51 protein-coding genes, 2 tRNA genes and 2 pseudogenes (1 of these 55 running past the window's edge) are annotated in these 57,671 nt (G+C 45.0%); 12 read left to right on the top strand and 43 right to left on the bottom strand.

What is annotated here, in order from left to right:
- Window positions 1-1,514: the 3' portion of a dehydrogenase gene (locus tag Q8P28_11385; protein ID MDP2683374.1), read on the top strand. It extends 70 nt beyond the left edge of the window; only the last 1,514 of its 1,584 coding nucleotides appear in the window; its start codon lies beyond the left edge, outside the window; its stop codon occupies window positions 1,512-1,514.
- 69 nt (window positions 1,515-1,583) lie between these two features.
- Here the strand turns inward: Q8P28_11385 and Q8P28_11380 are convergent.
- From Q8P28_11380 to Q8P28_11365, 4 genes are all read right to left on the bottom strand, one after another.
- A tRNA-Ser gene (locus Q8P28_11380) sits at window positions 1,584-1,668 on the bottom strand.
- A 50-nt stretch (window positions 1,669-1,718) separates the two neighbouring features.
- On the bottom strand, window positions 1,719-3,905 hold the full coding sequence (locus tag Q8P28_11375) for a bifunctional (p)ppGpp synthetase/guanosine-3',5'-bis(diphosphate) 3'-pyrophosphohydrolase (GenBank protein MDP2683373.1): 2,187 nt from the start codon (window positions 3,903-3,905) through the stop codon (window positions 1,719-1,721).
- On the bottom strand, window positions 3,881-4,168 hold the full coding sequence (locus Q8P28_11370; GenBank protein ID MDP2683372.1) for a hypothetical protein: 288 nt from the start codon (window positions 4,166-4,168) through the stop codon (window positions 3,881-3,883). The genes Q8P28_11375 and Q8P28_11370 overlap by 25 nt, the downstream gene beginning before the upstream one ends.
- Window positions 4,165-4,869 carry a uracil-DNA glycosylase gene (locus Q8P28_11365; protein ID MDP2683371.1) on the bottom strand — a complete coding sequence of 235 codons (705 nt, stop codon included), beginning with the start codon at window positions 4,867-4,869 and terminating at the stop codon, window positions 4,165-4,167. The genes Q8P28_11370 and Q8P28_11365 overlap by 4 nt, the downstream gene beginning before the upstream one ends.
- Window positions 4,870-5,034: 165 nt before the next feature.
- Between Q8P28_11365 and Q8P28_11360 the strand changes: the two genes are divergently transcribed.
- Window positions 5,035-5,871: a zinc dependent phospholipase C family protein gene (locus Q8P28_11360; GenBank protein ID MDP2683370.1), complete on the top strand. Its 837-nt coding sequence runs from the start codon at window positions 5,035-5,037 to the stop codon at window positions 5,869-5,871.
- Between the two features lie 35 nt (window positions 5,872-5,906).
- Here Q8P28_11360 and coaBC read toward each other — a convergent pair whose 3' ends face one another.
- The 33 genes and pseudogenes from coaBC to Q8P28_11195 all read right to left on the bottom strand — a co-directional run bounded on the left by coaBC (window position 5,907) and on the right by Q8P28_11195 (window position 41,810).
- Window positions 5,907-7,088: a bifunctional phosphopantothenoylcysteine decarboxylase/phosphopantothenate--cysteine ligase CoaBC gene (gene coaBC / locus Q8P28_11355; protein ID MDP2683369.1), complete on the bottom strand. Its 1,182-nt coding sequence runs from the start codon at window positions 7,086-7,088 to the stop codon at window positions 5,907-5,909.
- 56 nt (window positions 7,089-7,144) lie between these two features.
- Window positions 7,145-7,858: a trehalose-phosphatase gene (gene otsB / locus Q8P28_11350; protein ID MDP2683368.1), complete on the bottom strand. Its 714-nt coding sequence runs from the start codon at window positions 7,856-7,858 to the stop codon at window positions 7,145-7,147.
- Entirely contained in the window at window positions 7,831-8,421 is a 591-nt protein-coding gene (locus tag Q8P28_11345) for a trehalose-6-phosphate synthase (protein MDP2683367.1), read from the bottom strand. The genes otsB and Q8P28_11345 overlap by 28 nt, the downstream gene beginning before the upstream one ends.
- 7 nt (window positions 8,422-8,428) lie before the next feature.
- Entirely contained in the window at window positions 8,429-8,596 is a 168-nt protein-coding gene (locus Q8P28_11340; GenBank protein ID MDP2683366.1) for a hypothetical protein, read from the bottom strand.
- On the bottom strand, window positions 8,593-9,810 hold the full coding sequence (locus Q8P28_11335; protein MDP2683365.1) for a glycosyltransferase: 1,218 nt from the start codon (window positions 9,808-9,810) through the stop codon (window positions 8,593-8,595). Before Q8P28_11335 ends, Q8P28_11340 begins: the two co-directional genes overlap by 4 nt.
- The gene (locus Q8P28_11330; GenBank protein ID MDP2683364.1) at window positions 9,797-10,489 is read right to left on the bottom strand and encodes a DUF5752 family protein; all 693 of its coding nucleotides are present in this window, start codon (window positions 10,487-10,489) and stop codon (window positions 9,797-9,799) included. Before Q8P28_11330 ends, Q8P28_11335 begins: the two co-directional genes overlap by 14 nt.
- Before the next feature lie 83 nt (window positions 10,490-10,572).
- Window positions 10,573-11,850, bottom strand: a complete 1,278-nt coding sequence (locus Q8P28_11325) for a peptidoglycan DD-metalloendopeptidase family protein (GenBank protein MDP2683363.1) — start codon at window positions 11,848-11,850, stop codon at window positions 10,573-10,575.
- A complete protein-coding gene (locus Q8P28_11320; protein MDP2683362.1) occupies window positions 11,847-12,878 on the bottom strand; it encodes a mechanosensitive ion channel family protein in 1,032 nt (343 codons plus the stop codon). Before Q8P28_11320 ends, Q8P28_11325 begins: the two co-directional genes overlap by 4 nt.
- A 29-nt stretch (window positions 12,879-12,907) precedes the next feature.
- Window positions 12,908-14,116, bottom strand: a complete 1,209-nt coding sequence (locus Q8P28_11315; protein ID MDP2683361.1) for a glycosyl transferase — start codon at window positions 14,114-14,116, stop codon at window positions 12,908-12,910.
- A gap of 9 nt (window positions 14,117-14,125) precedes the next feature.
- On the bottom strand, window positions 14,126-14,827 hold the full coding sequence (locus Q8P28_11310; protein ID MDP2683360.1) for a hypothetical protein: 702 nt from the start codon (window positions 14,825-14,827) through the stop codon (window positions 14,126-14,128).
- 11 nt (window positions 14,828-14,838) lie between these two features.
- Window positions 14,839-16,059: a glycosyl transferase family 2 gene (locus Q8P28_11305; GenBank protein ID MDP2683359.1), complete on the bottom strand. Its 1,221-nt coding sequence runs from the start codon at window positions 16,057-16,059 to the stop codon at window positions 14,839-14,841.
- A gap of 4 nt (window positions 16,060-16,063) precedes the next feature.
- Complete coding sequence (locus Q8P28_11300; protein ID MDP2683358.1) at window positions 16,064-17,224, bottom strand: hypothetical protein; 1,161 nt, start codon at window positions 17,222-17,224, stop codon at window positions 16,064-16,066.
- A gap of 5 nt (window positions 17,225-17,229) precedes the next feature.
- Entirely contained in the window at window positions 17,230-18,567 is a 1,338-nt protein-coding gene (locus Q8P28_11295; GenBank protein MDP2683357.1) for a glycerate kinase, read from the bottom strand.
- Between the two features lie 125 nt (window positions 18,568-18,692).
- Entirely contained in the window at window positions 18,693-19,571 is an 879-nt protein-coding gene (locus Q8P28_11290) for an HAD-IIB family hydrolase (GenBank protein ID MDP2683356.1), read from the bottom strand.
- Entirely contained in the window at window positions 19,571-20,584 is a 1,014-nt protein-coding gene (locus tag Q8P28_11285) for a sodium:calcium antiporter (protein MDP2683355.1), read from the bottom strand. Before Q8P28_11285 ends, Q8P28_11290 begins: the two co-directional genes overlap by 1 nt.
- Window positions 20,585-20,596: 12 nt before the next feature.
- The gene (locus Q8P28_11280) at window positions 20,597-21,805 is read right to left on the bottom strand and encodes a cation:proton antiporter (GenBank protein ID MDP2683354.1); all 1,209 of its coding nucleotides are present in this window, start codon (window positions 21,803-21,805) and stop codon (window positions 20,597-20,599) included.
- A 227-nt stretch (window positions 21,806-22,032) separates the two neighbouring features.
- Window positions 22,033-23,526: an Rne/Rng family ribonuclease gene (locus Q8P28_11275; protein MDP2683353.1), complete on the bottom strand. Its 1,494-nt coding sequence runs from the start codon at window positions 23,524-23,526 to the stop codon at window positions 22,033-22,035.
- A 34-nt stretch (window positions 23,527-23,560) separates the two neighbouring features.
- Entirely contained in the window at window positions 23,561-26,227 is a 2,667-nt protein-coding gene (locus Q8P28_11270; protein MDP2683352.1) for a TIGR03960 family B12-binding radical SAM protein, read from the bottom strand.
- Window positions 26,228-26,240: 13 nt separating this feature from the next.
- Window positions 26,241-26,957, bottom strand: a complete 717-nt coding sequence (ubiG, locus tag Q8P28_11265; protein MDP2683351.1) for a bifunctional 2-polyprenyl-6-hydroxyphenol methylase/3-demethylubiquinol 3-O-methyltransferase UbiG — start codon at window positions 26,955-26,957, stop codon at window positions 26,241-26,243.
- Between the two features lie 74 nt (window positions 26,958-27,031).
- On the bottom strand, window positions 27,032-28,129 hold the full coding sequence (locus Q8P28_11260) for a response regulator (GenBank protein MDP2683350.1): 1,098 nt from the start codon (window positions 28,127-28,129) through the stop codon (window positions 27,032-27,034).
- 17 nt (window positions 28,130-28,146) lie between these two features.
- Window positions 28,147-29,604, bottom strand: a complete 1,458-nt coding sequence (locus tag Q8P28_11255) for a menaquinone biosynthesis decarboxylase (protein ID MDP2683349.1) — start codon at window positions 29,602-29,604, stop codon at window positions 28,147-28,149.
- Between the two features lie 23 nt (window positions 29,605-29,627).
- Window positions 29,628-29,849: a ribbon-helix-helix protein, CopG family gene (locus Q8P28_11250; GenBank protein MDP2683348.1), complete on the bottom strand. Its 222-nt coding sequence runs from the start codon at window positions 29,847-29,849 to the stop codon at window positions 29,628-29,630.
- 86 nt (window positions 29,850-29,935) lie between these two features.
- The gene (locus tag Q8P28_11245; GenBank protein ID MDP2683347.1) at window positions 29,936-30,130 is read right to left on the bottom strand and encodes a hypothetical protein; all 195 of its coding nucleotides are present in this window, start codon (window positions 30,128-30,130) and stop codon (window positions 29,936-29,938) included.
- 40 nt (window positions 30,131-30,170) lie between these two features.
- Window positions 30,171-30,530 (bottom strand): annotated as a pseudogene (locus tag Q8P28_11240) (DUF1016 N-terminal domain-containing protein).
- A 136-nt stretch (window positions 30,531-30,666) separates the two neighbouring features.
- A complete protein-coding gene (locus Q8P28_11235) occupies window positions 30,667-33,675 on the bottom strand; it encodes a type I restriction endonuclease subunit R (protein MDP2683346.1) in 3,009 nt (1,002 codons plus the stop codon).
- Window positions 33,672-34,997: a restriction endonuclease subunit S gene (locus Q8P28_11230; GenBank protein ID MDP2683345.1), complete on the bottom strand. Its 1,326-nt coding sequence runs from the start codon at window positions 34,995-34,997 to the stop codon at window positions 33,672-33,674. Before Q8P28_11230 ends, Q8P28_11235 begins: the two co-directional genes overlap by 4 nt.
- Window positions 34,994-36,055 (bottom strand): PDDEXK nuclease domain-containing protein, encoded by a 1,062-nt coding sequence (locus Q8P28_11225; protein MDP2683344.1) that lies wholly within the window; start codon window positions 36,053-36,055, stop codon window positions 34,994-34,996. The genes Q8P28_11230 and Q8P28_11225 overlap by 4 nt, the downstream gene beginning before the upstream one ends.
- Window positions 36,056-36,111: 56 nt before the next feature.
- Window positions 36,112-38,418 carry a class I SAM-dependent DNA methyltransferase gene (locus Q8P28_11220; protein MDP2683343.1) on the bottom strand — a complete coding sequence of 769 codons (2,307 nt, stop codon included), beginning with the start codon at window positions 38,416-38,418 and terminating at the stop codon, window positions 36,112-36,114.
- Between the two features lie 119 nt (window positions 38,419-38,537).
- Entirely contained in the window at window positions 38,538-38,663 is a 126-nt protein-coding gene (locus Q8P28_11215) for a hypothetical protein (protein MDP2683342.1), read from the bottom strand.
- Window positions 38,664-38,686: 23 nt separating this feature from the next.
- Window positions 38,687-39,187 carry an ORF6N domain-containing protein gene (locus Q8P28_11210; protein MDP2683341.1) on the bottom strand — a complete coding sequence of 167 codons (501 nt, stop codon included), beginning with the start codon at window positions 39,185-39,187 and terminating at the stop codon, window positions 38,687-38,689.
- 31 nt (window positions 39,188-39,218) lie between these two features.
- Window positions 39,219-40,191, bottom strand: a pseudogene (locus tag Q8P28_11205) (PDDEXK nuclease domain-containing protein).
- Between the two features lie 144 nt (window positions 40,192-40,335).
- Window positions 40,336-41,214 (bottom strand): 4-hydroxybenzoate octaprenyltransferase, encoded by an 879-nt coding sequence (gene ubiA / locus Q8P28_11200; protein ID MDP2683340.1) that lies wholly within the window; start codon window positions 41,212-41,214, stop codon window positions 40,336-40,338.
- Window positions 41,211-41,810: a chorismate lyase gene (locus Q8P28_11195; protein MDP2683339.1), complete on the bottom strand. Its 600-nt coding sequence runs from the start codon at window positions 41,808-41,810 to the stop codon at window positions 41,211-41,213. Before Q8P28_11195 ends, ubiA begins: the two co-directional genes overlap by 4 nt.
- A 246-nt stretch (window positions 41,811-42,056) precedes the next feature.
- On the opposite strand from Q8P28_11195, the gene Q8P28_11190 reads away from it, so the two are divergent.
- The 10 genes from Q8P28_11190 to Q8P28_11145 all read left to right on the top strand — a co-directional run bounded on the left by Q8P28_11190 (window position 42,057) and on the right by Q8P28_11145 (window position 48,939).
- Window positions 42,057-43,202 (top strand): citrate synthase, encoded by a 1,146-nt coding sequence (locus tag Q8P28_11190; protein ID MDP2683338.1) that lies wholly within the window; start codon window positions 42,057-42,059, stop codon window positions 43,200-43,202.
- 99 nt (window positions 43,203-43,301) lie between these two features.
- A tRNA-Val gene (locus Q8P28_11185) sits at window positions 43,302-43,376 on the top strand.
- A gap of 59 nt (window positions 43,377-43,435) precedes the next feature.
- A complete protein-coding gene (locus Q8P28_11180) occupies window positions 43,436-43,840 on the top strand; it encodes a hypothetical protein (GenBank protein ID MDP2683337.1) in 405 nt (134 codons plus the stop codon).
- A gap of 58 nt (window positions 43,841-43,898) precedes the next feature.
- Window positions 43,899-44,867, top strand: a complete 969-nt coding sequence (locus tag Q8P28_11175) for a polysaccharide deacetylase family protein (protein ID MDP2683336.1) — start codon at window positions 43,899-43,901, stop codon at window positions 44,865-44,867.
- Window positions 44,864-45,730 carry a deoxyribonuclease IV gene (locus Q8P28_11170; protein MDP2683335.1) on the top strand — a complete coding sequence of 289 codons (867 nt, stop codon included), beginning with the start codon at window positions 44,864-44,866 and terminating at the stop codon, window positions 45,728-45,730. The genes Q8P28_11175 and Q8P28_11170 overlap by 4 nt, the downstream gene beginning before the upstream one ends.
- 270 nt (window positions 45,731-46,000) lie before the next feature.
- Entirely contained in the window at window positions 46,001-46,690 is a 690-nt protein-coding gene (gene bioD, locus Q8P28_11165) for a dethiobiotin synthase (GenBank protein ID MDP2683334.1), read from the top strand.
- Between the two features lie 59 nt (window positions 46,691-46,749).
- Window positions 46,750-47,892 (top strand): multiheme c-type cytochrome, encoded by a 1,143-nt coding sequence (locus tag Q8P28_11160; protein ID MDP2683333.1) that lies wholly within the window; start codon window positions 46,750-46,752, stop codon window positions 47,890-47,892.
- Between the two features lie 121 nt (window positions 47,893-48,013).
- Entirely contained in the window at window positions 48,014-48,256 is a 243-nt protein-coding gene (locus Q8P28_11155; GenBank protein ID MDP2683332.1) for a hypothetical protein, read from the top strand.
- A 126-nt stretch (window positions 48,257-48,382) separates the two neighbouring features.
- Window positions 48,383-48,652 (top strand): type II toxin-antitoxin system Phd/YefM family antitoxin, encoded by a 270-nt coding sequence (locus Q8P28_11150; GenBank protein MDP2683331.1) that lies wholly within the window; start codon window positions 48,383-48,385, stop codon window positions 48,650-48,652.
- Complete coding sequence (locus Q8P28_11145; protein ID MDP2683330.1) at window positions 48,649-48,939, top strand: type II toxin-antitoxin system RelE/ParE family toxin; 291 nt, start codon at window positions 48,649-48,651, stop codon at window positions 48,937-48,939. The genes Q8P28_11150 and Q8P28_11145 overlap by 4 nt, the downstream gene beginning before the upstream one ends.
- A 198-nt stretch (window positions 48,940-49,137) precedes the next feature.
- Here the strand turns inward: Q8P28_11145 and Q8P28_11140 are convergent, their stop codons facing one another.
- The 6 genes from Q8P28_11140 to Q8P28_11115 all read right to left on the bottom strand — a co-directional run bounded on the left by Q8P28_11140 (window position 49,138) and on the right by Q8P28_11115 (window position 57,372).
- Complete coding sequence (locus Q8P28_11140) at window positions 49,138-50,088, bottom strand: hypothetical protein (protein ID MDP2683329.1); 951 nt, start codon at window positions 50,086-50,088, stop codon at window positions 49,138-49,140.
- A gap of 73 nt (window positions 50,089-50,161) precedes the next feature.
- Window positions 50,162-52,093: an aconitate hydratase gene (locus tag Q8P28_11135; protein ID MDP2683328.1), complete on the bottom strand. Its 1,932-nt coding sequence runs from the start codon at window positions 52,091-52,093 to the stop codon at window positions 50,162-50,164.
- 51 nt (window positions 52,094-52,144) lie between these two features.
- Window positions 52,145-54,802 carry a pitrilysin family protein gene (locus Q8P28_11130; GenBank protein MDP2683327.1) on the bottom strand — a complete coding sequence of 886 codons (2,658 nt, stop codon included), beginning with the start codon at window positions 54,800-54,802 and terminating at the stop codon, window positions 52,145-52,147.
- Between the two features lie 88 nt (window positions 54,803-54,890).
- Window positions 54,891-56,051: a tRNA preQ1(34) S-adenosylmethionine ribosyltransferase-isomerase QueA gene (gene queA / locus Q8P28_11125; GenBank protein MDP2683326.1), complete on the bottom strand. Its 1,161-nt coding sequence runs from the start codon at window positions 56,049-56,051 to the stop codon at window positions 54,891-54,893.
- Window positions 56,051-57,184, bottom strand: coding sequence for a SpoIID/LytB domain-containing protein (locus Q8P28_11120; protein MDP2683325.1), 1,134 nt, complete (start codon window positions 57,182-57,184; stop codon window positions 56,051-56,053). Before Q8P28_11120 ends, queA begins: the two co-directional genes overlap by 1 nt.
- The gene (locus tag Q8P28_11115; protein ID MDP2683324.1) at window positions 57,181-57,372 is read right to left on the bottom strand and encodes a DUF2065 domain-containing protein; all 192 of its coding nucleotides are present in this window, start codon (window positions 57,370-57,372) and stop codon (window positions 57,181-57,183) included. Before Q8P28_11115 ends, Q8P28_11120 begins: the two co-directional genes overlap by 4 nt.
- Window positions 57,373-57,671 lie beyond the last annotated feature (299 nt).

Genomic DNA, 57,671 nt, shown 5'->3' with positions numbered 1-57,671 from the left:
TCTCGGAAAAGCTAAATATTTACAAAGAGACTATATGCTTTATTAAGATACTCGCCAAAACGCTTGATGCGAGCAACAAAGACCAGTTCTACTACGATATTTCGATAGCTGTAAATACCCCGGACAGTTTTGTCAACGCGAATGCCTTTCCCTTATACACTGAAAAAATAAAGCCAGAAAGAAGAAAAATAAATTCTATTCATAAGCCTATCATTATAGGTTTTGGCCCTGCAGGAATGTTCGCAGCTCTTGAGCTTATCGAATATGGACTTAAACCCATTATATTTGAGAGGGGAAAAAAGATAGAAGAGCGTTCTGTAGACATTCAAAAATTTATAAAAGAAAAGATTTTGAATCCCGAATCAAATATCCAGTTCGGCGAAGGCGGAGCAGGTTCATATTCCGACGGCAAGCTCTTTTCAAGGATTAACAATACGGAATATGTAAATAGAGTCCTCGATACGTATATCAGGTTCGGTGCGCCGGAAAAGATAGCATATGTCGGTAAACCTCATCTGGGAACGGATGTGCTCTGCCGAATAGTGCGTAATATACGGGACTATATCCTTGCGGAGGGCGGTGAGATATATTACGGCTCAAAAATGACGGATATACTTATATCGGATGATAAGGCAATGGGCGTTGTAATAAACGGAGAGAAGGAATATCGGGCTACGAGCATTTATCTTGCCGTAGGACATTCCGCGCGCGATACGTTTGAGATGATGCATAAAAAGGGCATTATTATTGAACAAAAACCGATTTCAGTCGGCATGAGGCTTGAGCACCCGGTAGAGGTTATAAACCTTCTAAGATACGGCGATAAATATAAGGATTACTGCGGTATCGGGGCCGCAAGCTATTCCTTTAACTACAACGATAAAATAAACGGGAGAGGAATAAATACATTCTGCATGTGCCCCGGAGGCGAGGTGATAAACGCTTCTTCTGAAGACGGCATGCTTGTCGTAAACGGCATGAGTTATTCGCAGAGGGCATCGGCATTTTCCAATGCGGCAATAGTAGTAACCTGTAATACAGGAGATTATGGTTCGACCGATCCCCTGGCCGGAATTGAATTTCAGAAGGCCATAGAACGAAAGGCCTTTAATTCAGTAGGAGGCACATGGCAGATTCCGGCACAGAATCTGGCAGATTATTTATCCGGAAAATCCTCAGTCAGCTTGAATGAAAACTCCTCGGCAATGGGGGCAGCTTCCGTTGATATGAACGGTATTCTTCCGGCATTTGTAAATACAGCGCTTCTATCCGCATTTAATATATGGAAAACGGATTATCCGCTTGCCATCTTGCATCATGCGACATTGTTAGGTGCGGAAACAAGGACTTCGGCCCCGATAAGAATTAAACGCAGCGATAGATATGAATCAATTAACATAAAAAACTTGTACCCGATAGGCGAAGGCTCTGGTTACACTGGCGGAATAATGAGTTCGGCAACTGATGCCATAAAGGCCGTGGAAAGCAGCCTAACAGTTTATTATCGCCAATAGATCGACTGCATTCCTTCGGTTGAAACAGAAAAGGAGCTAACCATAAATGGCTAACCCCTTAATAATAGATGGCGGAGGGTGAGGGACTCGAACCCCCAAGGGCTTTCGCCCGCTGGTTTTCAAGACCAGTGACTTACCATTAGCCTAACCCTCCGGATGATAAAACTTTAGCAAAAGCCAAAAAAACTTTCAAGATGCAATTATTTACCCCTCCACCCTTTCCACCTTTATAACCTTTTTAACCTTCTTAAGGCCGTTGATAATATTCATCAGATGTTCAAGGCTGTTTACCTCTATCTCAAATATACATATTGCTTTTTTGTCAGCCGTAGTCGTAATCGCGGCATTTATAATATTCGCCTCCTGCGCTGTAATGACGCTGCTCATATTTACCAGCAGCCCCTTTTCGTCATGGCATACAACCCTAAGCTTTGCAGGACGGACTGTTTTTAAGCCTTTATCCCATGCAACATCTATCAACCGTTCAGTGTCGCTGTGTTTTATGCTTGGACAATTCTTTAAATGAACAGCAACACCGCTACCTCTGCTAATAAATCCCACTATGTCATCACCATACAGTGGGTTGCAACACTTTGCAAATTTTATCATAACATCATCTATGCCTTTTACAAGCACAGCCTCACGCGGGGCCTTTTTAAGCCCCCGATTGAATCTATAGGGGGTAAATCTCTGTAAAACTTTTTTAAATGCAGATACCTCCGGATGCGCCTGGATCTTTTCCGGCGGAAGAAGTTTGCCCAGAAGCTGGTGGCTGGACAGTTTGCCGTAACCTATGCCGGCAAGGGCGTCGTCAACCGATGAAAGGCCAAACCCTTCTCTTGCAATCTTATCCAATTCGCCTGATTTGAGCAGTTTATGGAAGTCCACATCATGCCTTTTAAAGTCCTTATCGCATATCTCCTTGCCAAGGGTTATGCTCTTTTCGCGCTCTTCTGTCTTTACCAATTGTCTTATCTTTGCCTTTGCCCTTGATGTGACTACAAAATTAAGCCAGTCCTTGCTTGGCGCGTGATTCTGCGATGTTATTATCTCCACCATATCGCCGTTTTTAAGCTGATATTTCAAAGGCACAAGCCTTCCATTAACCCTTGCGGCTGAGCATCTGTGTCCCACATCTGTATGCACGGCATACGCAAAATCCACAGCCGTAGCGCCTTTTGGCAGATCTTTTACGGCGCCCTTTGGCGTAAAGACAAATACCTCCTCGGAAAAGAGGTCCATCTTCATAGTATCCATGAACTCCTTTGCATCCTTCGTATCCTTCTGCCACTCCATCATCTGCCTGAGCCACGCAAACTGCTTGTCATCCTTTTCAAGCATTGCCTTGCCTTCCTTATATCTCCAGTGTGCTGCAATGCCCTCTTCTGCGATCTTATGCATCTCTTCTGTCCTTATCTGTATCTCAATCCTTTCGCCGTAAGGCCCTATTACGCTTGTGTGCAAAGACTGATACATATTTGGCTTAGGTATGGCAATGTAGTCTTTAAATCTTCCCGGTATCGGCTTCCATGCAGAGTGGATAATACCAAGGGCTTCGTAACATTCTTTAACTGTACCCACGATAATCCTGAATGCAAGGACATCATAGATATGCTCAAGCGAAATCCCGTCTTTCAACATCTTCTTGTACATGCTGTAAATATGCTTTGGCCTGCCGGTAACTTCAGCCTTCAAAGTATATTCAGCAAGCCTCTTTTCTATGATTGCCTTAACCTCCTGGATATATCTCTCCCTCTCCTCTTTTTCTGTGGCAAGCCGCTCCTCAAGTTCTTTGTAGTCATCAGGCTTCTGATAATTGAAGGAAAGGTCTTCCAGTTCTATTTTTATCCAGCCGATGCCGAGACGATTTGCAATCGGCACATAGATATCCATAGTTTCCTGGGCTATTTTTAGTCTTTTTTCAGGCGCAAGGGCAGAGAGCGTCCGCATGTTGTGCAGCCTGTCGGCAAGTTTTATCATAATGACCCTGATGTCTTCTGCCATGGCAATTATCATTTTGCGGAAGTTCTCTGCCTGACGCTCCTCTCCTGATGCGCCCTTACTCTCAAAACTTATCTTTCCTATCTTTGTAACCCCGTCCACAAGCATTGCAACATTTTCGCCAAACAGCTCTTTAATCTTATCTATGGTCGTCAATGTATCCTCAACTGTATCATGGAGGATACCAGCCACAACGGTTGTCACATCCATCTGCATATTTGCCAGAGTATTGGCCACCTCAATAATATGGCTGAGATAAGGCTCTCCTGATAAACGCACCTGCCCCTGATGAACCTTGGCAGAAAAGATATATGCCTTTTTTATAAGCTCAAGGTCTGCCGCAGGATTGTAGGCGGATATTTTATCTATAATTTCTTCAAGTCTGACCATGATTTATAATTTAACTCAATGTGGAACAATTTGCAATAAATGCCCTCAGATGCATTTTTTATTGTCTCGAAATGCCTTTTTGAGTGAACAAGGAGTATGTCTTCTTCTTTGGCTGGATTAGGTTCAATCAGGATTAGTTTTTTAAGAAGGCCGGACTCGTCTAATCTGCGCATGATGGCTGTCAGCCTGTCAGGAGATTCAGGATGGCCAACGCCGGTTTTATGCCTAAGGTAATCAGGATGATAAACGATAGCGCATATCATACTGGCTTTTTACTTTCAGGGACTTTTAATCCAAGTTTGGCCAGTACAGTTTTCATGTCCTCCCATACCTCTTTTTTCTTTTCCGGACTCCTCAGGAGATAGGAAGGGTGGAATGTCGGCATGAGTAAGATATTATTTCTGTACCAGTGAAATCTTCCGCGAAGCGCGCTTATCTTTTCAGGTGTGTTTAAAAGCGTTTGTGCCGCATGGGTTCCGAGGGCGACAATTATCTCCGGTTTTATTGCGTTGATCTGTTTTTCAAGAAATGGCCGGCATGTTAAAATTTCGTCAGGCTGGGGGGGGCGGTTTTCCGGCGGCCTGCATTTTACAACATTGCAGATATACACATCTCCTCTTTTTAATCCCATTGCCTCAATCATCTTTGTCAACAACTGACCTGCCCTGCCGACAAAAGGTTCTCCCTGAAGGTCTTCATCCTCTCCCGGGCCTTCGCCGACAAATATAAGCCTGGCTTTGGGATTGCCGACTCCGAAGACGATATTTGTTCTTTGTTCGTGTAGTTTGCATCTCCTGCAATCCCCCAACTCTTCACGGACAGACTCAAGAGATGAAAGTGCCCCCTGACCCCTGACCCCTGTCTTTTGCACAGGCAGTTCTTCTATCCCAATCTCCTTCAGGTAGAGGAGGTAATTCTTTGCATCCGTTGCTAACTTCTTATAAAATACTCCTGTATCCGCCATATTATCTCCTTTAACGGGTCTAAAGACCGTTCGGCTGGCTCATGCCGAAGCCAGTTTCTACGAACTCTCACTGCTTACTGTCTTCTCTAATCTCCAACCTCCATCTATTGGGTTTACATCCTATCTTTTTTGCTGTAATATTTTATCATGTATTTTTCAGCCATTATGATTTTTATCATTTTTGTTCTTATTCCCGACAATGTATATGCTTGGGGGCCTGCAGCGCATCTGGAGTTCGGCAGGGACATATTAAACAATTTGAGATTTCTGCCGCTGTCGCTGCAGGGGCTTCTGCTGGCATTTCCTTATGATTATCTCTATGGGAATATAAGCGCTGATATAGTTGTTGGCAAAAACATGACAGAAACTTTAAAACACTGCCATAACTGGAGGATCGGCCTTAAGGTGCTGAAAAGCGCCAGGACAGACTCTCAAAAGGCCTTTGCCTATGGGTATATCAGCCATCTTGCAGCAGACACCATTGCCCACAACTATTATATCCCTGAAAAGTTTATTCAATCATTTTCCAGCAGGGTTCTCAAGCATACATACTGGGAGATACGGTTTGACGCCCTCGCTGATAAAAGCGTCTGGAAGCTCTCTTCCAGAATATCCAAAAGGGTTCATCGGGGGAATGACGGTCTTTTAAAAAATATACTTGAAGACACGCCCCTGTCTTTCAGAACAAACAAGACCATTTTTTCAAGCATACTTCTCATACATAGATTAGAACAGTGGCAGAACATGGTCAGTATGTTCTCCTCATCATCCAGATGGGTTTTAAGCACAGAGGAACGAAGAGAATATTATAACCGCTCTCTAACAGCCATTAAGGATTTTTTAACCCACGGCCCTAAGGCAAAATGCTTCAGAGATGACCCAACCGGCAGGGCAAGATTAGATACCGCTAAGAGATTAAGAAGTCATTTAAAAAAGTTGAAGCGGAATGGAAAAGACTGGGAAACCGCCATGGAAAAGGCCCTTCACATAATTAAAAGCTGAAGAATAAACCCATGCGCCAAAATCTCCTTAACTCCTTAACTCCTTAACTCCTTTACAACCTTATCCAATATCCGCTCGGCCACCTCATTTTTGGGCAAAAGGGGCAATTCTTCCACCTCGTCTTCCTTGCCTATAACGGTCACCCGTGTTACCTCTCCATCAAAACTCGCAGGGCCATTTGCAATTATAAAATCAAGCTTTTTATCTTTCAGCTTTTTCCTTGCATTTGCCAGTATATCTTCTGTCTCAAGGGCAAAACCAACAAGGAACTGACCCCTTTTCCTCCTTCCCATCTCTTTAAGTATATCCTGAGTCCTCTCCAGCTCTATATTGAACCTTGCCTCCTCTTTTTTTACCTTCTTTCTATGGCTTATCTTTGGCCTGTAGTCAGATACAGCAGCAGCCATTATAACTATCGTAGATTGGGGATAGTGTCTCATGCTGGCCTCTGCCATATCTTCTGCGGTTTGGATTTTTATGAATGTAACACCCCTTGGAGGCTTGAGATAAGAAGGTCCGCTAACCAGAACAACCTCTGCGCCCCGTCTTCTGGCAGCCCTTGCAATAGCGTATCCCATCCTGCCTGACGACGGATTGGAGATAAATCTTACCGGGTCTATTGCCTCTCTTGTCGGCCCGGCAGTAACCAATACCTTCTCATTCTTGAGATCTTTCGGCGCAAGACATTCCTCTGCCGCATCTATAATATCCTCAACCGGCGCAAGCCGCCCTTTGCCTTCATAACCGCAGGCAAGCTCGCCATCTTCAGGTCCAATGAAGCAGTAGCCAAGTTTTCTGAGTTTTTCAATATTATGCTGGACAATCTTATTTTCATACATATTGGAATTCATTGCCGGCGCAAAAAGCACAGGGGCATTTGTGGCCATAATAACAGTTGTCAAAAGGTCATCCGCGATGCCTGATGCAACCTTCCCTATGATATTTGCCGTTGCAGGGGCAATAACTACAATATCCGCCTTTTCTGCCAAATCAATATGAGAAATCCGTGACTCATGGGTAAGGTCAAACATATCCTGGCTGACAGGATTTCCAGCAATTGTCTGAAGGCTCAGCGGGGTTATAAAATTTGCTGCTGCCTTTGTCATAACAGGCCAAACCAGGGCCTCGTTTTTAATGAAAATCCTTGCGACCTCCAGGGCCTTGTATGCAGCTATCCCGCCTGTAATGCCAAGGACTATTTTTTTGTTATTTAATATCATAGTGTTTTTATCTTACCAGCAAAGATACATTGCGTCAAGATGGCTATGACGGATTAAAAAAAATGTAAAATTTCCCGCAGTAATCGTGAAACCTCCCAATAACCCTTAAGATAGAAATCTGCGGCGCTCCTCTTTGACTTCCCAACCCGTATCGTAATACCTTGTTTGCGAAGCGCTTTAAAGGCAGTCTCATCTGTCCGGTCATCGCCAATATATATTGGCAAACACCGATGTTTCAATTGCCTTAAAATCCAAAGGGCAGCCCTCCCCTTATCCCATGAGGTATAAGGAGCTAATTCCAGGACCTTCTTGCCTTTGATTATAGATAAAGATTCGCTTTCACAAAAATCGGCTACCGCCCTATGCAACACATTTTTGACAGATGAGATATCTTCCTTTTTAACGGAGCGGAAGTGAAGGCTTATGGTAAATTTCTTATCCTCAATCCATGCGCCATCTATATTTTTAATCTCTTTTACCAGCAAATGTTTTATCTTATCAATAACAGGTTTTGTTAATAGCGTGTGAGGATGCGTATATCTTATCCGGGGGCCGGAGATATCAAAACCGTGATTGCCTCCATAATAGATATTCTGAAGGCCGACCATTTTCTTTATATCCGACAATGATCTTCCACTTAAAATTGTCAAATAACAACGATTAGAACCGGCCAGCAATTGGAGTTGTTTTTTTATTTTTTCGGATACGATACACTGCGCAGGGTCTTTCCGGATCGGGACTAATGTCCCGTCATAATCCAGAAACAAGGCGATTTTTTATATAGATGGCGTCTGCCGGCCTCAATGTCATAAGGATTGATAATAATTGCATCTTTCAACTCACGGGAAGCGCCGGCGAATTGGCTGAGAATCAGCGCGCCATCATCCTCATCACGGGAGGCAACAAATTTCTTGGCAACCAGATTCATCCCGTCATGCAAGTAAGTTACCATGCAGATATCGGATGCCCTGTAGAAAGGATTGATGGTTTCATGGCTGTGATGTCCCTTAAGAAACACAATCGGCTTCCATGCCTTTGTGCGAAAACGCCAGTTGATTACATCAACTGTCTCTTCCACCTCTGCCAGCAGGTCATGGTATCGTTTGATATGCGTCCGGCTTGGGGCGCCCAGTTCAACAAAAGTAAACTTCTCCATAAATTCCGGGTATTTCTCCAGAAACCGCTCAATTGCCCTGAAGCGCTCAGGGATACCCTTGGTATAATCAATTCGGTCAACACCTACCCCAAGGTATATTGCCTCAACACCTATCTCCTTGAGTATATTTTTCTTAAGCGCCTCCCGTTCTTCACCCGCAACCGTTTTATCCAAAAAACCCTCAAAACTGACGCTGATAGGGAAAGGTTTTATCAATGTGGTATGCGCGGTGCTCCAATTCTAAGGTAAGTCTGGCCTTTTCAGATTGAACAGTGAGATATGCAGATACGCCTGCAACGCTGGCTACTGCAATGACAAGGGCGAATATGAGTCTCAGTGTTATCTTCATAGGTAAAGTATATCTTCAGTAGTATAGAGTGACAAGAACAACAACAGATATTCTCTCAGATGGCGCGTCAGCAAAAAGTTCTGCCGCACATGCTCCCTGCCGTTGGCGCCAAGCCTTTGGGCGTATTCAGGGTTCTGGAGCAGCTGCTTTACAGCAACGGCTGCGCCGTCAATGCTGTGGCACAAAAGACCGTGGTATTTATGCCTTATCTGGAGGGGAATGCCGCCCACAGCAGATGCCACAACCGGTTTCCCCTTCCACAGCGCCTCTGCAACAGTAAGGCCAAAACCCTCGCGTATGGATTTCTGAATAATCACTGTTGAGGCGCGCTGGAGCGCATTGACATGGATATCGTTATAAGGCATAAGCAGGATATGGATATCGGGATCCCCTTCTGCTGAACGACTTACAGCCTGCAAGACCTCAGCAGACTCTGGATCGTCGGCAGATGTCCCTCCTGCCAGCACCAGCTGGCAATCTATATAACGTTTAACCTTTCTGTAGACCTCGATGACACCTATTGGATCTTTAAGATAATCGAATCTTGAAATCTGGGTGAGCATCGGCTTGTCATTTTTTATCCCATAGAATGACAGAACCTCATCAATAGCCTCCTGCGGCAGATCCCTGTTTTTGTCGCTCAGCGGGTCAATGGAAGGGGATATGAGGAACTGTCTGACCGGGAGCTCTTTTGCAAATGACGGCGCTGAAAATACCGTTGCATCGTATCTCACGATATACCCACGCAATACATCGAGGACCCGTGTCTGGGCATTGGATATGTCAACATGACACCTCCATATCCATTTGTTGCGCCTCGCATCCTTCTGGTTTATGAGGGCTATGGGCTGCGGGTCGTGGATGAACACGATGTCAGCCGAACATTCCAGCTCTGCGCAATTACGCTCGTTGGTCTTCCAGAAGACATCCCACATCTCAGGCGTTATCGCCTCGCGCATTCCATGCAGGGCATTATGTATCTTCTTTGTTACATCAAAAAACTGCTCTCCCCCTTTTATAACATCCCACTTTGCATTGACGCCGATTTCCTTCAGGAGAGGGAGCATTCGATTGAGGATTTCAGCAACGCCCCCGCCTACTGCGGTGGAATTGATATGCTGAATAGACCTGTTTTTTAGACGGTCTGAGAGGAGATATAGTTCATCAATCACACCCCTGCCGACTATGGGCTCGTATCTGTCAAGCATTGTCATTGCCTGCGCTCCTCAAAACCGCAATCCTTTTATTCAGCATCCTCAGGATTGCGGACCTTATCCCTTCACCTGTCTGCGTATACGGGTCTGTCTGCGCCAGTTTTGCAGCCAGACTATCTTCATTGAGCGAGGCTGCAAGCCAGTTTGAAAAGTCATTGGTAGGCCGTTCAAGCCTTAACCTTGCCTCAAACATGTGAAAATAGATGGAATTGAGGCTTATCCGGCTGATACAGTCTGCAAACTCTTCAAGACTTGCCGCCTTGTGTCCTGTAGGAAATACAAAACTGACAGACTTCAGAAAGTCGAACTCCTCCCCTTCCGGGGCAGAAATGATTTTCAAACGCGGGCGGCTATTCAGAGAATCTTCTATAACCCTGATGAGAGCCTCCCTGATGGATCTGATGCTGGGATGCTCCATGATATCAATTGCCTCAAGCGCTTCCCCAAGGCGCTCATCGCCGAGCGTATCTGACGCCCAGCAGGCAAAATCATTGGCCGGCTCAGGGGCAAGATACTGATGCTGTTGAACGAACTGGTGAGTATGGTGATAAATGCATGAGCCGTTGACCTCACGCAAATGCTGCGCCAGTTCCATCAGTGTGGATGCCCTGATGCCCGTCAGTTCCACCAGATGGAGACTGGAGTAAAATACAAATGGTTCAATCGGTTTTATATCCATTAAGAATCCTTTAGAGCCTTCTTCCTGAAGCAGGGTCAAACAGAATAAACTTATTTCCTCTTAATTTTTATAATGAACACCAACTACATCTTTTCATCCACAGTCTCTACACCATCTTTTGCTGCCACTGCTGTCACCGCTGGATTCATGGAGGCAAGCATGACAGTCATGGTATTCGCCAATTGAATAAACTCCTTTTGTGCAGCATCGGGTAAAGGCCGCCCAGCAGGGATTCGTGTTTTCAGTGGATTGATAAATCTATTATTCAGCCTCATCTCATAATGGAGATGCGGTCCAGTGGTAAGGCCTGTAGATCCCACATAGCCGATGGTATCGCCCTGTTTAATCTTTCCCCCCTTCTTAACACCTCTGGCAAATCTGGAGAGGTGCCCGTATCTTGTTTCGTATCCATTGGGGTGCCGTATGATAATGAGCTTGCCATAGTCCCCCCTGTATCCTGCAAATAACACTGTCCCGTCTCCCACTGCTGATACAGGTGTGCCGACTGAGGTTGCGTAATCAACACCGTGATGGGGTCTGTATTTTTTCAATATTGGATGAAACCGCCCTCTGGAAAAACCTGAGCTTATGCGACGATAATTCAAAGGCGCCTTTAAAAATGCCCGCCGTAGTGATTTCCCCTCTCTGTCATAGTATCCCTGCATATCGCCGTATTCAAACCTATAGGCATGATATGTTTCGCCGTTATTTACAAACTCGGCCGCAAGTATGTTGCCGTATCGCTTAAACCCGCCATTCTCATAAAGCTCTTCAACGATAATCTTGAAAATATCACCATTTCTCATATCTGTTGTAAAATCTATATCCCACGCAAAGATGTCAGAGAGGTTCAGCGCAAGCCTTTGTCTATCTTTTCCACCGCCAATGGATGAAAAGAGATTGGCCTCTATGGCGCCCTCTATCGCGGCTATCCTCTTTTCATATTCCACAGCAATCTTCTCAGCAGTGAATCCATCATCTTCCCTCACAATCTTGAGCAGTGAATCATCATTTATTCTATAGACAAAAGAGCGCAACCTTTTCTGCTCGTCTACAAGCAGTTTATAACTCTGCCCGGCAGATACATGTCTAAGCCTGAAAACATCTGTAGACGCCTCTCTCATTTGAAGGAGTTCCTGTATATCAAGGCCATGCCTCTTAAATATCTCATATATGGTTTCATTTGATCTCATGATACCGTCTATCTCCCTGTATGTTTCCTTGACCTCATTAACTTCCTTTGTTTCTGCGCGGGCATCTGATGTTTCAGGTTCTTTTAGAACCGGAGCCCTGCCTGCAATAGAAACTATTGCAATCAACACAGAGACTATCAGACCTGCGCCTAAGAAAAACATTCTCATATCTGCTCCTTTGTCTGTTTGAGGTATACTGTCCTGATTGGAAATGGGATTTCAATGCCCTCTTCTTTAAATCTTTTTAATATCCTCTTTCGGAGTTCATGCTGGACAATATACTGATCAACATACTCAGCGACCTGGCATATAAGCGTAAAATTTAACGATGAATCGCCAAACCCTGGAATGAACCTTACAAACGGCGGCGGCTCTTTTAAAAGGCCTGCTATCTCGCCGGCAGCCTTTTGAGCCTCTTGAACAAGGATTTTTTCCACCCTGTCAGGGTCAGAATCATAGCTCACACCAATTGGGATTAATAGCGACATCCGTTTTTCAGGGTAGTAATAATTAGTTATAATGCTCTGGGATAGTTTATTGTTCGGTATGATAATAACATTATTTGCAAGCATCCTTATCCGGGTAGTCCTCCAGCCAATATCCATCACATAACCTTCCTCCCCGCTGCTTAGCTTTATATAATCGCCAATCCTTATTGGCCTCTCAACTAAAATATGGATGCCTGCAAAGAGATTGGATAGTGTGTCCTGAAGGGCAAGGGCTACAGCGAGACCGCCAACGCCGAGTGCAGTGATGATAGGCGTTATGGATATGCCAAGACTGCTGAGTATAATGAGGATTCCGATAGTAAGGCCAACCGCCTTTATGATTGTCCGGGATAAACCTGTTGCAGGCAGAGGAAGTTCTCTGCTCTCTATTGCATATTGTATGAGTCTGGAAATCAGATTTGCCAATGCCAGCGTTACAGATAAGACAATAAGTATATGGATGGTTTTAAGAGAATAATCTACAAACTTTGGAGGAAAGGAAGATGACCCAATAGCCACATACAGGCCTATGGCAATAGACCAGTAAATCGAAGGGTGCCTTGTAGACTCCAGGATAATATTGTCAACCTTTGTTTCTGTCTTCCTTGCCCATCGTCCCATCATGCTGAGTGTAAGTTTTCTCACAAGCAATGCGGCAGATGAAATGGCAAGAAAGATTGCAATAAAAATCATTATATCTTTAGTCATAATCTATACCTCCTGACGGACAGGGAAGATTACCGGTTATCTTCCTCTACCGCCTTTTTTAACATATCAAGAATCCCTGGAATTGCTGATGTTATCCTGTTCCAGTTTGGTATAAGTGGCGTCCCCATAGGATTTTCCATAAACACCTTAGCTCCCTGTTTTATTGCATTTGCAAATGCCTCCACTGCCTTTGCCTCTTCGTGTCTGTCAAATACAAGGCCATTGATAGCAGCATCAGCCTCGTATTTTACTATAGTATCCTCAGCAAGCCTCAGGTATGTTACTTCAAGGGATTTAAAAAGGTTATCTGAAAAAATGACCCCTCCGGCAGCCAGGGTTCTGAACATGGATTTGGATATGTCAATACACATCTTCATAAGCCCTTTTCCTGCGTCGTCCGCTGAAAGGGACTGATGCTTGTGTTCATAGTTTTCCGCAATATCCACCTGGCACACCCTTTGAGGTGAGTAGTTTCTGAAGACCTCAGCCAGCACCCCGACCTCAAGCCCCCAGTCCCATGGAATCCTGTTGGCCCTCGCCAAATCCGTAATCATGCAAAACTCGCCTGCAAGGGGGTATCTGAAACTATCCAGAAACACAAGAAACGGGTGAAAACCTACGAGTTTTTGTAATGCCCTTACAAGCGGAGTTATGAGCAGTCTCGTCACCCTTCCGTGCATCCTGTCTGTAATCCTGCTGTAAAAACCCTTGCAAAAGACCACATCTATATTCGGGTTTGTTACAGGATAGCAGAGTCTCGCTAACATCTCTCTATTATAAGTGATGATGTCGCAGTCATGCAGGGCAATAACATCAGACTTTCCGTTCGCAAGGATATATCCATAGGCTATCCATGCTGAACGGCCCTTTCCATCTTCTCCTGCCCAGAGGCCGTTTCTCTCAAGGGTTGCGTATATCTCTTTAATTCTCTTCCCCTCATTGTGGATTATCTTCACCTCATAAGGGATTTGCGCCATAAACTCCTTTGCCTTTTTAAACTCCTCATCAGTTGCCCTGCCCAGGGTAAGGACAATCTCATTCACATATTTAACCTTTTTCAACTCGTCTATGATTCCCTGTAAGGCAGGGGCCTGAAATTCTGTGTAAAGGGCGGGAAGCACGAGGGCAATAGGCCGCTGTTTGGAAAACTCTACCATCTCAGATTCTATCCTTTCAAGGCTTGGCCTACCCAGCTTGTGCAGTGTAATAATAATGCCTGTCTGATAAAAATCTGCCATTTAGACCTCCTAAATATGTTCTATATCTCTTCCCTTATCTTCCTTCTTCTCTTCTGTGCCCTTTTCTATTATCCTCTTTGCCGCATCTATTCCTCCAACGCCAAAGGCTATGGAAAGCGCCAGGACAATACCCCCAAAGATTATGGAAAAGGCTGCTATCACTATGCCCGGCGCTATCTGAAGCTGCTCAAGGGCCATGGCAAGAATCAGCACAATGAGCAAAAGCCTCGCTGCTTCAGCAATAAGTTTTGCATGGTGGTAACCGCTGTTGACAGCAGCTATCAACACCCCTCTGCTTAAAAATCCTGCAATGATATATCCGATAATGAGAATAAGAATGGCAGAAAGCGCGCGCGGCAAGTAAAGGAGAAATTGCGATAAGAGGTTGGCTATTACCGGTATCTGCAAGGCATCTAATCCTATCATCACAAACACAACAACAAGCAACAGGTAAACCACATGGCCGAAAAACTCCGACGGCTTTGCCCATACATCACCCTTTCTAATAAGGGCGGTCAATCCCGCTCTATCGCTCCATGTATCAAAATTGAGAGCCCTGAGCGCCCTTAATATCACCACTCTTATCAGCCATGCGAATATTAATCCGGCTATAATGATAATCAGCATCGCCATAAGATTGGGCGCAAATTTAACAAACCATGCCCAGAAATCCCTGAATGGCTGAAACAATATCTCACCAAACTTTTCCATAATGCACCTCCTCAATTCCAGTTATTTATAAGATAATCTTTCCTTTCCTCAAACTCACGGCATAGCTTCTCGATCTCTGCCTCTGCGCCCTCGTGGTCAGTATCAGCAACCTCCATAATAAAGGATGCGGTCTTTCCAAGGTATAAGTGGACAAGGGATTTTAAAAGATGCTCAGAGGACATCTTCTTTCTATGATAGGTCAAGGCATAATCATAGATAATCCTTACCCATAAACCTATGGGAAACCTGAAATCTTTATCAGGGCGCTGGCAAATAATTTCTATCTCTCCAAAATCGCCAGGACCCAATATTTCAAGTAAAATAGGTTTAAGGTCTCTGACGCCGGTCCTGAATATATCCAGCATCCTCGCTACATTCACCTTTACGGGTTCAAGACCAACATGATATCTGAATCCGAATGTAGGGATGTCCCGCAAGCCCCTTATATTCTTCCACACTTCAAAATGTTTCTCAGTAAGATTAAATAAGCTAACAACCACCTGAAGGAGCATATCTGACAGGTCTGCACCCGGGTCTTTTGGGTCATGGAGTTTTGCGCCGAGGAATGTCTGGCAGACCTTGAAATTATTGGCAATGGCCTCAGTGGTCATCCATATGTCTATGCCAAAACGGGCCACATGGGTCTCCCATACATCCTGCTTAGAATAAAACTCAGCCATCGCTCCTGAAAAACCGAAGTCGCCTCCAATAGGCTGTCTTATGCTGTGGCCGTATAATGCCCTTGTCATGGGATATACAATTGAATTAGTTATGGTGCCGTCGAATTTGTGCCTGTTGTAGAATGGAGCAACAAAATCAAAACCCCTTTTTATTACAGGAGAGAGAAGCAGTTCCACCCATTCCGGTGTTATACTTCTCAAATCTGCATCTACCGCGCAGCACGCGTCAGCATTGAGTTCTACAGCCTTTTGAAATATTGCCCTGAATGCGCTCCCCTTGCCGGGTATCCCGTTGTAAGGGACACTTATCCTGTGCGCAGGATAAACAGGATGGGAGAGGAAAATGGCTGCATGGTCAAATGAGGCATTTCTTACAATATCAGGCGTTCCATCTGCAGAGCCTCCGTCTGAATTAAGTATAACAGCCTTCTTATCAGGAAAATATTTTGCAAGCCCGGCGCCCACTGCCCTTACTACATGGCCAATGGTTTTTGCGTTGTTATAGCTTGCAATTCCAACAAGGATATCTATCTTCTCCGGATTTATTGCCATAATTTTATAAAGAACTTTCCTTAAGTATATCCTTTAACCCATCAAGCCTTATAAACTCCATAAAGGGCGCCCATCTCTGCCTGAATTGTTTATAAAATCCTATATCTTTCCTTTTCCTAAACAAAGATTTGAGATAAGTATAAACTTTTATAGATTCTACCCATTGATTGTTTGAAGCCAGATAGAGAGAAAACAGTATAATAGTAATCACAGCCTTAATTTCCATATCCCATTTTAAAAAATATCCCGGGTAAGGGGACAGGTTCAACCCTTTATGACCCATAACCTTTGCCCTTTCGTAAAGAAACCTCTCTATATCCCCCTTCAACTCTTCCTTCCTGTATGAGAAGGTTCTTTCTAAAGGAAGATGTTTTATCTTAAGGTGTTTATCAAATAATACCTTTAAACCGGCAAGTCGCGCATTTATCAGATAATCTATATCCTCACCACGTGGAATTAACGGGTCAAAAGGTATGCGCTCAAAAAGCCTTCGGCTAAGAACGAGGTTGCCGCCCAACACCACCGGAGACTCAACAAACCTATCTTTGCTCTCAATTATAGCTTCCCAGACAGCTTGAAACAACTTTGATTTGTTCCACGAAACCTGCCACCATGGAGGGGTGGTTTTTTCATAAATCCCGCCATCCTTTGATATATATAACCCGCCCTTTCCATCCATTTTCATACCATCGGCAGGCTCCGTAACTCCTTCCAGCGCTACATGCAGGAAATCAGGGTCTTCTATTATCTCGTCGTTATCCAGAAAGATAGTAACCTCTGCGCCTAATGCCTGAGAAATTATAAGACCGCAATTCCTTATATTAGGAAAACCGCACACATTCAATTTTTCCGCAATATCAGAAAATCCATTTCGTAAGATGCGCTCTTTTACTGCGTTAAGATTATATGCTGTTAAGATAACCCTTCTAAAAGGAAAAGGATATGCGAGAGTTTCCATTAACAGGGAGTGGTATCCCTTTGCAGTATCTTCATCTATACCTTTCCCTTCAATACAAAATGGAAGGATAATATCCAACTCTCCGTTTTTAAGGATTTCAAGGCTTTTCAGCGCCCTCTTGAGCATCTTGAACCCTGTGGTTTTACTGATTTCCTGTGGAGAATCTGCCTTGATATAGGCAGGGATGACTATTGCTGTCTTTGCCATATATGTCATCTCTCCACAAGTATAATTTGTATATCCATAACATTCGTTCCTGTAGGGCCTGTCAGGAAATGGTATCTTCTCTTAGACAGGAAATCAAGCCTCTTAAAAAAGTTATAGGAGTTGTTATTCTCAAGGTAAATTTCCGGGATAATGCCAAGTTCCCTTGCCAATATCGCAGTATTTCCATTTACGATTGCGCCGGCAGCATCTGTAGGCCCGTCTGTTCCGTCTGTGCCAGCAGAAAGCATGATTATCCCTTTCATCCCTTCTATCTCCATTGCAAAGGATAGGGCAAGCTCCTGATTCCTGCCGCCAACTCCCTTTCCCTTGACAGTAACAGTTGTTTCTCCACCAGAAATGAGGCAGCGAGGATTTCCCCTTTTTTTTGTGGAATTCCGCACCTCTATAGCCCTTGCAGATAGGTATCTGGCGGCATCTCTTGCCTCTCCCTGAAGCTCATAGGTGATGATATCAGTGTTAAAACCGAGAGATATGGCCTTTCCCCTTGCAGAGGCAATCGCATTTTTAAGGCTTCCGATAACAACAGCCTTTGTCTTTCTAAAAAAAGACTCATCTCCCTTTGGGGTATCCTTTATCATGCCGTTGATACCCTGCCTTAAAAGCTTTAATACCTTTGAGGGCAGTCTTTTTTCAATGCGATATTTTTTTATTACAGCCATTGCATCCTTGAATGTAGTAGGGTCAGGCGTTGTCGGGCCTGATGCTATCACATCAAGCCTGTCGCCTATGACATCCGAGAGTATGAGGGTTACTACAGCAACAGGAGATGCAATCTGGATAAGCCTTCCTCCTTTTACTTTGGATAAATGCTTTCGGACAGTGTTTAACTCATCTATCGTTGCGCCCGCCTTGAGAAGAAGCTCTGTTACAATCTTTTTGTCTTCAAGAGTTATGCTGTCAGCAGGCGAGACCAATAAGGCAGAAGCGCCGCCTGAGATGAGGCATATAACGAGGGTTTGTTCATCAGCCCTTTGCAGCATTTTGATAATATTCTCTGTCTCTTTTACCCCAGCCTCATCAGGCACAGGATGAGACGCCTCCATCACCTTTATCCTTTTCAGTATTGCTGCATGACCGTATTTCACGATTATTCTGCCATCGGCAATAAACCTGCCTAAGACGGATTCTATTGCCTGAGCCATTGGGGCTGCTGCCTTGCCAGCCCCGATTACTATGATATTTTTAAAATGGTTCAGGTCATAGGACATATCTCCAATCTTGAGATTCCTCTCATCAAGGCGCACGGCCTGCAAAACAAGCCTGTATGGATCCACCGCCTCCACCCCAGCGTAAAATATAGAATAAAGTTCTTTTCGTCTCATGAGAAATATGTCTTGCTTTTTTTCCTAAACTTTCGTGACAAGGATAATTTGCCGCCCATGCTCATGAAAACATCCCCCGCCTTAATCCTCTTCCATGAATGGAGGGGGAAGGACGTAGGGGGTTCTCAGGGAAAAATATACTGTTTGTGCGCTTTTTTAACGTCTGCTTCTATTACTTTTATCACTTCCTTATTCCACCCCTCAGGACCAATGCCGTCCGCCCTTATCAGATTTGGCATATTCACCCTTGCATCATAAGAACCATCTTCATCCTGAACAAGCACAGGATAATCCACTTGCTTTAACAGCGGAAGGTCGTTGAACCTATCTCCAAGACCTATTGTCTTAATCCTGCCATAGGCCTTTTCGTAAAACCCCTTCAGAACTCTAACTGCCTTCCCTTTATCGTTATCTCCAAGGATATGGTAAAACCTTCCCTGAGTCCAATGAAGACATGCGTCTTCAATTGCCTTTAAAAACTCTTTAATCCGCATCTCCCCTTCCCCGCTTAAGACCTGCGGGGACAAATCTTCAAATAAAAAAGGTTCATCAAATTCCCTCTGTTTTGCAAGCTCTGCCTCTGTTAATGTCAGGCCTGCCAGGGCTGCTATCTCTTTAACGCTCATATCGCCAAAGCCTTTTGCCTTTATCCCCAGCCTTTCACGAATTGTAATAAAGGCCTTTCTTATTTCGCTGTATGACTTGCCTAAGGTAATCATACGGCAACCATCTCTCAAGTCACCCTCCTCCGCCTTAGGCGGATTAAAACCGAAATATCCCTCCGGAATAAATATCCCTCCCCCATTTTCAGAAATAAAGGGGTGTTGGTTATCAAGCTTCTTTCGGTAAACCTCTATTTCCGTCCTTGTCTTGCTTGAGCAGAGGATGAGGGGTATATCTTTTTCCTTTATCAGTTTGAGTGCAGGCATCGCTGCGTCAAAAAAATAGGTTTTCGGGTGCAGTAATGTGCCGTCAAGGTCTGTAAACATTATTATCTTTGCCATTATCCCTGCCCTCGCAGTGAATAGAGGATATATATATTTACAAGATATGCGATGATTATGGCTACAGCATCCCACCCAAGCCTCAAAAATGCCTTCTTCTCAAGCCTGTATGTCAATCCTACAACGGCAATCCCGGTCATTAGCACGGCCATAAATCCTGTAACAGCGTGATTCATTGAGACATGAGCAAGGATGAGCCCTTTGGTATAAAATATATCGTCTATGGCAAGGATGAAGATATTGAATATATTGCTTCCAAAGAGGTTTGCTATGGCCATATCCGTTGCGCCAATTTTAAGGGCTGCGATGGATACCACCACTTCAGGAAGCGATGTGGTCAAGGCTATGAAAACAGTCCCGACAAAACTCCTTCCAAGACCTGTCTCTTCAGCAAGTCTATCGCCTATAAATGGAAGCCATGTGGCAGCGCCTATGATGAACAAGGCATTTATAGAATATTTAACCACCGCCTCTCTTGTGGTTATATGGTCATACTGAATTGTCTGGGCCATATCGCCGACAAATTCTTTTATCCTTTTCTTTTCAAAGAAAAACACGCCCCTTATCCCAATAAAGTAAATCACAATAATAGCAGGGCTATATAATCCGATGTGGCCAATGGCAGGTATATTTGCGTTTGCCATTATAGAGATGGATGCAAGACTGATGAGTATGATGCCAAACCCTGCTGAAAGAATATGTCCATGCTCTGCCTTCGAGAATATTGGTTTTTGACCATTCAGGACGTCCATTATTGCAATGATGAAGATATTAAAAACGCAACTTCCCATTATATCGCCAAGGGCAATATTAGGCACATCGGCAATGGCAACAGAGCTGATACCGGTAATCAACTCAGGCAGGGATGTTACTGTTGCCATAAGGACAAGACCTATCCATGCCCTGCCAAGACCCGTCTTCTCAGCAATGACATCACCATATATGGATAGTTTTGACCCGCAGTAAATAATCACCGCAGAGCAGAGGATAAATTCAAGCCATATGAGAATCATCTTAATCCTCCATTAAGAAGGGTCTTTATCGTCATCCTTCATTACATATTTGAGTGCCAGTGGAGCAAAGAGTGTTGTAAATGCTACAACGAAGATAATAACAGCATAGGTGGTTTCATCAAATATTTTGCTCCTTTTGCCGATCTCTGCAAATATAAGCCCTACCTCGCCTCTGGGCACCATGGCAATCCCTGTTGAGAGTTTTTTATTCCAGCCGCCTCTCACCCATAAGCCGCTTGTCATCTTTGTGATTATGGCAATTACAGTAAGTATTCCTGCAAAACCCCAGAATGCACCTGATGTAATATCAATTACCCTAAAATCTATAGAGGCGCCAACCATAACAAAAAATACCGGAACAAATAGTTCTATTATCGGTTTCATGCTTTCTTCTATCTTTTCCGCCATCTTATGGCTGTAATGTGCATTGGTTGAACCCAGAGGAAGGAAGAATCTTCTTGCCATGGCAATGCCTGCTGCAAACGAGCCTAAAATCTCCGGCGCACCGACTTTATGGGAGATGACAGCCAGACCCAGTATCAGTGATACAATAAGGGCCGGTATCATGCCCTTTGTTTTACTTGCGGATGAAAGTTTTGCCATCATGGGTACAAACATTTTTGTAATAACAGGCGCGAATATCAGGAATACTGTAATGAAAAGCAGAATCCTTCCTGTATCCATGATGCTGACAGTCCCTTTTACGGCAAAGTCATATAGCACTGCCAGCACGACGACACCGATTACATCATCCAGAACAGCAGCGCCTAATACAATCTTTGAAACAACTGTACTCTGCTTCTTTAAATCTGTCAGAACCCTTACGGTAATGCCGATACTGGTGGCGACAATGGTTCCGCCTACAAAAAGGGATGCTATCAAAGGTAGCCCAAACCAGTTATATGATACCCAGAAACCAAACGCTGCAGGAATTACAACGCCTGTTATTGCCACAAGGGTAGATTGAATACCCACCTTGATAATCTGCCCCACATCGGTCTCAAGCCCCACCTCAAAGAGGAGAAGGAGTATCCCGATTTCGGCAAGGAGATGAAATGTCGCATCAGGCTCTATAAAACCTAATAAACTTGGGCCAATGATAATCCCTGCTATAACTTCACCAAGAACAGAGGGAAGATGCAGATATGTAAACACCTCGGCAAAAAATTTTGCGGAAATGATTATCAAGAGCAATTTAAGAAAAAACTCGGATACATCCATGAACCCACCTCTACCGACTAAAAATAAAAAAGGCCAGCAATAACACCATCTGTTTAAGTGTTTAATCACTGGCCTTCTCTCCTGAATAAAATTCAGGCGCGTCCGTCCGCAAAAATTATATGCAGCAATAATAATAGACTAAAAATAAAAAGTCAACCCAAAGATTATGACTAACTGTCACGAGATGGGCAATGGAAATAGATATTGGGTTCAGGCTGGATTAAAATTTACACCACCTCATACTGCTCCTGGTGAAGACTGCTTAATGTCTTGATGGCAACCCTTTTTTTAAATCTTTTTTCCAGGCCCTCTATTATATGCTCGCTTTCTCCATACAGAAGCTCTGCAATCACAGGATGGACATAAAGGTTGATTTTTCGCCGTCTCTTTGGCAGTTCCTTTATAAGTTCCCTGTAAATCTCCATTATCACAGCATCCTTTGATTTTACAATTCCGTTTCCTTCGCAGTAGGGACACGGCTCGCAGAGGAGTTGATTTATGCTTTCCCTGCTCCTTTTTCTTGTCATCTCTATAAGGCCCATTTCAGATATCTTCAGGATATTTGTCCTTGCCTTATCTCCTTTAAGCGCCTCTTTTAAAGCATTGTAAACCTTTTCCCTGTTGGCTGACTTTGTCATGTCTATCAGGTCAAGGACAATTATGCCGCCTATGTTCCTGAGCTTTAACTGATAGACAATCTCTTTTACAGCCTCCATATTTGTCTTGAGGACTGTCTCCTCCGAGTTTTTTTTACCGACATATTTGCCTGTATTAACATCTATGGCAGTCAGCGCCTCCATCTGGTCTATGATGATGTAGCCGCCTGATTTTAGCCAGACTTTTTTGGAAGCGGCGTCTGCAAGCTCTATTTCAACCCCGTATGTGTCAAATATCGGTTCCTCTTTTTCATATAATTCAATGCGATGCTTTAGCTCAGGCATAAAGTCTTCTGCAAATCTTACTGCCCTTTCATATTCCTCTATGGAATCTATAACTAATCTGTCCACATCACTGGTAAAGATGTCTCTTATCGTCCTTAATGTTAGATCCAATTCCTGATATAACAGAGCCGGAGCCGGCGCTTTTTCTCTTTTTTTAAGTATATCGGCCCATAATTTTATAAGAAAATCCATATCAGCCCTTATATCATTTTCCTTCATCCCTTCGCATGCAGTGCGTATTATAAAACCTGAACCCGACGGCCTGAGTTTTGCCACAATATCCCGCAACCTTCTTCTTTCTTTTTCGTTTTCTATCCTCCTGGAAATACCGATATGGTCATCTGACGGCATAAAAACAATCTGTCTTCCGGGAAGAGAGATGTGGGATGTAATCCTTGCGCCTTTGCTGCCCATAGGTTCCTTTGTTACCTGAACCATAATCTCCTGACCTTCTTTTATGATGTCCTGAATAGGGGCATATCTGGATTGTTTCTCTCTTACCTCGTCTTCCCCATCTTTTGAGATGTCTTCAAATTCATCAAATGTCTCATAAACATCTGTCGCATGAAGAAATGCCGTTCTTTCCAAACCGATATCAATAAACGCAGCCTGCATCCCGGGTAGCACCCTTGCAACCTTTCCTTTGTAAATGTTTCCGCTGAGGCCCCTGTCCTTTGGTCTCTCCAGATAAAATTCCACAAGCCTGCCGCCCTGCAGAACTGCAAGCCTTGTTTCATGCGGGCTGTAATTTATAATAATTTCATTTCCTGAATGTTTCATATTTTAAGATGATTACACAGATTTTAGAATACGATTACACAGATTTTGAAAAACTAACTTTTTCTTTATCTGTGTAATCTTCTTTCGTAATCTGTGTAATCGTTTTACCCTCTCCTTTTATTTTTAATATTTGGAAAAGACGGCTGTCATTAAGAGAGATGCCAAAAAGATATGCTATTACCTCATAAGGTCTTACGCTTCCTCTTTCCCCCCTATCAAGCGTCAATTGGATTGTGACATTATCATCTGCGAGGAAAAGTTTTTTTATAAGCGGTCTTATGTTTATACTCCTTTTCTTTTCTTCCCTTTGTTGATGGACGATAATCTCATCCTTTTCCAAAACTCTGTTTATAAGCCCTTGCAACTGCGCGACCCGGCCTTCTGTCGGGTTTCCGGTAAACAAGGTTAAAGACGCCGATAAATCAGCAGCCGCGGAAATCAGATAGGTTGTCTCAGTGATAATAGCAGAGACCGAATGAAGTTTCAATGGTATATCCCTTGTTTCTAAAATCTTAATTCCGTCAGGCAGCGCCGTATTGAGCCTTTTATGAATTTCATCCGGCTTCATATGTTCTGTTAATTCCAGAACTGCCTCTTCCGCAATACTTTCTATACCCACAGGAAGGGGCTGGCTAAAAACTATTTTTGGAAGCGGATGAAAACCGGCAGAATAAACAATAGGGATGTCCGCCCTTCTTATTGCCCTAAAAAACAGGGTTACAAGCTCCAGATGCCCAAGATACTTCATCTGCCCTGTTTTGGAGAAGGTGAGCCCAACCTTGAATATAGGCGATGGGCTATGGGCAATGGGCAATGGACTATGGGTTTTACCTGTTGCCTCTCGACTATAGCCTATAGCCTGTCTTTCATAGAAGCTTACATTCCTTATAACCTTGTGGTCGCATATGCCGCAGATACTGCATTTGTCTGTCTTACAGTCAGCCGTATCTTCAAGCAAGAGAGACCTTTCGTATTCTTTATACAAAAACTCTTTATCAACCCTTGTGTTGAGATGTTCCCAGGGAAACACCTCATCCCTGTCCCGCCTTCTGTGTGTATAAAATTCCGGGTCAATCCCTGAGTCTTTAAACACCCTTTCCCAGATATCAAATCTGAACTGCTCCCCCCAGCCGTCAAAACGGCAGCCGGCCTCAAACGCGGCCATGATGACACCTGAAAGCCTTCTATCGCCTCTTGAAAACACACCCTCCATAAAACTCATCCTTGCGTCATGCCATTTAAAATCAAGCCTGCGCTTCTTGAGTTCCTTTCTTAAGAATGTCTGCCTCTCCAGACATTCATCTGTTTTTATCTGCGGTTCCCACTGAAACGGCGTATGCGGTTTTGGTATGAATTGAGAAACGCTGACATTTACCGCTGGCCTTTTGCCATGCCTTTTACCGGCTTCCTGAACCCTGCCGGACAGCTCAACAATTCCCATGATATCGTTAATGGTTTCTGTTGGAAGTCCTATCATGTAATAGAGCTTTATTGACCTCCATCCCATATCAAAGGCATTTCCCGCAGTTTCTATCAGGGCATCTTCTGAGACCACCTTGTTTATCACATGTCTCAGTCTTTCGCTTCCTGCCTCAGGCGCCATTGTAAAACCGGTTTTCCGAACCCTCTTTATTTCTTCAATAAGCCCTTGTTTAAGTGTTCCTACCCGCATGGACGGAAGAGACACAGCTATCTTTTTATCTGCGAACCTGTCCATAAAATTTATCAGCACATCCTGTATACAGGAGTAGTCCCCTGAGCTTAATGATAAAAAAGACACCTCACCATAACCTGTATTTTTCAATTCCTCCTCAATTATCTTTATTATGTTTTCAGGCGACCTTTCCCTGTTAGGCCTGTAAATCATACCCGCCTGACAGAATCTGCACCCCCTTGTGCATCCCCTGTTTATCTCCACGGTAAGATGATCATGGACAATCTGCGGAAAAGGCACAACAGGCCTTATTGGCAGCGGTAAAGTATTTATGTCCGCAACTATCCTTTTATTTACACATTCATAATCTTTCAGCAGGGGGATTATTTCTTTAATGGTTCCATCTGTATTGTATTTAAAATCAAAAAATGACGGCACATACACACCTTCAATCTGAGCCAGCTTCTTAAGCAAATCCCCGCGTTTCCATTTATGGGCCTTACAGTTTATCACAACATCTGCAATCTCTAATACAACCTCTTCCCCGTCGCCAAGGACAAATATATCAAAGAAGTCTGCAATAGGTTCCGGGTTGAATACAACAGGACCGCCGCCGATTATAAGCGGATGTGTTTCGTCTCTGTCTTTTGAATAGAGAGGGATATTTCCGAGATCAAGAATGTTCAGGATATTTGTATAGGAAAGCTCATATTGGATTGAAAAACCAAGCACATCCAGTTCGTCCAGTGGAATATTAGATTCAAGTGTTACAAGCGGAAGCCCCTTATCTCTCAGGAGCTTTTCCATATCAGCCCACGGCGAAAAGACCCTCTCACACGCTATATCAGCCCTGCTGTTCAATATCTGATATAGAATCTGCATTCCGAGATGGCTCATGCCAACCTCATAGACATCAGGAAATGCAAGGCCGAACTTAAGGCTTATGCTTGAAAGGTCTTTTTTAACCGAGTTTATCTCGCCGCCTATATACCTGCCAGGCCTTGAAACAAGCGCAAGAAAATCTTTTGCCCTATCCGAAAAGGCCATGTTTTTTAAACCTCTACTTTTTCACTCCATACCCAAGATAATTTATATTGGTATTTTCTGAAATCTTAAACGCAAAATGAAGCGGGTCAAAGGTCATGCCTTTTATCTCTTCAACAGAAACACCATTCCGTTTTAGAATGTCCGCAAGCGCAGACGGCCTTATAAATCTATTGTAGTCATGGGTTCCCTTTGGAACCATGTAAAAGTTTTCCGCAACAAATATTGCAAAAAATCTGGCAGAGACTGTTTTGTTTATTGTAGAGAAAAATAAATAGCCGCCCTTTTTAAGAAGCCCGCAGCATTCTTTTAAAAACCCGGCAAGGTCATCCACATGCTCCAGAACCTCTGCGCAGATAACAGCGTCGTAACTCTCCCCCATGTAGCCCCCGACCTTTAGGTCGGGGATCTGCCTATTGGCAATAAGTTCAGATGGTGAAATCAGTCTGTAATCTATTTCAAGGCTTGATTCCTTTGCATGGATTTTTGCAGCATCAAGGGCAACCGGAGATAAATCTATCCCTGTTACCAGCGCGCCTGCCTTTGCAAACTCCTCTGACAAAATTCCCCCGCCGCAGCCGACATCAAGAATCCTTTTGTCTTTAAGACTTCCCATTTTACCGGAGAAATACTGAAACCTCAAAGGGTTTATCTTGTGCAAAGATGCAAGCCTTCCTTTGGGGTTCCACCACTCCTTGCCAAAGGAATCAAATTTTTGAGATTCGGTTGTCATAAATAGAGCATGCCATGAGGTATACCAGTAAAATAGCCATAGAAAACCCGCCATTTTACATATGAAATAGCCTTTTACTGATTTTCATCAAACAATCTTTTGAATTCTTTGCTGCAATCATGAAAGGCATTGAATATAACAGGGTCGTAGCGCGCCTTTGATTCAGTTAGTTTATCGCAGGCAGTATTGTGGTCAAAAGATTTTTTATACGGCCTTTTGCTTCTTATGGCGTCATAGCTGTCAACTATACTTACAATCCGTCCTGGCAGCGGAATCTCTTCATTTTTAAGTCCTCTTGGATAACCGTTTCCATTCCATAATTCATGATGGGAAAGCGCTATTTCCTCGGCTGTTTTAAGTATCTCAGAATCAGAGCCTCGCAGGATGCCTGCCCCTATCGTGGTATGAGTTTTCATTATTTCAAATTCTTCTTTTGTAAGGCTGCCGGGTTTAAGAAGTATGGAGTCAGGTATGCCAATTTTGCCTACATCATGCATGGGGCTTGCAAAAAATATTACTTCAACCTTTTGTTCGTCGAGTTTAAGGTATCTTGCAATTAGCTGAGAATAGAGGCTTATCCTTTTGATGTGTTTACCTGTATCCGTATCCCTGTATTCGGCAGCGAGGGTAAGTCTGTAAACAGTTTCGGTATAGCCGTTTTTAATCTTTTCAAATGCCTCTTTGAGTTCGGACCTTTTGCTAATAAGCTCTCCTTCCAATGAATTAGATCTGTCCAGCAGAAAGTCTTCATAATATTTAATCTTAAGCATGTTGCTTACCCTGATGCGAAATTCTGTTTCATCAATTGGCTTTGACAAAAACTCATTTGCGCCATGTTCAAGCCCTATAATTTTAGATTGGCTGTCTGAAAGCGAAGTAACTATTAAAACAGGTATATGCACGGTAATCGGGTCCTGTTTGAGCCTCTTGGTCAACTCGAAGCCGTCCATGCCCGGCATCAGCACATCAGTAACGATGATATCAGGATGAAAATATCTTGCCTTCTCCAACGCCTCAAGGCCGTTTTCTACCGTCAGACATTCGTAGCCAAGCGCATTGATAAGGTCCGAGTAAATCTTGAGATAAAACTTATCATCGTCAGCCACAAGTATTCTGGCTTTGCCGGCCGGTTTAAACGCCGATGTGAAATCCTTTTTCTCGTCTTCCGTCATTTGTTTGTTATGGGCAGTTAATCTAATCCATACTCCTTCCATCTTTTATTTATCAGCTCTTCGATTACCTTATCCATCTCAATCTTTTTGCCCCATTCTCTGCTGACTTCCGGCGGTTTTTTCATGGTTGCGTCTATCCCCATCTTGCTTCCCAGTTCTGCAACTGTTGATGAAAAATCCAGATAATCTATGGGCGTGTCCTCAATAATCATTACATCCCTTTTCGGATCAACCCGCGTTGATATGGCCCAGACCACATCGTTCCAATCATGGACATTTATATCATCATCAACCACAATGATATACTTTACATACATGAACTGCTTAAGCACTCCCCAGATGCCCATCATTATCCGTTTTGCATGACCAGGATATTGTTTTTTGATTGAGACAACAGCGATGCGGTAAGAAACCGCCTCCATGGGAAGGCTGAAATCTACAACCTCGGGAAACTGAAGTTGAAGACTCGGCAAAAACATCTTGTTGAGCGCCATGCCAATAATGGCATCCTCTTTTGGCGGCCTGCCGGTAATGGTCGTAAGATACAACGGATTTTTTCTGTGAGTTATACATTTGATATGAAAGACCGGAAACGGCTCAGCGCTGTTATAATAACCTGTGTGGTCTCCGAACGGGCCTTCCATTGCTGTATCTTCATGGCGGATTTCGCCTTCAAACACAATCTCTGCTGTTGCAGGAACTTTCAGTGAATTGGTTTTACATTCCACAAGTTCAATCGCCTTTTTTCGCAAAATACCTGCAAAGAGAAATTCACTCACATCCTCAGGCACAGGCGTTACAGCGGCTATGATGGTAGCAGGCTCACACCCTATGGCAACTGCTACAGGCATGGGCAGACCTTTTTCCTGCCACAGCCTCTGATGATGAGCGCCGCCCCTGTGTTTCAACCACCGCATGATCACCCTCTTTTTGTCAAGATACTGCATCCTGTAAACGCCCACATTCACCTGCCCGCCGTCATGCCCCTGCGTAATAACAAGCGGCCATGTTATTAGAGGGCCTGCATCCCCAGGCCAGCACTTTATAATAGGAAACTTTGAGAGATCAACATCATCTCCCTGCAGAACCACTTCCTGACACGGCCCGCTTCTGACGGTCTTGGGATTTAGCATAAGCATCTTTCCAAAAGACGGGATGCTCTTTATTGTCTCCCACAATCCCTCAGGCGGTTTAGGTCTTTGCAGATACGCAATCCATTTCCCAATCTCAATAAACTCATCCTCTGTAATGTCAAGCCCTATCGCAACCCTCTCCTCTGTTCCAAAAAGGTTTGCAACCACAGGCATGGTATAGCCCTTAACGTTCTCAAATATCACGGCAGGCCCGCCCTTTTTTACAAGCCTGCCCATTATCCCTGCAATCTCAAGATTTGCGTCAACCGGAACCCTTACCCTCTTTAAAAGGTTCTTTGATTCCAGATGGTTTAAAAATTCCCGAAGGTCGTTAAATATCATAAGCCCTCACACTTATACCTGCGTCATTTTTTATTTCTGCAAATAGATCCATCAATGTGTTCGGGTAGAACCGCCTCTGTAAAGTGTAAGACCTGTTTCCTCAATTGCTTAAAGCGTCTTACGGCAAGATAGCGGACAATAGCCTCTCTGATAATCTCGTTGCTTGAGGTCTTTTCGCTCTTTGCTACAATGTCCAGCAACTTCTGTAATTTCCCGGGTAATCTTATGGTAATTGTATCCAGCATACCGCACCTCCATTTATGTAAGACAATGTAACACCTAAGGTGTAAAAAATGCCACGGATGGTTTCATTTAGTTATTATCCTCTTTATTACCCTCTTTTAGAGGTAATACCCTTTTTCTTCCATAATGCGCCTGGTCCTCGCCCGACACATTCAACCTCGCCGGCTTTCTGCATAGATTTAAGAACTGTTCGTATCATATCCCGGCTAACAGCAGGACATTTTTTTTCTATATCCGCAACCGTAAAATCTCTGTCAATAGCATGAATAACGTGATGTACCATCTCGGTTTTAGAACCACGCGGACTTACTGTTGCGCCGGATATTGTCTTTGCAACGCTCCATGATAATGACATTTTTCGTCCAGCTAATTTCTCGCACCATTGGTGCGAGTTTTTCATTTGAAAAGTATGTGAGATAGAAATTGCGCATTCTCCAAAGATTTGCACTTGAAAATCCCACTATCCCCGGGAACTCTTTTTGCAGGTCTTTTGAAAGTGTTTCCACAATTGACTTGCCCCAGCCGAGCTTTTCCTGCTTTGCCACTATTGATCTGCCTATGTCCCAATACAGATTTATAAGCTCTTTGTTTACAGCTTTGAGGGCGTCATATTGAGCTTTGTATATGCGCTCTTTTATCTCTTTAAGAAATGTCTTATGTTCGGCGGTTACTATGGCTGACATTTCATATTCTCCCCTCCACAATTGCAATTTCCTTGGAAGTGATGTTGGATAATATCTGACAATGAATTTTAAACATGTGCAGAATCATGAAGCAAATAGTTTTAAATAGAGCAGTTCCAATTATCATACAAATACATCACTGATTCGTGATCGCATACACCATATCGCTGACAAACCTTTTGAAAGATTCGTTCTCCACGAACTGCTTATAGACCTGGGTGTCTTCGGTCAAGAGGGACTGCATCACCTTGCTGAGTGCCTGATCATGGGCCATGCGCGCGGTGTGCGGAGTATTTTCTTTCGCATTCTTGTAAGCCGCATCAGCGGCAACTTTCGGCGCTATGTCATCGCGGATTCGCTTCGCAACGCGGTCGTTATCGGTGAAAAGGGTACCAAATTGCTCATTGAACGTCTTCAGGATATTGCTGAGCCGGTCGAGTTCCGGCTCGCTCTTGCGGCCGCCTGCGTCCGTTGGTACGGGCTCGATGTCCGAATCCTTGTCCTTCAGTGCGATCTTCTGCACTGCCTTTTTCTCGACGCGGTAGCTGTCCATGTCAATCGCTTCGAGTATGCCCTTGGCAAGGTCATCATCTATCGGCGCCGGCAACTTGGGGACGAGCAGATTGAGCAATATCGAGAGCTTTTCCCATTCCGCGTTGCTATAGGTAATCAACGAGGAAAGGAAATTGTAAGTTCGGCAGAACATTTTGGCCTTTCCCTTGAAATCTACCTGTCCGTCCTCGTCGAGCCGGTCAACATAGGCCACCACACATTCGTCAAGGATCGGATCGAGTTTATCGCGCTCCGCCCCACCAAGGAACAACTCCACTACCTGCTTGACATGCTCCGGCGAATACACCTGCGCCGCATCCAGAGCTGTCTTCAGGTCATGCAGTTTATTGGGATCAGTCTCATCGGCAAGTAGAGTAGTGCGGTAGTAATCCTGGAAGGCTAAGATGATCGCCTCGCTGTTATTCTGAAAGTCGAGCACAAAACAGTCGTGTTTCTGCGGGTGCGCGCGATTGAGCCGCGAAAGGGTCTGCACCGTCTTGATCCCGGATAGCGGCTTATCCACATACATCGTGTGCAAGAGGGGCTCGTCATAGCCGGTCTGGAACTTGTCGGCGCAGATCAGAAAACGGTAAGGGTCGGTCTGTATCTTGGCGGCGATCTCATTGCTTGAAAAACCGTTGAGAGAAACTTCGCTGACCTTTGCACCACCATATTCGTGCTCGCCCGAGAACGCCACAATCGCCTGGTAAGGGCTCTTGCGCTCAACGAGATACGTCTTGAAGGCGTGGAAGTATTGGATAGCCCGTGCAATGCCGCTCGTGACCACCATAGCGCGCGCCTGTCCGCCGATCTTCCCTGACGCAAGCACCTGCTCGTGGAAATGGTCTACCATAATCTCGGCCTTGAGCCGGATGGCATGGTCGTGGCTCTCCACATACCGGCGCAGCTTCTTCTTAGCCTTTTTGGTGTCGAACTCCGGGTCATCTTCAGTTTTCTTGACCAGCTTATAGTAGCTGTCAACCGGTGTGTAGTTCCTGAGCACGTCAAGGATGAAGCCTTCTTCGATCGCCTGCTTCATGGTGTAGCTGTGGAACGACCGGTGCTTGACCTTACCCGCTGCGTCGGGCGGCAGTGCTTTACCGAACATCTCCAGCGTCTTATTCTTGGGTGTGGCGGTGAAAGCAAAATAACTGGCATTCGTGAGCATCTTGCGTGCCGCCATCCTTTTTTCTAAAGCTTCATTTACAGTATCCTCTGGGTCAGGCTCATCGTCGTCCTTCTTCTTTGCGGTAAGTGCCTCGTTAATCGCCGCCGATGTCTTTCCACCTTGGCTCGAGTGCGCCTCGTCGATGACAATGGCGAAGGTCTTACTCCCCTCCGTGGAGATCTCGTCGAGGATGAAGGGGAACTTCTGCACCGTCGAGACGATGATCTTTTTCCCTTCTTCAATGAATTTACGCAGGTCACCGGAGCGCTCGGCGTGCCCTACGGTCGCGCCAACCTGCATGAACTGTTTGATGGTTGTCTGTATCTGTTGGTCGAGAAGACGCCGGTCGGTGACGACTATTACCGAGGTGAAGACTTCCTTCTCGTTTCGTTTCAGGCCGATAAGCTGGTGCGAGAGCCAGGCAATGGAGTTTGATTTACCGCTCCCCGCCGAATGCTGGATCAGATAGCGCTTGCCTGCGCCGTGCGATTGCACGTCAGAGAGCGCCTGCCTAACCACTCCGAGCTGGTGGTAGCGCGGCCACACCTGCTTGCGTTTTTTCCTGCCGGTGCGCGGGTCTTTTTCCTCTACTATCTGCGCATAGTTCTCAAGGATGTTGGTAAGCCCTGTCGGGGTGAGAACCTCTTTCCAAAGGTAATCAGTCTTGAGGCCATTTGGATTTGGCGGATTGCCGGCACCGTCATTATATCCTTTGTTGAACGGGAGAAACCAAGAACCTTTGCCGCGAAGTTCCGTACACATCTGCACCTCGCTATCGTCCACGGCAAAATGCACCACGCAGCGGCCAAACTCAAACAGCCGCTCTCGCGGGTCGCGGTTGCGTTTGTATTGATGAACTGCATCTTCTACGTTCTGTTTAGTGAGGCTATTTTTCAACTCGAAGGTGGCAATCGGAAGCCCATTGATGAACAGACATAAATCGAGGGCCCGGCGCGTATCGTCCATGCTGTAGGCGAGCTGGCGCGTGATGGAAAAACGATTCTGCGCGTGCAGAGCCTCGGCCTTGGCATTTCCCGGTGACGGCGTTCCATAGAAGAGATCAAAATGCAGCGGCCCGTGGCCTATTCCCTTTCGTATAACATCAATGACGCCGCGCTTGCCAATCTCAGTGGAAAGTCGGGCGAGAAACTTAAGACGGTTAATGTCTTTGGCGTCGTTCGCATCGCCCATCGTCAGTTTCTTGAACGCCTCCGGTTGAGTCGCACGGAGGAAGGAGAAGAGCTGCGGCACGTCGAGCGCATGGGCGCGGTCGTAGTCTTGCGCACTCCCTGCCGTGTAGCCGGTGCCGCCGTACGGTGGTGGTTTTTCGGCGACCCGGTTCGGGACGACGGCGAGGCCGTCCGTGCCGGCCATGTGCCGCATGATCAGCGTCTCCAGTCCCTTCTCGCTCGTGTCAGTAGTCATACAGTCTCCTCCTCTTTAATGTTTTCGGTCTCATCGCCCAGAGCCGTTTCATTTTCAATAATCTCGGCTGGCGCTTCTTCAGGCAACTTCGCCGCCACCTCGCGTAAATCGAGCTTGCCGGTCACCACATCAGCGACAAGACGGGTGCGGTATTCATTAATACATTTAACAAACTGTGATAGGGACTGATTAACTGCATACTCTTGATCTATCAACTCTGTGATTCGTGCTTGTGCGGCTTTCGGTGGTATGGGGATTGTCTCCTTGAGAAGACTTGCAGCATTCAATGGCCTGTTCCGTCCTGCAGCACCACGCGAGTTGTGGTTCAGCAGCATAGATCCAAAAGATGTCCGAAACAGTGCAAAAAGCACTGAAGAGGACACATATTCCTTTCGGCCGCGTAAGACTGGATAACGATGTGAGGCGATGGTGCCTGAATCCTTGCCCCTTGCCAGAGCCACGGCACCCTCCCAAGCGAATTGCCCACTGATAACTAAATCGCCGTCTTCTATCCAGAAGAAGTCTGAGTCACCAAGTTCTGCTCCGTCAGTAGTCGTTTTGTGGAAAATACCACGCCCGCGATTATAGAGACCGATACGTGTATAATTTTGATTGGCTCGCCTGTCAATTGGACGTGACATTTCTTCTGCTACGACGGATAGGCGTAGTCTTCTCGTACCTTCTAGTCGTAGTGCGTTTTCAGTAACGACAGAGAGCATTTCGCTAATCAACGCGAGCTCCTTCCGCTTCGCCCTGATCGCCCGATCAAGTCGCCCGTTCATCCAATCCAGAAACCGCACAATCGCCGCCTGCTCATTAAGAGGGGGAACTACAACTTCAATCTTCAGAAATTGTTCAGGGTAAAGACGCAGCCTTGAACTGTTTACACCTGTGGAGCGCCGATGATATTCAGCAACGTAGGTTGGCGTTCGCAATAGGTGATCAGCAAAACTTGGCAATATAGCGCAGCCATCCAGGGGGCGATAAACCCCGTAGGATGGGCTAACGATTCCATCATGCCGTGCGACACCTAACGCACCCATCCACGCCCACATAGTGTTAATTAACGCGTCACCGGGGCGGCAGATCTTATGGCCAACATTTGACTTTGCGAGAAACATCGTGACCGTCTTCTGACTGCGCGGAGTTACGCCAGTCAGGTGGGACACCGATAGTAGTTCCTCCCTCCCAGTTGTAGAACGGTCGTCGACCTCACGAAATAAATATTTTGCTCTCAGTTGACCCCAGTGCCCTGGTACGTGCCCGATCCAAGGTAGAACAGTCTCCTTGTATTCCGGATATGGTTTAAGATTAGCGATCATGAATGCCCTCCCTCCGTTTCGGGCTGTCGTCGAGCGGCGCTTTCCCGTGCGTGCTCAATCGCCATGTGTAACCGCTCGCGCAGCAATGGCAGCGGCGGCAACTCCGTGAGGTACTCGCTGACGCGGATGGATTTGGCATCGAGCTGAAGCAACTCAACCTGCTCGATGTCGGCGGACGCGCACAGGATGAGTCCGATCGGGGCTTCTTCGCCGGGAGCACGTTCGTGTTTGTCCAGCCAGCGTAGGTACAGCTCCATTTGGCCGACATGCGCAGGCTGGAATGATTCCAGCTTCAATTCGACGGCAATCAGCCGGCGCAGGTGGCGGTGGAAGAAGAGCAGGTCGAGGTGAAAGTCGTCCTTACCAACGCTCATGCGCTTTTGCCGGGCCACGAAGGCAAAGCCGGTGCCCAGCTCCAGCAGTACTCCTTCGATCTCGCGCAGGATGGCACTTTCGAGGTCACGTTCGCTGTATGCCCCTTTGAGCCCCAGCAGGTCGAGCAGGTAGGGATCGCGGAACACGGTGTCGGGGCTCATCTGCCCGTCGCGCAGTTTGCCGATCTCCGCCGAGATGACGGCCTGCGGCTTCTTCGACAGCGCGGTGCGCTGGTACAGCATGCCGCCGATCTTCTGCCGCAGCGTGCGCACGTCCCACCGTTCGATCCGGCACATTTCGGCGTAAAAGTCGCGGGCCAGCGGGTCTTTGATCGGCAGCAGTTCAACGAAGTGGCTCCAGCTTAATGTTTGCGACAGCGTCGCAATAATCTGTTCATCGGTCATCCATTCGGCAAAACGGGCCATTCGGGTCAGTGCGGTGTAATCGAAACCGGCACCGAACTCGACGGTTAATTCTTGCGACACGGTCGCAAGAATCTGCTTGCCGTAGGCTGCGCGCCCAGCTTGCAGGTTCTCTCGCAGTAGGCGGCGCCCAACCTGCCAACACAGCAGCGTGTAGGTGGAGTTGGCGGCTGTTGCAATCCGATGACGCGCAGTCCGGACGAGCGCGCGCAGGTCGTGGAGCAATGTTACTTGGTCGATGGGAGCCGGTGCCTTTGCCAATGAGAGATCTCTCGAAGATCTTTTAGGACTGCGGACTGGCGGCTTGTTCGCTTTCTTCATGAAGGCACCCCTTTCTTTAGCAATCCATCCAGCAGCCCTTCGGCCTCTTTCTCTATAGCCAGGATGTCGGCGCTGATCTCTTCCAGTGTTCGCAGTGGCTGAGGTTTATAAAAATGCCGGGTGAAGCTCACCTCGTACCCGATCTTGGTGGCATCCTCTTTGATCCACGCATCCGGGGTATAGGGCAACACCTCACGGCGGATGAAGGCCGTAATTCCACCCTCTTCCAGTAGCGGTATTTGCTCTGTGTCGCGTAGGTCGGAGTCGGTCTCATATTCGACGATGGCGGGCTTGCCGTCAATCGTTGCCTCGTAAAGGCCGCGGACTGGATCAGGTTTGGTTTTTCCGGGTTTGTGTATCTTGGCGATGACGCACGGTGCGGTCTCCACACGCCAGCTCACGGCCTTGAGGATCTGCTTCAGGTCAGCGGCGGCAAGTTTAATACCCGCCTTCTTGAGCGCGGCGTCCACACGATCGCGAAAAAGGTTGTGATCTTCATGTACTGATTCGCCCAGCGCGGCGCGCAGTTTCGTGGCTACATCGACCAGACGTCCGTCACGTTCCCAGGTCTTCGGGTCGAGCAGTTTCTTTTTCTTCTTCTCGGGCAGTCCCTTCTTCGCGCTGCCACCCTCGTCCTCTTCACCTTCTTCCTCGTCATTGCCCCATTCCGCAAGCCGTTTCTCCAGCGCAGCGGACACCTTGGGAAACCTGGTAAAAATATCTTCGCCGAACTCATCAAAGAGCGGGGCGCGCAGGTCTTCGTCGCCGGAGGTGAAACGCAAGGTCTCGATGGCCTTCAGGGTGAGTTGGCTGTGCAGGCGCAGCGGGCGCTCGACCGTGACCTTCCAATAGCCAAAGGCGGCGTTGAGGAATATCTTCGATTCGGACGTCTCCTTGAAGTCGAGAAAGGTGCGGCTGATGCGGTCTATATCCTCGGGCGCAAGCTCGCAGTTCTTCTTGCCGAGGTTTTTGCGTAACGGCTTAAACCACTGAGTGGCGTCGATTAACTGCACTTTTCCATTGCGGTGCGCGGGCTTCTTGTTGGACAGCACCCATATGTAAGTGGCGATGCCGGTGTTGTAAAAAAGGTTGAGCGGCAGGGCAACGATCGCTTCGAGCCAATCGTTCTCAATCAGCCAGCGTCGGATGTTGCTCTCGCCCTGACCGGCGTCTCCTGTAAAAAGTGACGAGCCGTTGTGAACTTCGGCGATTCGGCTGCCGAGAGCAGATTTGGCATTCATCTTCGAGGCCATGTTGGCGAGGAAGAGCATCTGCCCGTCACTTGAACGGGTGACAAGCGAAAGCTCCTCCCCATTGTGCATTACTTTGAAGCGAGGGTCGCGCATCCCGTCTTTGCCGCCCATCGTTTCAAGATCCTTCTTCCAGCTTTTCCCGTAGGGCGGATTAGAGAGCATGAAGTCAAACTCCTGGGCCGGAAAGGCGTCGTGGGCGAGGGTAGACCATTCCGCACCGCCGACAATGTGGTCAGCGCTTTCACCCTCCCCCTTTAACAGCATATCAGCCTTGCAGACGGCGTAAGTCTCCGGGTTGATCTCCTGTCCGTATAGCAGGCACTTGACCTGTTGTTTGCGCTTCGCGGCAATTGCCGTTATTGTCTCCTCTCCCACTGTTAGCATCCCACCTGTCCCACAGACTCCATCGTAAAGCAGATACGTGCCAGACTTGATTTCTGCTTCGATGGGCAGGAACACGAGATTAGACATCAATCGCACGGCATCCCTCGGGGTCCAATGCTCGCCCGCTTCTTCATTGTTCTCCTCGTTAAACTTGCGGACCAGTTCCTCGAAGACCGTACCCATTGAATGATTGTCGATACCGGCAGGAGAGAGGTCTATGTCGGGATCAAGGAACTTGTTGATCAGTGTGCCGATCGCGTCGGCCTTAGAAAGCGTTTGTAGTTGGTTTCTGAACTTGAAATTTTCGAGGATGTCCTGAACGTTCGGTGAAAATCCGTTGAGGTAGTCCTCAAAATCAGCAAGTAGCTGCTGCTGACTGCCGCGGGATTTAAGATCGCGCAGGGTAAACTTTGAGGTGTTATAAAAAGCCTGCCCCGCGGCATTGCAAAGCGCGGCGCGCTGCTCGGTTATCCTTGCCGCGTCGAGCATCTTTTTGGTGTCGAGCACCTTCTGCTTGGTCGGCTCAAGAACTGCGTCCATGCGCCGGATGACGCACATCGGCAGGATCACATCGGGGTATTTACCACGCTTGAAAAGGTCGCGGAGCACGTCGTCAGCGATCCCCCAGATAAAAGAGACTATTTTATTATGTGTTGCCTGGTCCATTAGTGGCTCCTAACTATTTATGTCATCCTTTTCTGGTCGCAAGGGTGGATGGTGTCAGGCCTTGAATTTTGAATTAATGGGAAAATTTAGGCACAGCGACCATTATCCTGTTATCCTCATCACAAATTTAGACTCAATGTATACTCCTGCTGATAAAGCAATGTATCCCCCCGCTTCCAGCCGAGTTGCTGGAGTCTTTCAATCACCTTAAAGTCAATATCTGCGGCTTCGTTTATCTTTGGCATAGTTACCAGCTTTCTGTTTCATTCTAAAAGCCTATCTTTCTCCTTTTCGGCTCTGATGGTGTCATCAATTGGCGAATAGCGTCAAAGACAATTTTGAACTGTGAATCGTATTTATTTTCCATTGTATTCAATTTGCGAGATAACTCTTTATGTGTCATCGCAAATTCACGTAATTTAACGAATGCCCTCATGATGGCTACATTGACATCTATTGCGCGTTCGCTGTTTAGAACTCCCGAAAGCATAGCCACGCCTTGCTCTGTAAAAGCATAAGGCAAATATTTTCTGTGTTGTCCTCTCCCTATCTTTAAGGTCGCATTTTGCGACCTTAAAGAAGTAAATTCTTCGGGAGTCAGTTGAAACATAAAATCCGGAGGGAATCTCTTTATATTTCGTCTGACTTGTTCATTTAATCTTTTTGCGGGCACTTCATAGATCTCGGCAAGGTCACTATCAAGCATAACCCTATGACCTCTTATCAGTAATATTCTTTGAGCAATCGGATCAAGCGGTATAAGTTCCATATTATTATCCCCCTTTTTACCACATCTCTACTCATAAATAATCTTCTGGTTGAATTAACCCATACTCCTTCTGATAAAGCCTGTCTGCCTGACAGGCAGGCAAAGTATCCCCCCGCTCCAATTCATCTTTCAATTCTTTTTCGGTTGGCAGGTATAACTTGTACTTTGAAGCAAAAAGCCGCTTGTTCTCGTTCAATATAGAAATCCATCTGCCCTATGTCGTGATGTGTCAGCCGTCCTATCTTTAAATCAATAGGCACAAAGCATTTCAGAAGATAATTGTAGAACACAAGGTCTATGTAGAAATTGTCTCCTTCTGCAGAAATTAGTTGCTGTCTGCCGACAAATGAAAACCCTTTGCCGAGTTCAATCAGAAATTCCTTCAATTTCCCGATTAATGCACTCTCAAGGTCTTTCTCCAGAAAACGGATATTATCTTTTACATTTAGAAATTCGAGGACATAGGGGTCTTTAATAATATCTTCAGGCTTTAAGGATGGTTCAAGTTTCTGGATTTCTTTTTTAACTGTCTTCTTGTCCCTGCTTGAAAGGAGACGCTCATAATAGAAAGAATTTATCTGGCGCTCAAGCTGGCGGGTGCTCCAGTTGCTCTGCACACATTCGCTTAGATAAAACTGCCGAGTTTCGTCCTTCTCTACTTTTAATAACAGTCGGTAGTGTGTCCATGACAATTCTCCACGCAGTGCGTGGAGATTCTGGAAAGCAAGGTAAAATTGCTTCATATACCAAAGATTTGTTTTATTAAATCCTTGACCGTATTCAGCAGTAAGTCTTTTAGAAAGTCCTTCAATGAGGGCTGCGCCATATTCGGCTCTTTGCTTGCCGCGCTGCTCTTCCTCTACGATTTCTCTGCCTATATGCCAATATGCCTGAACCATCGCAAAATTGACGGCACGATATGCACTGCTTCTTGCAGTCTCAAGAATCTCCCTGATACGGCTGTATATTGACGCCACCGCTTTTTTATTTTCTAACTGCTTCATCGTAAAAAATTAGAAATCAGGGACAACGACCATTATCCTCTATTCCATCTATACACAAATTTAAAATTAAAAGGCATATTCCTGCTGATAAAACAAGGTATCCCCCGCGCCTAAATCTTTTTATGCCTTTGAGCATCTATTTTTTTATTTTGACAAGACATAATCCGCAAATATGCCTGCCAAAATCAACAACCCTATCCCGGCATTGGCCACAAAAATTCTAAAGGCCGTATCTCTCGTTGGAGATTTTTTTAAAATAAATACCATATATTCAAGAATAATGCCTGACAAAAAAAGGACGGCAAAATATGCGCCGCCCATTTTTGCGACAAGCCCGGCAAGCGCAAGGATGACGATAACTGCTGCGTAAAGCAGGTATAATGCCTTGTAAACATAACTGCCAAAAAGGATTGCAGTGGATTTCACGCCTATCTTTATATCGTCTTCCTTGTCCATGAGGGCGTAGATGGTGTCATAGGCAGTTGACCAAAAGATGTTTGCTGTGAATATTAAAATTGCAGGCAGGCCGATCGTATTATTTACGGCAGCCCATGCCATTATTGCGCCCCATCCGAAGGCTATGCCGAGAAAGACCTGTGGCAGATGACTTACCCTTTTGACAAACGGGTAAATGGCGGCCAGCGATATGCCTATGACGGAAAGCGCTATTGTCAGCGGGTTCAGAAATAATACAAGGACAAAGGCCAGAGATGAAAGTCCGATGAATGTTATTACTGCCTCTGTAAGATTAAGCCTTCCGTCAGCCAGCGGCCTTGTCTTTGTCCTCTCCACAAACCTGTCAAAGTTCCTGTCAGCAATATCATTGATTGCGCAGCCCGCGCTTCTCATCAGAAATGTGCCGAGGATGAATATTCCAAGAATCTTTAATGGCGGCCTGCCATCTGTTGCTATAAATAGAGACCAGAGGGTTGGGCATAGAACCAGTACAGTTCCGTATTGTCTTGGAAGCCTCACAAGATCGCTTATAGCAATAAGTTTATCTGATAATATCTGCGTTGTCATTTTTCTGCATTCAATGATGGTTTGCCTACAAGTTCAGGTGAAAAAATCTCTGTTATAGATGCTGTGATACACTTTCCCCCTGAAGCTGACTGAGCTGTCAGTCTGTAGCGCTTTGCCCAGAGAATGGCACGAGGCGCAAGATTCAGGAGATTGTTTATATCGCTGCAATGCACAGCGCATATTGCAAGTTTGTCTTTAAATGTCAAAAGCCCCTGTTCTGTTAAACTCCTACCAAGCGGCTCTATACTGGTGGCTATCTTATTCAGGAAATCTTTATCAAGCCCGGCCAAAGGAAATACAGAGCGGGCGTACACAAGTTTTTTCCTATCCTGAATAAGCCATACATCCCTGATGATTGCGTCCTGAGAGGCAAGGACCTCCAGATATGCTGCCTCTTCTTTGTTTAGTCTGCGGGTCTCATAGTTTTTTATTTCCACATCAACAGGAGACCCGCTCAGCGCCTCTAAAAACCTTGTTAATGAGCCGTCTGACAAGAGGAGCAGCCTGTGTTGCGGCAACATGTTAAGCCTTTCGCATAATCCGACAGCCTCTTTATCGCTAACCCATTTCCATCCGGGGGCAATAGAATAATCCATATTACCTCTAATAGCACAAATTCAAACCCGCAGTCTAAAGTTTCTGTTATTGCGCTTATATCGTTTAAATACCATACTAAAACAAGCTGGTCAATGGCCAGAGGAATTGTACACCAGCCTATATAACCCTTGACATGAAAGATTTTTAAGGCGTATATTTACTCCGTTAGAGGATAAATCTCTAACGGGGTTTACAAATATCGCGTGGCAGACAGGTCATACTCAGACTTGAAAGGAGAGAAAACTATGGAAGAAAAACAGATGGGGGTTATTCCGGGCCTTGCAGGCATCCCTGCCGCAGAATCTGCAATAAGCTATGTTGACGGCGAAAAGGGGATACTTGAATACCGTGGCATACCGGTTGAAGTCCTTGCAGAAAACAGCACATTCCTTGAAGTGGCTTATCTTCTGCTTTTTGGCAAACTGCCTACGAAATCTGAATACAAAAAATTCAAGGCTGATATAACCTATCACACCCGCTTAAAGGTCAAGATTCTCAGGATGATAGAGTTTCTGCCGGAAAACGGTCACCCGATGGAATATCTCCAATCTGTAGTGGCTGCCATGGGCATGTATTATCCTGCAAGGGATGTAATGAACGAGGATACCCGTTACTGGTCTGTTGTAAGGCTGATTGCAAAGATGCCCACTATAGTTGCTGCCTGCGAAAGACTGAGGCACGGAGATGCGCCGATTCAGCCGAATAATGACCTTTCATTTGCCGCAAATTTTTACTACATGCTCTTTGAGAAGGCGCCGGATGCCTTTACAGAAAAAATCATTGATGCAATGCTCATACTTCATGCAGACCATACCATGAATGCCTCAACATTCAGCGCAAGGGTTGTGGGATCAACACTTGCAGACCCGTATACGGTTGTGTCGTCAGCTATCGGGACACTCAGCGGGCCTCTGCACGGCGGGGCCAATGAAGAGGTGGTGCGCATGCTTAAGGAGATAGACGCAAAGGAAAATGCAAGGCCGTATATAGAAAAGATGATTGAAAGACACGAGAAGATAATGGGCGTAGGGCACAGGGTCTATAAGACAAAAGACCCGAGGGCGACATTTTTACAGGCATACGCTCACAAACTTTTTAAGAATAACCACGGCAGTGGAAAGATATTGGAAATAGCAGAAGAGGTTGAAAAAGTAGTGAATGAAAAACTTGCCGCTAAAAAACTTTATCCTAATGTTGACTTTTATTCAGGCATAGTGCTTCAGGAGATAGGTATGCCGACAGATCTTTTCACGCCCATATTTGCAATGGGCAGGGTTGCAGGCTGGCTTAGTCACTGGCTTGAACAGCTAAAGACAAACAAGATTTACAGACCTGACCAGAAGTATATAGGACTACGCAGTCAAAAATATGCGCCGATTAGCAAAAGATGAAGATGCAAGATCCAAGTTTAAGCACCTTTTTCTTGACTTACCGATATTCTTTCTATACCATTTTAAAAGCTTAAACTTGCACCTTGTAACTTTATATATGGGCGGTTAACTCAGCGGCAGAGTGTCACCTTCACACGGTGGAAGTCACTGGTTCAAATCCAGTACCGCCCACCATTGAAATACTGTACAAAACTTTAGGTTTGCAGGCTGCAGTTAGACATAGGAGGTGTAAGATGAAGAGGTTGCTGATTGTTTTGCTGCTGATAGCCGGATGGGTTGTCTTTGCCGGCATGGGCAAGACCCCTGAGAGTGAAATCCCGAAACCAGAGATTGATTTTTCTGCAACGGTCATAGATGACCAGGGGATATCTACAAAATGCAGGTTTGTTAGCTGGGAAGGTCAGTTGTTTTTTGTGGGGTTCAGGGGCAAGGGCTCTGTCAGCATTCCATTTGAAAAGGTAAAGAAGGTAGTATTTATCGGCGAGTCCGGCAGCGGCAAGAAAGATACCCAGATAACCCTCCGTAATGGAGATGTCGTTGCGGTTACATTTGATGATGAATCGAGATTTTATGGAACAACTACATTTGGAACATACAAGATTACGGCAAAAAATGTAAAGGAAATAATATTTGAGTGATATTTTATAGGTGTTTTAAACCCCAGGCATTTCCTGGATAGGAATACTATAGAAAAATATGGGAAGGGTCCCGCTACAAGGTCTAATAAATGGGTTTGTTCCTGTAATATTGCCTATCCTTGCGCTTTCGGCTATACATACCTACACAGTCCTATCTGTTGACAAGCACAGTCCTCCTTCAATTCATAAAGCTCTACTGACAGAGAAAGGCGGCCATGAAATCCAAATTACGGAGCTTCAGGCGTCTGATAGTGATGCTATTCTAAAAAACAGAATCAAGGCCAAATCTAAATTGTCGCCTGTTTTAAAACCGAAATTTGCCGCGCCTGATATAACAAGAGGCAACTTGCTGAAAAATGAATTATCCGTAACATTTGACGGTGGCAGCGAGGCAACGGATGCGGATGAGATTTTGAATATACTGCGGGGAAAAAATATAAAGACGACAATATTCCTGACAGGGGATTTTATAAAAAGATACCCTGATATTGTCTTTAAGATGGTTGAAGATGGACATGAGATAGGCAATCATTCACTTACCCATCCACACCTTACAACCTTTGAGAAAAATTTTAAACAGCAAACTCTTCCTGGTGTTAACAAGGAATTCATAACAGTAGAGTTAAAAGAAACCGCCGGAATCTTTAAGGAATTGACAGGCAAGGATATGGCTCCATTATGGCGCGCGCCTTACGGCGAGCAAAATGCCGAGATACGGCAGTGGGCGTATGAGGCTGGCTTTACGCATGTGGGTTGGACAGTAGACCGCAAGATAAAGCAGTCGCTTGACAGCCTTGATTGGGTTTCAAATGAAGAATCCGAGTTTTACCATTCGGCAGATGAGATAAAGGACAGGATTCTTAATTTTGATAAAGACGGCCATGAGGTTAAGGGCGGCATTGTATTGATGCACCTCGGCACCGATAGAAAAGAGAGCCATGTATCTGCCAAACTACCGGAAATTATAGACGGCCTTGAGCAGAGGGGCTATAGGATTGTAAAGGTGTCTGAGCTTTTGAAGAAATGATACTCCTCGGCGCGCATATGTCCATTGCAGGCGGAGTGGACAAGGCCATTGAAAGAGGAAATCAACTTTCCTGCACAGCAATCCAGCTATTCACAAAAAACGCAACCCAGTGGAGGGGCAAAGTCTTTGAAGAAGAGGAGATAGACCGCTTTTTCTCTCTGAGAAAAAAGAGCAATATATCCAAAATACTTGCCCACGATTCATACCTTATAAATCTGGCATCAGGCAGCCCCGCACTTCGCACCAAATCCATCAATGCGCTCATCAATGAAATGGAACATTGCAGAATCCTTTGCATCCCTTATATTGTCATGCATCCCGGATCACACCTCGGCATAGGTGAAGATGAAGGGATAAAGAATATTACCAACTCTTTCAATCTTATTTTTATAAAAACAAATGGCTGGCCGGTTGATATAGCCATGGAGACAACAGCAGGGCAGGGGACGAGTATCGGTTATCGGTTTGAGCATCTATCCCGCATTATAGATGGCGTTAAGAATAAAGAGAGAATCAAGGTATGCCTTGACACCTGCCATATCTTTGCAGCAGGGTATGATATTTCTACTGCTGAAGGTTATGATACTATGATGAAAGAATTTGACAGGATTGTCGGCATTGACCGGCTGGTATGTTTTCATGTGAATGACTGCAAAAAGGGGCTTGGCAGCCGCGTTGACAGGCATGAGCATATCGGCAAAGGTATGCTTGGGCAACTGCCCTTTCGCCTTCTTATGAATGACAAAAGATTTGCAGATATTCCAAAGATTATAGAAACGCCAAAGGATAAGGATATGAAGAATGACCGGCGAAATCTGGGGTTTTTAAAAAAGATGGTGGAAAAAGGAGCTACACATGGGTAAAAAACACCCTTCAATCAAAAAGTGGACAATTCATTTGCTCTAAAAGCGGACATTTCTATTTGTTGACAACAGATATTTTTGCCGCAAGGCAACGTATGGGATTCTACTAATATCATGAATTTTTCTATTATTACTTAATCCTGCAAGGTTTACTGCCTGCCCAAAAGGACAGGTAGCAAAATTTCAAGAGGTTATTATTTAAAGAAAAAATTAGCAAAATGTTATTTCGTCAATTTGACTGAATTTTTCTATTCTGCTACTATCCTGACTATGGTAGCCAAAGGTTTTTTTATCACAGGCACTGATACAGGCGTGGGTAAAACTTTTGTTACCGCCGGCATCGTATCGGCGCTAAGGGAAAAAAGTTTTAATGTCGGCGTGATGAAGCCTGTTGAAACAGGATGCCCTGAAAAAAACGGGGGGCTTGAGCCTCAGGATGCCCTTTTCCTTAAAAAGATGTCGGGTGTTGACGATGATATGGATTTAATAAACCCATATCGCTTCAAGGCCCATCTTGCCCCAAGCATTGCATCGAGGCTTGAAGGTAAAAATATAGACTTAAACAGGATAAAAGAATGTTATGATAGACTTGCATCAAGGCACAGCATGATGTTTGTTGAAGGCGCTGGGGGATTGCTTGCGCCCATAAATGAGAATAAGACTATTGCAGACCTTATAAAACTGCTCAACCTGCCGCTTATAATCATTGCCGCATCAAGGCTCGGGGCAATAAACCATACGCTGCTCACGGTTAGGTATGCACAATCTGTCGGCATCCTGGTTGCTGGAATTATTCTCAATTATCCGGCGTTTACCATGGAGGAGGTCTCATCTCTGAATCAGACCGAGATAAAAAGACTTACCAATGTTCCGGTAGCCGGCGAACTTCCTTTTTGTGATGAGGATAGGGCTTCTAAGATGGTGAAGAAATACTTGAAACTATCATTTTTGGAAGAATAGATGCACAAGGCGCTTTAAACCTTCAAGAGCCGTTCTTTCTCCTTTATAAAATATATCGCATGAAGAGAAGGATTATCATAGCGCTTCTTATAATTTCAGCAGGGTTATTTCTCTTCTGGCGGTTCATTCGTCCCATGAACATCTTTGTGGTATCAGAGGCATTTGAGCGGCCGATTCCTGTGCATGCACTGATGAAAGACCTGAGTGCAAAGGCCTGTAGAGGTTGCCACCAGGAGATTTATGACGAATGGGCCACCACTATGCACAGCAGGGCATGGACAGACCCATATTTTCAGGCTGATTTCCGTTTTGAGGGTTCTCAACAGATATGTAAAAACTGCCACATCCCGCTCGAGAATCAGCAGGAAGAACTTGTCCTTGGCTTCCACGATAAGGAGAAGTTGAATCCGATACTGAAACTGAATGCCAATTTTGATCCAACACTTCAAAGTGAAGGCGTCACCTGCAATGTCTGCCATCTGAGGGAGGGTCGTATTCTTGGCCCGTACGGCAGCACCTCTTCACCCCATGCCGTTGTCAGAATGACCGACCCGAATCAAGTGTGTGTGCGATGTCATGTGGTAAGCGGCAAACGGTGGGATACTTTCTTCCGCATGCCGCCGTGCGGGACCGTTGCAGAGATAAAGTCCACGGGGGAGATAGAGATGAAATGCGTTCAATGCCACATGCCTGAACTACAACGTTCTATCGTTGCCGGTGGAAAGGTTCGCATCATACGCCGACATCTCTGGCGTGGAGGGCATGATCCGGATACGGTCAAAAACGGACTTCAGGTCAAACTGCAGGAACAGGCTGCTGCGCCCGGCAAACGGAAATATACCCTTACCCTTGCCAATATCGGTGCGGCTCACTATCTGCCTACAGGTACCCCGGACCGCCATCTCACCGTAGACCTGAGGCTCATGGATATAAACGGCAAGATTATAAAGGAACAGCACTACACCTTGAAACGAGCTATCCTGTGGCGTCCTTTTATCATAGAGCTTTGGGATACTCGACTGCCATATCTTAAGCCTCGTACCTATACGATAGCATTTTCCACCAATGGAAGGAATGTGCCGAAGGTAATAGAGGTTGTCATTCGCTATCATTTGTTGGCAGAGTCGCGTCGGAAACGAATTGGTTATGAAAGCAAAGAACCTATTTCGTATGAAATATTTTATAGAAAGAGTCCTTTATAAATAGCTGTTCCCTGAGAACAAAAAAGCCCTCTCCACTATTTTGAAGAGGGCTTTTGTTTACCCCCACACCAAAGATTTTGGTGTGGGGGCTTGCCGCAGGATATAATGCCCTGCGGTCAAAGTGTGGGGGTTGACTGCCGGCTGTAAACTGACAGTCAGATATGCCCAATCTGCCGGCATTGAGGTTAAGGGCATCATACTTAATTATCCTTCATTAGCTATTGATGAAACCCTTTTTTCAAATCAAACAGAGATAAAAAGGCTTACCAGTATCCCTGTCCTTGGAGAGTTGCCGTTTTGTGATATAGACAGGATAGCAAAGATGGTAAAAAAATATCTAAAGCTGTCTCTATTGGAACAGTAGATGATATTAAGAAACTGGTTTGGCCCAGAAGATGTTCTTATCCATAAAAAAGGACAAGGTTTGTAAAAAGAAATTGACTTCTTGCAGTTTTGAAATTAAAATGGTCATAAAAATTTGGAGGTGCGTATGAGAGAGGTTCAGGAGGTAATTCCTATTACACAGGCAAAAAGAGATTTTCTTGATATTATGAGAAAAGTAGAAGAAATGGACGAGACCATTGCTATAACAAAAAACGGCATTCCTGTGGGAATTTTGATAAACATTGAGCGGTTTGAAGGGCTGATGGAGACAATAGATATCTTAAGTGATAAAGAGACCATGAAGGCTCTGGAGCGCGCAAAAAAACAGCAAAAGGCAGGAAGGTTTTATACCCACGAAGAGGTTTGGGGTGAATGAAAAGATTCAGATTCAGGTATCTGCTCGAAGCTAAGAATGCGATTAGAAAGCTTCCTCCTGCAATAAAACCCGGCCTGAAAAGCGGCATTGAAGAACTTCTACACAATCCGTTTGCCGGAAAGGAGCTTGTTGACGAGCTTTCCGACTTTCGTTCCCTTGCCATTGGCACATATCGTGTTATTTATCTGATAATCGAGGATGAAGGCCTCATAGAAATCCATTTTATCGGACACAGACGCGATGTTTATGCTAATTTTAAGGAATTGCTTAAAACAATAAAAAGATAGGTTTTTGCAATCTTGCTGCAAACCTCTTTTTAAATTTAATTCGTACTCTATAAGATATCAGTACATTTTTGATATGCAAAAATCACAATGCTAATATTTTGTTTCAGACTACACACATGAACTATCTGAGAATACTGGAGATGTCCCTCTCTCCCCCAAGGGGCGAAGTGGATTTGGCAGTCCAAGTTGGCGCGATTGTTAGGTTGTATTTTTTGATTGCTCTCTGATTTCCAAACCAATATCTAACCAATGGTTTAGCAGGAACCTCATGCCTCTATCTGTCGCGTTACTGGCAGGTTTTCCATAGCTTGAAAGAAAACCAATTATTGATTCTGTTGAATTTAGCATTTTGGATTTTTCAGCAATAAGTTTTTCAGTTTTTACAGAATCATACTTACGGGATAGAGTTCGATTAACTACTCCAGCTGATGTGTGGTATGTGCAAAATACCTTGAATAACGGCAGCCCTCTCCATGAATTGACTTCTTCACAATATGCACCTGCATTGAATTCATGCCTTATTGACGCCCAATTTCTTGCAATAACACCAATATCGTGCAGATTATTAACAGCCACAGTACCACTGGCTATTAAGACTTTTGGCTTTAACGCCAATATCTGTAATGCCAATACGTCAGAACAGCATTCCCTTGCTGTCTCAAATTTGCTTCTTTCTCTTAACCCGGTCTCAGCCGATGCGCCATGCATTATTGTGTTTGTCCAGTAATGCTTTTTCAAATACTCATCGTCTTCCGGTGCATCCCAATTTAGAGACACTGCCGCTTTCCATAACTGTAAATTTTGCTGTGCCGTTTTATCTGTAGGATTTTCAGCATTATGCACTGCACACAACCTGCCAGTTCGATGTGGTGTTGTATCCCCAGGGTCCTGGACCATAATCATTGAATTTGCTTTGTTCTCAATATTCCAATTCATTCCATGAACAGTACAACTCACACCAAAACCAACAGATGGCTCATCTATAGGAGACCACGGGCATTCCTTGCAACAGTCAAGAAGTCCATGTTCAGCCTGTTTTAGTATGTCGGTTATTACCTGTGTCCTGCAACCTAACAAGTTATTCTCCATGCGCTTCTCGCCGTGAGAATAAGGGCAAGGAAGTGAACTTAACAAAAAAGCCCTCGCCATGAATTATGACGAGGACTTTTAATTTTACTCCAAAACTTGAACAGGGCAAGCACAGGGGGATTGCCCCTGCAATTTACACCGCCCCTTTTGTAAAGTTCAGCAGTCCGCCTGCAAGTATAATGTCAACTTGTCGTGGGCTGAAGCCGTGTTTTACCTTTATCTCTTTATTCTTTGCAACATTCTTTATTGTCAATGAATCCCCGGCCTTTAGTTGGTTTATCAGGTCGTTTATTTCCAGCTTATCGCCCTGGTCTATTGCATCATAATCAGCCAGATTTGTGAATGATAGAGGCAGGATGCCGAAGTTTACAAGATTATCCTTGTGTATTCTGGCAAAGCTCTTTGCAATAATCCCCTTTATGCCGAGATACATCGGGCATAGCGCGGCATGCTCCCTTGAAGAGCCTTGTCCATAGTTCTCGCCCGCAATAACAAATCCGCCGTTTGCAGCCTTTGCCTTTTCGTGGAACTGGGCGTCAATGGCTGAAAAAACGGATTCTGAATATTTCGGCACATTGCTCCTGTATTTAAGCCATGTGCCTGCTGGCGTGATGTGGTCTGTTGTAATATTGTCGCCGAGTTTTATTAAAGTATTGCCGCTTACGCCGCCCTGAACTTTTATTGCCACTGGCAATGGCTTTATATTCGGCCCTCTCAATATCTCTATCTTTGACGGGTCTTTTGCAGGCGGGATGACCATTGAATCATCAACCATGAATTCCTTCGGCATTTTTATCTTTGGATATTTGCCTAATTTCCTTGGGTCTGTTATCACACCGTAGATAGCTGCGGCTGCTGCGGCCTCAGGGCTGCAAAGATAGACCTGTGCGTCTTTTGTGCCGCTCCTGCCTTCAAAGTTTCTGTTAAATGTCCTTAAAGATACACCCTTTGACGGAGGCGACTGACCGTTGCCTATGCACGGTCCGCATGCTGCCTCAAGTATCCTTGCGCCTGCCCCAATAAGGCTTGCAAGCCCTTTATTAAGGGTTATCATCTCCAGAACCTGTTTTGAGCCTGGGGATATGGTCATGCTTATATTCGGATTAACTTTGAATTTCCCCTTTTTAAATATGTCAGCGACAATCATCAAATCCCTGAATGATGAATTTGTGCAGCTTCCGATGCAGACCTGATCAACCTTCATACCCTCAACTTCAGATATCTTGCAGACCGCATCAGGGCTGTGCGGCTTTGCAATCATTGGTTCGAGCTTGCTTAGGTTTATTTCAATTGTTTCATCGTATTTTGCATCCGTGTCAGCAGCAAGCTCTTGCCAGTCTCTTTCCCTGTTCTGCGCCTTTAAAAATTCCTTTGTTATCCCATCGCTGGGGAATATGGATGTTGTTGCGCCAAGCTCTGCGCCCATATTGGTAATAGTAGCCCTTTCGGGAACGGAAAGGCTCTGGACACCTTCGCCGCCGTATTCAATAATTTTTCCAACACCGCCCTTTACAGTCATCTTTCTCAAGACTTCAAGAATTATATCTTTTGCAGAAACCCACGGTTTAAGTTTACCCTTGAGGTTTACCAGTACAACCTTTGGGTATATAAGGTTAAAAGGCCCGCCGCCCATGGCAACTGCCACATCAAGACCTCCTGCCCCAATTGCCATCATGCCAAGGCCGCCGCATGTCGGCGTATGACTGTCCGAACCAAGCATAGTCTGCCCCGGCGCGCCAAATCTCTCCAGATGAACCTGATGGCATATACCGTTGCCGGGCCTTGAAAATTGGATGCCGTGCTTAGCGGCAATGGTTTGTAAAAACCTGTGGTCATCCGCATTTTCAAAACCGCCGTACTGGAGCGTATTGTGGTCAACATAACTCACAGATAGCTTTGTCTTGACCCTCGGCACGCCCATTGCCTCAAACTGCAGATAGGCCATTGTGCCTGTTGCATCCTGAGTCAGGGTTTGGTCAATCTTTATGGCTATCTCATTGTCAGTGGCCATTTCGCCTGATGTAAGATGGTTCTCTAATATCTTCTGTGTAATATTTTTGCCCATATTATTATCCTCCTTCTTGGGAAAATTTAGGGTTTATAAATTATATATCCCTTACTTCGGCCCAACTACACTCAATGTATAAGCATCCAGGTTTATATACCGCTGCGCTGTCTTTAGTATGTCGTCTGTTGTAACCGCCTCTATCTTTCCAGGGTATCTCTTGTATTCGTCAAAGCCAAGGCCGTAAAGTTCATTGGTTGCCATGTCTGTTGCCTGTGCCATGTTTGCCTGAAGCCCCATTTCATACCCACCTATGAGCGCGCTTTTTGCCCTCTTTAATTCTTCATCGCTGACCTTTTCCGTAATGACCTTTTTTAATTCCCTTAATATGCCTTGTATAGCCTTATCTTTCTTTTCAGGCGCTGCGCCAATATATACAGCAAATGCTCCAGGTTCGACGCCTTCTCTTGAAAATACGCTTAAGGCGTAGGCAAGGCTTTCTTTATCCCGAAGCTCGATAAATAATCTTCCACCCTGGCTGGAGAGTATTTCTGTGAGCACAGTAAGAGGAAATCTTGCCTCGCTGGTAATGGTCGCGCCAAGAAACCCCAGCGCAATGTGGGTTTGCTGTTTTTCTTTTACCTCGCCGGTTTTTTTGATATGGGTTTGCCTGCCGTCTATGGGCAGATCTGCCAATGGCTTGGCCTTTCTGTTAAAACTGCCGAATAGTTCTTCAATCTTTGCTGCAACCTCATCCTTATTTATGTCTCCCGCAATAGAGATAACCATATTCTGCGGCACTATGAGCCGTTTATAATGCTCTATAAGGTCTTTTCTCTTAAAGCCTGATACAGTCTTTTCGGTTCCAATTACAGGCATCCTGTATGGATGTCTTTCGTAAAGCGTTTTATAAAAGAGTTTAAATGTATAACCGGGCAGATAATCCTCCTGCCTCTTTATGTCCGCAAGTATTTCTTTTTTTGTTTTTTCCAACTCTCCCTGAGGGAATGTTGGATTCAGAAGGCAATCTGCAATAATCTCAATGCCGTTATCAAAATATCTGCTTAAAAATTTTCCTGAAACACCAATGGAATTCTTGCCTGAAAAACCGTTTACACTCCCTGCCATGCCTTCTATCTCTTTTGCCAGTTCAAACATTGTTCTTTTTTCTGTGCCTTTGGTAAGCATGGCTGCCGCAAAATTTCCAAGGCCGTTTGTCTTTTCATCCTCATATCTTAACCCGCCTGGAAATGTTGTATATACACTAACCGTAGGACTGGAGTGGTCTTCCTTTAGAATAAGGCTTATCCCATTTTTGAGCTTTATCTTTACCGGTTCTTCAACCCTTTTTAGATTATTTGTCTTTCTGGTTTCTTCCTGCCCTGATACAATGCCTGATGAAACCCCTGCCGCCCCTGCTGCCAAAACGATATCTCCCTTGCTGATAATATCCTTATCAGGTTTCGGGAGTATAAGCGCCGCAGTCATATTGTCTTCTTTCAGATACTGTCTTGTTATGCGCTTTATATCCTCAGATGTGACCTTTGATATGCCTTCAAGATATTGTTTTTCATAGGCTATGTCTCCTGCCGTAACCTCAAAGTGTCCGAGTTGTCCTGCCCTTCCTTCCATGGTCTCGCGCTCATATACAAAGTCGCTTTCAAGATTCAGCTTTGCCTTATTCAGTTCGGTAACCGAAACCCCGTTATGCTTTATACTGTAAATCTCCTTCAAAACCTCTTCGATTGTTCTTTTTGCATTCTTTGCCTCAAGGGTTGCATTCACAAAAAACACACCAGGCTCTTTTGGCGTCATGGCATATGTTGAGATAGTGTGGACAAGCTGTTTTTTTTCTTTAATACCCTGATAGAGCCTTGAGCTTTCCCCCTGGCCAAGGATATTTGCCAGCACATCTATTACATATGTGTCAGGATGGCTCATCTCAGGTATGTGAAATGCCATGCCGAGGTGGGTTTCTTTTATTTCATCCGCTGCTATATTTGTTTTGAGTTCTTTCTGAGAAGGCTCGGCTGGTCTTGGTTTATGCGGTTCAGTGTCCGGTTTAAATCCCTTGAAACTGTTTTTTATGGCATCCAGCGCCTTGTTTTTATCAAAGTCTCCAACTACTACCAGAACCATATTGTTTGGGATATACCACTTTTTGAAGAAATCCAGAATCTGTTCCCGTGAAAATGTTTTTACCGTATCAGTAAACCCTATGACAGGTCTTTTATACGGATGGGTTGTGTATGCGGTGGAAAAGATATTTTTGTAAAGCTTCCTGCCGGGATTATCCTCTCCCATCCTGATTTCTTCAAGCACAACCTCAAGCTCTTTTTTAAGCTCATCCGGGTCAAAGGATGAGCGCTGTATTGCATCCGATATTATATCAAGCCCTGTATCAAAATATCTGCTTGCCACGGCAAGGTGATATACTGTGTTGTCATAAGATGTATAGGCATTTATATATCCGCCCGCTGCCTCAACCTCGCCTGCAATCTGCCCAACCTTTCTCTTTTCAGTTCCTTTAAAAAGCATATGCTCAAATACATGGGCAATGCCGGCCTCTTTGTCATTCTCATCTGCGCTGCCCGTCCGGACAAACATCTGAAACGCCACAACTCTGGCAGAATGACCTTCTTCAAGGATGACTGTCATGCCGTTGTCAAGTTTGGTCTTGAATACATCCTTTGTCTGGGCATTTGCATGGCTTGAAAATATACACATCAAAACCGCGGCCGTTAAAACATTCAAAAACCTTAATCTCATATCATGCCTCCTTGTTTTCAATCGTTTGCCCAAACTACCAAACAGCTTAAACAAATAAAAATAATTTTTCAATACATTATTTTTCATACTACAATATTATCATTGCATCGCCATAACTGAAAAATCTATACCTAAGCCTTATGGCCTCTTCATACGCCCTCATAATAAATCCCCTTCCTGCAAATGCCGCCGTTAACATAATAAGGGTTGATTTTGGAAGGTGAAAATTTGTGATGATGGCATCCGCTGTATTAAATTTATACCCTGGATAGATAAATAGATCTGTTGCGCCGCTTAAGATTGGTCTTTCCCATCCAAATCCCCCCTCGCCCCCCTTTGCTAAAGGGGGGATGGGGGGATTGACCATTGCCTCCAATGCCCTTGTTACAGTTGATCCAACCGTAATGACCCGCCGGTTTTCCATTTTTGCCTTTTTTATAGCCTCAAATACGGCACGGTCAATATTATAATGTTCGGATTCCATTTTGTGTTCTGTTATATCCTCGGTCTTTACAGACTTAAATGTGCCAAGTCCTGTATGGAGGGTTATATAAAAAATCTCCACTCCGAGATATTTAATCTTTTTTAAAAGTTCATCGGTAAAATGCAGCCCTGCTGTCGGCGCTGCGATGGCGCCTTTTTCTTTTGCAAATACAGTCTGATACCTCTCCTTGTCGAATTCAGAGATTTTATCCTGTCCCTTCTCCCTTTTAATATACGGTGGGAGAGGCATCTTCCCGGTCATCTCAATTGCCTTATCTATTTCAATGTCCGCATAAAGTTCAATAACCCAATTTCCATCAACTCCTTTTTCTATAATTGCAGCCTTTAGTCCATGTTCAAAGACAATTACGGAACCTTTTTTAATCCCTCTGGTTGGGCTTATAAGACAACTCCATGTTTGGGATATTGCACCGAATGCCTCTATCCCAGATACGGATATAGGGTGCGCAGTGCGGGGGGCGCCATTTGGCTTCGGCTGCGAAATTTCTGATTTCTGTATTAAGAGAACTTCTACAGCGCCGCCTGTTGTTTTCTTCCCAAAGAGCCTTGCAGGTATAACCTTGGTATTGTTTAATATTAAAATATCGCCGGGCATAAGATATGCTGTTAAGTCAGAAAAGTTTTTATGTTCAATGGTTCTATCCTTTCTACTCAGAATCATCAGTCTGGATTTATCCCGTCTCTCGCAGGGAAACTGGGCAATAAGCCCCTTTGGAAGGTAATAGTCAAACTCCGCAAGCCTCATCAATATATTCGCTCAAGGCTTGTGCCGGGATAGAAATGCTTAAGTATTTCAGTATAGCTGTATCCCTCTTCCGCCATGCCTTTTGCGCCCCACTGTGATAACCCCACGCCGTGGCCCGAGCCTTTCCCGTTAAACACAAACAACCCGTCTGTCTTTTCAGCGGTAAACATGGCGCTTTTGAGCTTGTCATAGCCGATAGCCTTTCTTAAGTCCTCGCCGCTTATCTCTAATTCTCCTTTGCCATGAAGTATCCTTAATCTTGTTATCCTGCCGCTGTTTGTCCTGGATAAAGGTATTATATCTTTGACATCTGCTGCCTGATAACCTGCGCCCTTTAATGCTGTTTCAACGGACCCCATGCTTATATTCAGCATCCATGAAAAATTAGGGGAATCCTTATCAAACGGGCTTTTTACCTGCCGCAGATATGGATAGTCCTTGCCCCAGACATTTTTAGAATCCTCTGTTGCGCCGCCGCCGTTTGAATGATAGACAGTCAGCGCTAATTCTCCATTATAGGTCAATACCTCGCCAATAGTCTCCTTAACAGCATGAATGGAGCGGTCATCCTCGGCAATGCTCCCTGAATAGACCTGATCTATAACGGTTGATTCCATATGATAGGTTACTGCGCCTTTTTTCTTCTTCTGATATAGAGCATAAGTCCGCGCAATAACAGCCTGCGTTTTTACAGCCTCTATCGGCCATTTTGAAGATATCTCGTGGTTGATAAGACCGGTTATATAAAACTCTAACGGCAATTCATTTACAACCAGAAGTCCTCGCTGGTCTTTTATTACTTCTATTTTCCCTCTGAACGGCCGGCCGTTCAAATAGAGTATCCCGTTTTCTGAAGAGAATATTACCGACGAATCCGGTATCTTTTTGCCGTTTATAGTTAAGATGTCTTCCTCTTCCAACACAACCAGCGCTGTATTTTCTTTATTAAATTCAGTTCCGGCTGCTGTTATCCCAACCCCGCCTATTTTCAGGTCTCTTGCGCCTTTCAATATCGCAATCCTAATCTTTTCTTTACCTTGTGAGAAGGGAGTAGAGGTATCTCTGGCGCAGGAAAATAAAAAAAGCAGTAAACAGCAAGCAATAAACCACCGCACCTTTAACCCCTTTTTCAAAACACCCTTCTGCCCAAATAGACCAGAAGCAAACCTGCTATTATGGAGACAAACCCCATAATGCGGAGTGTCCTCTCCGGCAACTCTTGCAGGGAGATAGCCCACTCTTTTATCTTTGCAGGAAATGCAAAATATGGCAATCCCTCAATTACAAGCACCAAACCCAGTACGCTTAGAAAATAAGTCATAATTAAAACCATCTCAAAGCTAATCCAAAGCCTAAAGCATATAAAAATTTATATCAGAGAAATCAGAAAAAGTCATCAAATAAATCAGGTGAAATATAGTTCTAAATGTGTAATTAAGGTGCAATTTGTATTTGTGGTTGACAGGCAATATTTTTGAGCTGTAATCCCAAAGTGATAATGTCCTATTCTGCCAAAGTAGAAATGTCCACTGATTAAAGCCTTCAGGGGCAGGCTCTAATTCAGAGATGCTAAACTGTCCTTATTTTAAGGAGGGCAGAATGGCAGGAAAGGACATACTC

The organism is Deltaproteobacteria bacterium (assembly GCA_030690165.1).
In the GTDB taxonomy this organism is placed as follows: Bacteria; Desulfobacterota; GWC2-55-46; order UBA9637; family UBA9637; genus JACRNJ01.
This window is presented reverse-complemented; position numbering and strand designations above follow the sequence as displayed.

What these genes read in the sequence shown, in the direction of transcription:
- Q8P28_11375 (MDP2683373.1), bottom strand. Translation starts at nt 3,905, where the DNA reads ATGGTCAGACTTGAAGAAATTATAGATAAAATATCCGCCTACAATCCT.
- Q8P28_11370 (MDP2683372.1), bottom strand. Translation starts at nt 4,168, where the DNA reads ATGATATGCGCTATCGTTTATCATCCTGATTACCTTAGGCATAAAACC.
- Q8P28_11365 (MDP2683371.1), bottom strand. Translation starts at nt 4,869, where the DNA reads ATGGCGGATACAGGAGTATTTTATAAGAAGTTAGCAACGGATGCAAAG.
- Q8P28_11360 (MDP2683370.1), top strand. Translation starts at nt 5,035, where the DNA reads ATGATTTTTATCATTTTTGTTCTTATTCCCGACAATGTATATGCTTGG.
- Q8P28_11340 (MDP2683366.1), bottom strand. Translation starts at nt 8,596, where the DNA reads ATGAAGATAACACTGAGACTCATATTCGCCCTTGTCATTGCAGTAGCC.
- Q8P28_11335 (MDP2683365.1), bottom strand. Translation starts at nt 9,810, where the DNA reads ATGACAATGCTTGACAGATACGAGCCCATAGTCGGCAGGGGTGTGATT.
- Q8P28_11330 (MDP2683364.1), bottom strand. Translation starts at nt 10,489, where the DNA reads ATGGATATAAAACCGATTGAACCATTTGTATTTTACTCCAGTCTCCAT.
- Q8P28_11325 (MDP2683363.1), bottom strand. Translation starts at nt 11,850, where the DNA reads ATGAGAATGTTTTTCTTAGGCGCAGGTCTGATAGTCTCTGTGTTGATT.
- Q8P28_11320 (MDP2683362.1), bottom strand. Translation starts at nt 12,878, where the DNA reads ATGACTAAAGATATAATGATTTTTATTGCAATCTTTCTTGCCATTTCA.
- Q8P28_11315 (MDP2683361.1), bottom strand. Translation starts at nt 14,116, where the DNA reads ATGGCAGATTTTTATCAGACAGGCATTATTATTACACTGCACAAGCTG.
- Q8P28_11310 (MDP2683360.1), bottom strand. Translation starts at nt 14,827, where the DNA reads ATGGAAAAGTTTGGTGAGATATTGTTTCAGCCATTCAGGGATTTCTGG.
- Q8P28_11305 (MDP2683359.1), bottom strand. Translation starts at nt 16,059, where the DNA reads ATGGCAATAAATCCGGAGAAGATAGATATCCTTGTTGGAATTGCAAGC.
- Q8P28_11300 (MDP2683358.1), bottom strand. Translation starts at nt 17,224, where the DNA reads ATGGCAAAGACAGCAATAGTCATCCCTGCCTATATCAAGGCAGATTCT.
- Q8P28_11295 (MDP2683357.1), bottom strand. Translation starts at nt 18,567, where the DNA reads ATGAGACGAAAAGAACTTTATTCTATATTTTACGCTGGGGTGGAGGCG.
- Q8P28_11290 (MDP2683356.1), bottom strand. Translation starts at nt 19,571, where the DNA reads ATGGCAAAGATAATAATGTTTACAGACCTTGACGGCACATTACTGCAC.
- Q8P28_11285 (MDP2683355.1), bottom strand. Translation starts at nt 20,584, where the DNA reads ATGATTCTCATATGGCTTGAATTTATCCTCTGCTCTGCGGTGATTATT.
- Q8P28_11280 (MDP2683354.1), bottom strand. Translation starts at nt 21,805, where the DNA reads ATGGATGTATCCGAGTTTTTTCTTAAATTGCTCTTGATAATCATTTCC.
- Q8P28_11275 (MDP2683353.1), bottom strand. Translation starts at nt 23,526, where the DNA reads ATGAAACATTCAGGAAATGAAATTATTATAAATTACAGCCCGCATGAA.
- Q8P28_11270 (MDP2683352.1), bottom strand. Translation starts at nt 26,227, where the DNA reads ATGGCCTTTTCGGATAGGGCAAAAGATTTTCTTGCGCTTGTTTCAAGG.
- ubiG (MDP2683351.1), bottom strand. Translation starts at nt 26,957, where the DNA reads ATGACAACCGAATCTCAAAAATTTGATTCCTTTGGCAAGGAGTGGTGG.
- Q8P28_11260 (MDP2683350.1), bottom strand. Translation starts at nt 28,129, where the DNA reads ATGACGGAAGACGAGAAAAAGGATTTCACATCGGCGTTTAAACCGGCC.
- Q8P28_11255 (MDP2683349.1), bottom strand. Translation starts at nt 29,604, where the DNA reads ATGATATTTAACGACCTTCGGGAATTTTTAAACCATCTGGAATCAAAG.
- Q8P28_11250 (MDP2683348.1), bottom strand. Translation starts at nt 29,849, where the DNA reads ATGCTGGATACAATTACCATAAGATTACCCGGGAAATTACAGAAGTTG.
- Q8P28_11245 (MDP2683347.1), bottom strand. Translation starts at nt 30,130, where the DNA reads ATGGTACATCACGTTATTCATGCTATTGACAGAGATTTTACGGTTGCG.
- Q8P28_11235 (MDP2683346.1), bottom strand. Translation starts at nt 33,675, where the DNA reads ATGACTACTGACACGAGCGAGAAGGGACTGGAGACGCTGATCATGCGG.
- Q8P28_11230 (MDP2683345.1), bottom strand. Translation starts at nt 34,997, where the DNA reads ATGATCGCTAATCTTAAACCATATCCGGAATACAAGGAGACTGTTCTA.
- Q8P28_11220 (MDP2683343.1), bottom strand. Translation starts at nt 38,418, where the DNA reads ATGGACCAGGCAACACATAATAAAATAGTCTCTTTTATCTGGGGGATC.
- Q8P28_11215 (MDP2683342.1), bottom strand. Translation starts at nt 38,663, where the DNA reads ATGCCAAAGATAAACGAAGCCGCAGATATTGACTTTAAGGTGATTGAA.
- Q8P28_11210 (MDP2683341.1), bottom strand. Translation starts at nt 39,187, where the DNA reads ATGGAACTTATACCGCTTGATCCGATTGCTCAAAGAATATTACTGATA.
- ubiA (MDP2683340.1), bottom strand. Translation starts at nt 41,214, where the DNA reads ATGACAACGCAGATATTATCAGATAAACTTATTGCTATAAGCGATCTT.
- Q8P28_11195 (MDP2683339.1), bottom strand. Translation starts at nt 41,810, where the DNA reads ATGGATTATTCTATTGCCCCCGGATGGAAATGGGTTAGCGATAAAGAG.
- Q8P28_11190 (MDP2683338.1), top strand. Translation starts at nt 42,057, where the DNA reads ATGGAAGAAAAACAGATGGGGGTTATTCCGGGCCTTGCAGGCATCCCT.
- Q8P28_11180 (MDP2683337.1), top strand. Translation starts at nt 43,436, where the DNA reads ATGAAGAGGTTGCTGATTGTTTTGCTGCTGATAGCCGGATGGGTTGTC.
- Q8P28_11175 (MDP2683336.1), top strand. Translation starts at nt 43,899, where the DNA reads ATGGGAAGGGTCCCGCTACAAGGTCTAATAAATGGGTTTGTTCCTGTA.
- Q8P28_11170 (MDP2683335.1), top strand. Translation starts at nt 44,864, where the DNA reads ATGATACTCCTCGGCGCGCATATGTCCATTGCAGGCGGAGTGGACAAG.
- bioD (MDP2683334.1), top strand. Translation starts at nt 46,001, where the DNA reads ATGGTAGCCAAAGGTTTTTTTATCACAGGCACTGATACAGGCGTGGGT.
- Q8P28_11160 (MDP2683333.1), top strand. Translation starts at nt 46,750, where the DNA reads ATGAAGAGAAGGATTATCATAGCGCTTCTTATAATTTCAGCAGGGTTA.
- Q8P28_11150 (MDP2683331.1), top strand. Translation starts at nt 48,383, where the DNA reads ATGAGAGAGGTTCAGGAGGTAATTCCTATTACACAGGCAAAAAGAGAT.
- Q8P28_11145 (MDP2683330.1), top strand. Translation starts at nt 48,649, where the DNA reads ATGAAAAGATTCAGATTCAGGTATCTGCTCGAAGCTAAGAATGCGATT.
- Q8P28_11140 (MDP2683329.1), bottom strand. Translation starts at nt 50,088, where the DNA reads ATGGCGAGGGCTTTTTTGTTAAGTTCACTTCCTTGCCCTTATTCTCAC.
- Q8P28_11135 (MDP2683328.1), bottom strand. Translation starts at nt 52,093, where the DNA reads ATGGGCAAAAATATTACACAGAAGATATTAGAGAACCATCTTACATCA.
- Q8P28_11130 (MDP2683327.1), bottom strand. Translation starts at nt 54,802, where the DNA reads ATGAGATTAAGGTTTTTGAATGTTTTAACGGCCGCGGTTTTGATGTGT.
- queA (MDP2683326.1), bottom strand. Translation starts at nt 56,051, where the DNA reads ATGAGGCTTGCGGAGTTTGACTATTACCTTCCAAAGGGGCTTATTGCC.
- Q8P28_11115 (MDP2683324.1), bottom strand. Translation starts at nt 57,372, where the DNA reads ATGACTTATTTTCTAAGCGTACTGGGTTTGGTGCTTGTAATTGAGGGA.